Source organism: Streptomyces sp. NPDC048352 (assembly GCF_040651895.1).
In the GTDB taxonomy this organism is placed as follows: domain Bacteria; phylum Actinomycetota; class Actinomycetes; order Streptomycetales; family Streptomycetaceae; genus Streptomyces.
The window spans coordinates 1-57,671 of the sequence record NZ_JBEZKZ010000040.1 but is presented as its reverse complement, the minus strand read 5'-3'; the positions used below and the strand labels follow the sequence as shown (position 1 = coordinate 57,671).

Genomic DNA, 57,671 nt, shown 5'->3' with positions numbered 1-57,671 from the left:
TGGCCCACGGCGTACTCGTACGCGGCGCGGACGTCCGGGACCTCGATGGCGAGGTCGATGACGCCGTCGCCGTGCTCGGCGACGTGCTCTGCGATGAAGCGGCCGTGGTCGGTGGTCGCCTTGATGACGGAGGTCAGGACGAAGCGCGCGGAGCCGTTCGTCAGGACGTAGCTGGCGGTCTCGCGGCTGCCGTTCTCCGGTCCGGAGTAGGCCACGAGCTTCATGCCGAAGGCGGTCGAGTAGTAGTGCGCGGACTGCTTGGCGTTGCCGACGGCGAAGACGACCGCGTCCATGCCCTTCACCGGGAAGGGGTCTGCCTCACGCGCGGTCTGCGGGGTGGTGTCCAGGGTCTCAGTCATGAGCGCAGAGTCCCGCTCTTCCACAAGCTGCGCAATAGTTTCCCTTTCTGCTGTACAGAATGACCAGCGGAGCCCGAGGATGACTGAAAGATCTGTGCAGTATGACCAGCCGATCAAGGGAAGGCTTCCATGGGCATCGACGAACTCGACGGCCGCCTCATCGTCCTGCTGGCGCGCGAGCCGCGGATCGGGGTCCTGGAGGCCTCGCGCCGGCTCGGGGTGGCGCGCGGCACGGTGCAGGCGCGCCTGGACCGGCTCCAGTCGAGCGGGGTCATCCGGGGCTTCGGCCCCCAGGTCGACCCGACGGCCCTCGGGTATCCGGTGACGGCCTTCGCGACGCTGGAGATCAAGCAGGGGCAGGGGGCGGACGTACGGGCCCACCTGTCGGGGGTGCCGGAGGTGCTGGAGCTGCACACGACGACCGGGCACGGGGACATGCTGTGCCGGCTGGTGGCCCGGTCGAACGCCGACCTCCAGCGGGTGATCGACCGGGTGGTGGGCTTCGGGGGGATCGTGCGGGCGTCGACGGCGATCGTGATGGAGAACCCGGTGCCGCTGCGGTTCATCCCGCTGGTGGAACAGGCGGCCGCGGACGGTTGATCCGCCCCGGCCCGGAGTTCCAAAGAACTGGTTGCAAAGAAATGCTTGCAGAGAAACCTTTGCACGCCTACGCTTGAGCCATGCCCGAAAAGAACGCCGACCACGAAGCCGCCGAGACCCCGGAACCCAAGGTCCGGACGCTGGACTCCCGCTCCCTGCGGGGCCTCGCCCACCCCTTGCGCATACAACTGCTCCGCGCCCTGCGCATGAGCGGCCCGGCCACCGCCTCGCAGCTGGCGGAGCGGCTCGGCGAGTCCAGCGGGGCCACCAGCTACCACCTGCGGCAACTCGCCGCGCACGGGTTCATCGAGGAAGCGCCCGAGCGCGGCAAGGGCCGCGAGCGCTGGTGGAAGGCCGCCCACGACGGCACGCGGCTCGACGACTCGCTCACCCTCGACGACAACCCGGAGACGCGCGGGGCGGCCGAGGTGTTCCTGGCGGAGATCATGAAGATCCACGCCCAGGAGCTGACCTCCTGGCTCGGCGAGTCGGTCGACTGGTCGCCCGCCTGGCGCCGTTCCAGCGACCTCAGCGACTTCAGCCTCCGCCTGACCGCCGAACAGACCCATGAACTGGTCCACCGGCTCCACGAGTTGATCAACAGCTACCGCGACCTGCCGCCCGCGGAGAACCCTGACGACGTGGAGACGGTCCGCATCCACACCCACGCCTTCCCGCGCCGCAGCGAGGCGTGAGCCGCCTCCCGCCTCCCGCCTCCCGCCTCCCGGCTTCTCCCCGAAGGAGTTCCGCCATGCACGCCTTCAGCCATGCCCGGATCCACGCCGCCCGCACCGCCGAACTGGCCGCCGAGGCCGCTGCCTGGCGCCTCGCCCGGGAGGCAGCACCCGCCACCGCCGCCGCCCTGCCCGCCCTGCGCAACCAGGTCGGCGAGGCGCTGATTGCCGCCGGGATCCGCCTGATGCAGCCGGCCCACCTCCAGGCCCGCATCCGGCAGCCCGCCGCATGAGCAGGCGGCCCTTCACGGCCGTCCTGGCCGCCAACACCATCTCCATAGCGGGGAGTTCCCTCACCCTGATCGGCGTCCCGTGGTTCGTGCTCCAGACCACGGGAAGCGCCGGGCGGGCCGGCGTCGTCGCCTTCTGCGCCACTCTGCCCGTCGTCGTCGCGGCCCTCGTCGGCGGCCCGGTCATCGACCGGATCGGCCGCCGCCGGGTCTCCGCCGCCTCGGACCTGATCTGCGGGCTGGCGGTCGGCGCGATCCCCCTCCTCCACTACGCGGGCGTACTGGACTTCTGGATGCTGTGCGCGCTGATGGCCGCCGGCGGCCTGGTGCACACCCCGGGCCTGACCGCCCGCTACGTCCTGCTGCCCAGCCTCGCCGAGCACGCCGGCACCACCGTCGCGCGGGCGGCGAGCCTCTACGACGCCGTCTCGCGCGGAGCCCGGATGATCGGGGCCGCCGTGGCCGGCGTACTGGTCACCGTCTTCGGCGCCGAGACCGTGCTGCTGCTGGACGCGGCCACGTTCGCGGCGTCGGCGCTCCTGGTCTCCGCCTTCCTGCGCGGCGTCCCCGCCGCCGAACCGCAGCGCGGCACCGGCAAGCCGTCGTTCGCCGCGTACCGTGCCGAACTCGCCGAGGGCCGGCGGTTCCTGACCCGCTCACGGCTCCTCATGGGCATCACCCTCATGGTGATGACGACCAACGGCCTGGACCAGGGCTGGTCCTCCGTCCTCCTCCCGGTCCACGGCCGCGAGGACCTCGGCGGCGCCGCCACCCTGGGCCTGATGATCTCCCTCTTCGGCGGCTTCGCTCTGCTGGGGGCCCTGCTCTACGGGGCGTGGGGCGAGCGCTTCCCCCGCCGGGCGGTGTTCGCGGGGGCCTTCCTGCTCTCCGGGCCCACCCGCTACGCCGTCGCCGCCGTCACGGACACCCCGCTGCCCCTCGCGGTGACCATGGCCCTGGCCGGCCTGGGCGCGGGCGTGCTCAACCCCATCCTGACCACCGTCGTCTACGAGCTCGTACCGGAGGAACTGCGCAGCCGGGTCTCCAGTGTGAGCACCGCGGGCAGCGAGCTGGCCATGCCGATGGGCGGCCTCGCGGCCGGCCTGCTGGTCGACGGCTTCGGAGTGACCGCGGCCCTCCTGTTGTTCGCCGCCCTCTACTTCCTGACCACCCTCACCCCGCTGCTGTTCCCCGCCTGGCGCGGCCTGGACCGCACACCGCCGGTCAGCAGGACGGCACCGCGGCCTCGTCCCGGCCCAGTGCCCGCAGGGAGTCCACCGCGTCCGTCAGCGAAGTGACGGGGATCAGCCGCAGCCCCCGGGGCAGTTCGGACTTCGCGTCCGAGCACTCGGCCTTCGGTACGAGGAACACCTCCGCGCCGTCGCGGCGTGCGGCCTGGGTCTTCAAACCCACGCCGCCGACCGCGCCGACCGCGCCGTCGGCGCTGATGGTTCCCGTACCGGCGATGCTGCGGCCGCCGGTGAGGTCGCCGCCGCTGCCGTCGCCGTCGAGCTTGTCGACGATGCCGAGGGAGAAGAGGAGTCCGGCGCTCGGGCCGCCCACGTCGGCGAGGTTGAGCTGGACCTTGACGTCCTTGGGGTCCTTCTCGAGGTAGCCGAGGGCGGCGGCCGCGGCGGCCGACTGCGACTGGACCATTTCCTCCAGGTTGTGCTCCTCGATCTGCTGGTCGCTTCCGCCCGAGGGATAGACGGACTCCCTGGGCATGACCGCCTGGTCGCTCCTGAACCAGTGGTCGACCAGCTCGTGCAGCGTCATCGTCGAGGAGGGGCCGGTGGCGCGGATGGTGGTCATCCGGAGCTGGCCCTTGGTGTCACGGACCGGGGCGCCGGTCACCGTGATCACCGGCTTGCCCTGGTCGGAGCCCAGCACGTCGGCCGTGGGGCCGGGCACGGCAACCACGAACGGCAGCGGTGCGAGGGCCGCCACGGCGAACAGCGCGAGGACGGGCGCGGCGCATACGGCCAGGGCGGCGGGACGCGGCAGACGTGTGAGGCGAGAGAGCACCCGGCCAATCTACCGACCCGGGCCGCCCGGCCCGGACCGCCCGGCCCTCACTCCACGCGGCCGCGTCCGTCAGCGCAGGGCGTCGGCGACCTCGCGGGCGGCGTCGACCACGCGGGGGCCGACCCGCTCCGGCACGGCGTCGGCCAGCATCACGACGCCGACGCTGCCCTCCAGTCCGGTGATGCCGACCAGCGGCGCGGCGGCGCCGCTGGCGCCCGCCTCCAGTTCGCCGTGGGTCAGGGTGTAGCCGGGCTCGGTGAGCGAGCCCTGACGGGCGGCCAGGATGGCCCGCCCGGCCGCGCCGCGGTCCAGCGGGTGGCGGAAGCCGGCCCGGTAGGCGACGTGGTAGTCGGTCCAGGTGGGCTCCACGACGGCCACGGCGAGCGCCTCCGTGCCGTCGACGAGGGTCAGGTGCGCGGTGGCTCCGATGTCCTCGGCGAGCGAGCGCAGCGCGGGCAGGGCCGCCTCGCGCACCAGCGGGTGTACCTGCCGGCCCAGGCGGAGCACGCCGAGGCCGACCCGGGCCCGGCCGCCGAGGTCGCGTCGGACCAGGGCGTGCTGCTCGAGGGTGGCCAGGAGGCGGTAGACCACGGTGCGGTTGACACCGAGTCGGTTGGACAGCTCGGTGACGGTCAGACCGTGGTCGGTGTCGGCGAGCAGCTTGAGGACCCTGAGCCCTCGGTCGAGAGTCTGGGAGGTTTCCGCGGTCACGACGCCTCTCCCTCTGTTTCGGTGGGCGGCGGTGACTCTCGCGGGGTGGAGCGCTGCCGGTCCCTCGGCGACGCACGGAGAGGCCGCCGGTAGCGGCCATGGCACCGGCTGCGCTCCCGCGGCGGCGCTGCCACGGGGCGTTCGATGCGGGGACAGTAGCGAGCGAGTCCGCTGAGCGAAAGGCCTCGTCCAGAATCCGGGCGCCTACTGCCGGTTTCGGCCCTTTTCTTCTCCGGACTGTATCGATTCGTAATGTTCGACGACCGAAATCCGTTTACACGGCCATTACTCTGATCGTGTTCAAAAATGATGTTGGGGGTGGGCGGGGCTGACGCATGCCTCGAACGCAACTAGGGGAGAGAAGCAACAAGTGAACCTGAAGCGCATGGCCGTCGTCGCCGCTGCCGCCGTGGTGGGCCCGACGGTCCTCATGGCCACGCCCGCGATGGCTGACGAGGCACAGACCCCGGCCGTAACGACTCCGGACGCGGCTCCGAAGGACGACGCCGCCGCTCCGGTCGCCCCGGCCGCCGACGCGAAGCCGGCCGTCGAGACCCCGGCCGCCAAGCCCGCCGCGGAGACCCCGGCCAAGGAGACCCCGGCTCCGGCCCCGGCCAAGCCCGCCGCCGAGAAGCCGGCTCCGGCCCCGGCCCCCGTCGTGGAGGACGAGGACGACCTGGCCGCCACCGGCCCGGTCCTCGGCCTCGGCGGTGTCCCGAGCGCCTTCAAGGCGGGCGGCGACTGGACCAACCTGACCGTCTCCGTCGACAACTCGAAGGGCAAGGCGCAGGAGAGCTACGTGCTCGTCCTGGCCGTCGCCGACGAGGCCGCCGAGCTCGAGGCCTCGGACGTCCGCGTCCAGGTCTTCTACCAGGGCGCCTGGCACGACGTCGAGGTCATGGGCGAGGGCGGCTCCGCCGTTGCCCTGCTGACCGACGACATCGAGATCCCGGCGAAGAAGCTCAGCCTCCAGGTCCGCGTCAAGTTCGGTGCGGGCGCCCCGACCGGCGAGATCGCCGTTGCCGCCGCCGGCGGCAGCAACGTGGACGAGGACGTCTTCTCCGACACGGCCGTGGTCGAGTCGAAGATCGTCAAGGGCTCCTCCAACGGTGGCAACACCGGCGGCAACAGCGGCCACAACAACGGTGGCAACACCGGTGGCGGCAACGACACCAAGCCGAACGGCGGCGGCACCACCACGCCGATCGTCGACCACCACGGCGGTGGCAACACCGGCGGCACGAACACCGGCGGCGAGCTCGCCGAGACCGGCACCGACGCCGCCACCAGCTGGGCGCTCGGCGCCGGCGGTGTGGCCCTCGCCATGGGTGCGGCCCTGGTCGCCGGCACCGGCCGTCGTCGCCGCGTCACCAACTGATCCACGCTCCACCGGAACGGGGTCCGTGCGCAGCAGCGCACGGACCCCGTTCCGCGTTCTCAGCAGTGCCTCACCGCATCCGGGTGGCCCACTCCTGCACCTTCTTGATCCGCTCCTTCAGCTGCCCCGCCGTCGCCTCCGCGCTCGGCGGGCCGCCGCACACCCGGCGCAGCTCGGTGTGGATCACCCCGTGCGGCTTCCCGCTCTGGTGGACGTACGCGCCGACCATCGTGTTCAGCGACTTGCGCAGCTCCAGCAGCTCCTTGTGCGAAACCACCGGCCGGCGCTCCGCCGGGAGCTCCAGCAGGTCCGCCTCGGAGTCCGGCCTGCGCCGGCTGTGCGCGATCTGCCGCGACTGCCGCTTCTGCAGCAGCAGCTGCACCTGGTCCGGCTCCAGCAGCCCCGGGATGCCGAGGTAGTCCTGCTCCTCCTCGCTCCCGGGGTGCGCCTGCATGCCGAACTCGGCACCGTCGTACAGCACCCGGTCGAAGACGGCGTCGGACTCCAGCGCCTCGAAGGACATCTGCTCGTCCTCGCCGGTGTCCTCGTCCTCCTGCCGGTTCGCCTCCTCCATCTCCTTCTCGGACTGCGCGTACGGGTCCTCGTCCTCGCCCGCCTTCTTCGGCCGGTCGAGCACGTGGTCGCGCTCGACCTCCATCTCGCTCGCGAAGCCCAGCAGGTAGGGAATGGTCGGAAGGAACACGGAGGCCGTCTCGCCGCGCCTGCGCGATCGTACGAAGCGCCCGACCGCCTGCGCGAAGAACAGCGGGGTCGAGATCGTCGTCGCGTACACGCCCACCGCGAGGCGCGGTACGTCGACGCCCTCGGACACCATCCGGACCGCGACCATCCAGCGGTCGTCGTTCGCGCTGAACGTGTCGATGTTCTTCGAGGCGCCGGTGTCGTCGGAGAGCACGACGGTCGGCTTGGTCCCGGTGATCTCCCGGAGCAGCTTGGCGTACGCGCGCGCCGCGTCCTGGTCGGCGGCGATGACGAGGCCGCCGGCGTCCGGAATGCCCTTCCTGACCTCCGTCAGCCGCTGGTCGGCGGCGCGCAGCACGTTCGGCATCCAGTCGCCGCGCGGGTCCAGCGCCGTGCGCCAGGCCTGCGAGATGGCGTCCTTGGTCATCGGCTCGCCGAGGCGGGCCTCGATCTCGTCACCGGCCTTGGTGCGCCAGCGCATGTTGCCGCTGTAGGACAGGAAGATCACCGGCCGGACGACGCCGTCGCCGAGGGCGTTGCCGTAGCCGTAGGTGTAGTCGGCGGAGGACCGCCGGATCCCGTCGTTCCCCTCCTCGTACGTGACGAAGGGGATGGGGTTGGTGTCGGACCGGAACGGCGTACCGGTCAGCGCCAGGCGCCGGGTCGCCGGGTCGAAGGCCTCCAGGCAGGCCTCGCCCCAGGACTTCGAGTCGCCGGCGTGGTGGATCTCGTCCAGGATCACCAGGGTCTTGCGCTGCTCGCAGCGGTTGCGGTGCAGCATCGGCCGCACGCCGACGCCCGCGTAGGTGACGGCGACCCCGTGGTAGTCCTTGCTCAGCGGTCCGGCCGAGTAGTCCGGGTCGAGCCGGATGCCTATCCGGGCGGCGGCTTCGGCCCACTGCTTCTTCAGGTGCTCGGTCGGCGCGACCACGGTCACCTGCTGGACCACGTGGTGGTGCAGCAGCCAGGAGGCCAGGGTGAGGGCGAAGGTGGTCTTGCCGGCGCCGGGGGTGGCGACCGCGAGGAAGTCCCGCGGCTGGGTCTGGATGTACTTGTCGAGCGCCCCCTGCTGCCAGGCTCGCAGCTTGCTGGCGGTACCCCACGGGGCACGGCCGGGGAAGGCGGGTGAGAGGTGGTGGGAGGCGGTAGTAGTCACGGTCTCCGGTTCGTTGCTCTCGGCGGCAGTCGTGGCTGGCTGTCGGGTGCGTACGCGTCACTGTCGTCGTACGTAGGACAACCGGGCCACCTTACCGGCGCGGGCCCGCCCCTCGCGGAGGGACAGGCCCGTGACCTCGGCGGGTGCGGCGAGCGTCACACCGCGGGCAACTCCCGCAGCCCGGCGGCGATCACCGCCACGTCGGTCGCGGCCCCGGAGGCCACGGCGATGACCAGCCGGTACGCGGCGTCCTGGTCGGCTCCGGCGAGGTCGATGCCGTTCACGGCGAGGAAGGTCGCGGCCGCGAGCCAGGCGGTCCGCTTGTTCCCGTCGACCAGGGGGTGGTTCGTGGCGATGCCGTGCAGCAGCGCGGCGGCCTGCTCGTACGGGTCCTCGTAGGCCGGCGTCCCGAACATGCGGGCGCGCGGCCGGTGCACGGCCGACTCCAGCAGCCCGGGCGCCCGCAGCTCCACGGGCTGGTCGTGGGCCAGGCAGGCGTGGCGGGCGAGATCGAGGACCTCGGCGAGGGTCAGGTGGCGGACCGGCACGGCGGCGCTCACTGCCCGAGCCGCTTCAGCAGCCCGGCATGCCGCCCCGCGAGCCGCGCGGCCTCCGCCCCGACCCGCTCCCGCTCCCGCCGCAGGTGCGCCCGTACGGCTTCCAGCGCGAGCGCCTCGGGGGTGGAGCCGGTGGCGTCGGCGAGGTCGGCCAGCTCGGCGCGGTCGGCGTCGGGCATCGGGAGGACGAGGGCGTTCACGTCGGAGGTCACGCGGGGAGGCTAACCCCCGCCACCCCGCACCCACACCCCCATTTCGCCCCCGGGCCGACTGCCCGGCTCCACGGCTCGGACCCTCGCCCCCAGCCGATGCCGGGCTCCACGGCAGGGCCACTGGCCGCACCACCGCCCGGCTCCACGGCCCAGCCCACCGGCGGGACCCCCGCCCGGCCGGCTACCTGACACCCCGACACGGCACCACGGCCCGGCCCGGCGGCGGCAAGGCTCCCGTCCGGCCCACAGCACGACCCACGGGCACGCCCACGGCAAAGCCCGATGCCCGCCGCCCGGCCCCTCAATCGCCTCCTTGGGCGGTCTCACAGCTGGTTTGGGGGGTTCCCGTCAGTCCCATCGTCATTCCGTGTCGTGCCGGCCTGTCAAGGGCGCTCCTTCGTCGCGTCGCTTCAAGATGGCCTTCGGCCACCCTTGACAGACCGACCCGCCCCGGAAAGCCGAAAGACTGCCGGGAAGCCCCCAAAAGAACGGTCACCAGGGACAACCATCAGGAGCGGCTCCCTCAGCGATGAGACGAGGGGCCAGGGGCCACGACCCCCTCTCAGACCCGGTCCCACGTCCCGTGCCCGGCGCCGGGGCCCGGCCCTCCCATCCGGGACCATCAAGCGCACCAGATCGCTACGTGCTGCCCATCTCTCGGCGACTGACGGCCGTCTGGGGCCCCAATGTGATGAGCGTGGGGCGATCTGATGCGTCTGACGGTCCGGGAAGGGCTCCTGACCAACGTCTGGTGCAGGTAGCGGCCCCAGACGGCCGCCAGTCGCTGAGAAACGAGGAGCGCGTAGCGATCTGCCGCGCCTGCCGCTGCCGGATGGGGTCCTGATCAACGTTTGGTGCAGGTAGCGGCCGGCCCGTCCCCGCCGACTGGCCCCGCCCCGCTCCACGGCTCGGCCCCCGGCGGGGTCGGCGTCCCTCCCCCGTCCCCGCCGCCTCCCTGAGACGGCCGAGGCCCCTCCCCCTCCGACCGGGCCGTTCCTTCGGGGCTTCCCGGCAGTCCTTGTCTTTCCGGGGCGGGACGGCCTGTCAAGGGTCGCCGAAGGCGATCACGCAGTGACGCGAACGAAGTGAGCGCCCTTGACGGGCCGGCACGAACCGGAAGGACGATGGGACGGACGGGAAACCCCGAACCGGCTCTGATCCGGTCCCACCGGAACCCCGCCCCCCACCCTCAGGCTGCGCCCCCGGTCTCCGGACCCGGACCGGACCCCGCTCCCACCCCCGCCACCACCGGCGGGTCCAGCCGGGTGGCGACCCAGGCCCCCGCCAGGGCCACGCACGCCATCGGCAGGAACACCACCAGGAACGCCGCCGGGTGGGAGACCCCGCCCGACGCGGCCACCTCGTGCCCCGCACCCACCGCTCCCCCGCCCAGCGCGGCGAACGCCGCTCCCCCGGCCGCGAGCAGCACCACGTTCGCGAGCGCGTCGGAGATCTGCAGCGCGGCGGAGTTCGCGCCCACCTCCTCCGGCGCGGACAGCTTCAGCAGCAGCACACTGGTCGAGCCGATCACCAGGCCCATCCCGAGGGAGCCCAGGGCCCAGGCGAGGGCCAGGGTCCACACCGGCACCGCCTCGATGAGCACCGCCGGGGCCGCGACGATGGCCACGGCCACCATCACCATCCCGGCGACCATCAGCCGCTCCCGGTAGGGCGCCATCCGCCCCTTGGACTGCACCCACGAGCCGCCCGCCCACGTCACGCCGCCGAGCGCGAGCGAGAAGCCGGCCAGCGTCGGGCTCAGGCCGCGCTGGGTGACCAGCATCAGCGGCACGAAGCTCTCGGCCCCGATGAACGCCCCCGCCGCCACCCCGCGCAGCAGCACCACGGACGGCAGCCCGCGCCGGGCCCGGTAGGTCCCGCGCGGCAGCAGACCCCGCACCGCCGGCACCAGCAGGCCCGCACCCAGGGCGCCCGGCAGCAGCGACAGCCACCGCAGGTCCTGGGCGGCGTACTGGAGCAGCCCGGCGCCCAGGGAGATCCCGAGGGCCAGCCGGATGCGCCGCCGGTCGAAGGCGGCGGGCGACGCGGGATCCACCGGGCCGGAGGCGGTGCGCCGGATCGCGGGCAGGGCCAGCATCAGCGGTACGACGACCAGCGCCGGGATCCCGAGGAACACCCACCGCCAGCCCAGCTGCTCGGTGACCGTCCCGGCGGCCAGCGGCCCGACGATCGACGGCACCACCCAGCTCGCGGCGAAGGCGGCCATGATGGCGGGCCGCAGCCGCTCCTCGTAGGCCCGGCTGACCACCACGTACAGGGCGACGATCACCAGCCCGCCCCCGAACCCCTGCACGGCCCGCCCGAGGACGAACACCTCCATCAGCTGGGCGGTCCCGGAACACACCAACCCGGCGGCGAAGGCCCCGATCCCCACGGTCAGCGGCCTCAACGGCCCCTGCCGGTCGGCCCACTGGCCGGAGAGCACCATCCCGAACAGGCTGGTCGTGAAGTAGGCGGAGAACGCGAAGGCGTAGAGCCCCATGCCGTGCAGCTCCCGCGCGGCAACGGGCATGGCGGTGCCGACGGCGGTGGCCTCGAAGGCGATGAGGAAGATCACGGAGATGACCCCGACGCTGAGCGTCCGGTACGCCGGACCCAGAATGCCGCCCTGCGGTGGCGGGGCGGCAGCGGTCTCGGTCATCCCGGGTTCAAGGGCGCTCATCGCCCCAGAGTAAGGTCCACAGACCCGTATCGCCCCTGTCTTTTGGACCGATCCGCCCTCCTCCCGGGGACCTAGGTCTGTGAACGCCGCATGGCAGTCACATTGCAGCCGGACCTCCCCCCTTCCCCGCCACGACCGACCCCCGTACGTTCGTACTCGTCACCACACACCCAGCCGTGTGCCCGAGTGGTTGAGGGACTCGCCTGCAAAGCGAGTTACGCCGGTTCGATTCCGGTCACGGCTTCCACGTGCCTGACCAGGCAAAACGTAGGGCGGTACCCCGCACAGGGGTGCCGCCCTACAGTTTGCCCTCTCAGTTCCCGTCTCAGTTGCAGCTACCCGGGGCTCATCTCCCCGTCGCACAGCGGCCATACCGCCCCAAGCAATCGTCGCCGAAAGCGAGCACCCGCGCGAGAGGTGCAAAGATGAAACCCTCTAGTGGCACACCTCGGGGCCTGGTCGTAGCCTGATTGACGGGATCAGCTACGCCTGGGGGCCAGAACGCGCCGCAAAGTTCCCTTCTCAGCAGATATTCAGCCGGGCGTACCCAAAGCACCTTTCAAAAGCCGTTCATTCCACGCGCCGCCAACGAACAAACGAGGCTGCGGAGGAACGTTATGAGAAGGTGTCTACTCGCAATTCTCGTCGCGACGACCCTGGGACTTGCCCTTTTGCTCTATCCTCCAACGGCAGCAGCCGCGGGAGGCAATATCAGCTTGAGCCCGTCATCTGGGCCCGCCGGATCCACAGTTCGCGTGATCGGCACCGGATGGGAGGAGCACGGATCCAGCGGCATCGACGTCCCCATCACGGTAGCGGGTTCCCCAGTCGCTGTTGCACACCCCAACGCGGCAGGCACATTCCGGCTCACCATCAAGATTCCTGCGTCCGCTTCTGGATCAGTCGAAGTTTCCGCGATCATCGGAAACGGGGGAGCCGCATCCGCACAGTTCACTGTCACTGATGGGACTACAGGAGGGCAGGACGGGTGCCCAGTTAGCCCGTCTATCGGAATAAAGCCTGACGTAGGCCCTCCCGGCAAGAGCTTCGTCATTCAGGGAAGTCGTTGGGCACCCGGAGGAACCGTACGCATCTCTCTTCCCTACGGATCGAAGGGCATCTTCAACACCACGTCAGCCAGCCCGAGCGTGGGCACGCATGGTGGATGGCAAACCGTAGTCAAGGTGGGTAGCGCCACACCACGAGGAAATTACCAATTCACCGCTATCGAGAGCACCTCTCGCTGTGGAACGATCACAAAGACTGTTGTCTTCGCCGTTACCACGGGATGACGCGTATGCGAATGAACGGCCGTAAACCCCCACGCATTCCGGTCTGACCTGCTGAGACAAGCCTTCGGCCTTATCGGTCCTGTACGTACGGCTGCAGCTCCGTGAAACGCTCGGGCAGCCCGCCACCGCCCTCGCAGCCGAGTGCGCCGGCGATCGAGCGGGCTGCGGAGTGGACGAGAGTCAGGTAGTCGTCTGCCAGGCTCTGATCCTCGCGCAGGTCACGGTCACGGGTCCGCCCCCCGCGGAACGTGGCCGAGATCCGCAGCGGGGTCCCCCGCCGGGGCGCGACGCAGTTGAAGTTCAGCGAGTGGTCCGTACCCCAACGGAAGACGTTCACTCCGGCCTCGTTCGCGCCCTCGGACTCCGCCGGGCCCCCCTGCTTGTGTTGGGCGAGGAAGGACATGGTGGCCTCGCGGCCCTTTGCGCCTCCCACCACGCCCGCGTCGATCAGGCACAGCCCGACGGGCATGTCGTCGGTCGCGGCCCCCGGCCGGTAGACGTCCTCCAGGGTCCTCGCGATGTCCGCCGCTCCCCGTTCGTGTGCCGGCCCGGGGATCAGGAACGTCGTCGCGTTCATGATCCTCTCCAGTGCCCTCCCTGCATCGGGAGAGAAAAGGGTCCCGCCGCAGATCTGGGCGCTGGGCACGGCCCTCGGCTCCACCCGCTCCGGTTTCCGTTCAGGTTCGCTCGTTCTGGGCAGCGCGACGCACCCCGCTGCACCCAGCGCAAACGCCGTCAGTCCCACGAGCACCCGTACGGACCTCACGGAGCCTCCGTTTGTGCTGCGTGCCCCTGCTGAGCGGACCGGGACATGCCGGACGTGTACCCGTCACGCACCGTTTTCTTGAGGCCGTTGCCCAGCACACTCGTATCGCTGATTCCGTGCCGCTCCTGGAACTGCTTGAGCGGCGTCTCGGCGCTGCGTTCCCCGCTTTGGTACATCGCCTTCGTGGCGGCGTGCGTGGCATCGTCTACTTCGTCCTTCTTCTTCTCCACTGCCTTGTCCGACCACTCGGTGATCGCCGACGAGGCAGCCTGTTCCACTGCACCGCTCCCCGTGTCGATGGCGATCGGCACGGCTACCGCTGCCACTCCGGCACCGGCGATCGTCGCAGGCAGCAGCGCGACAGCGCCGCCGATCGCCGCCGAAGTGCCGAACTCGATCCACGCGCTGCGTTGCTCGACGGCCTTTTCGAACGCCTCGTTCTGCTTCTCCGCCTCCGCGCCGAGCTGCCTGGCACGGGAGTCGTCGAGCACCCCCTGGAACTCCGCCGTGACTGAGAGCGTGGCCAAGGCGCGCCCTTCGTCGACCTGACCGTCGTGGAAGCCCTGTGATTCCAGGACGGTGGCGCCGTAGACGCGTTCCGCGGTGGTCAGCGTGGCGTACGGATCCGCGTGCTGCCCGAGAGCGCTGATCAGGTCGCGCGCGCTCTCGCGGTCCAGCTCCATGTGGCCGTCCCTTGCGTGCTCGGGAGGGGCGAACACCCCGTCCTTGCCGTCCCCGCTGAGGGCCCAGTTGACGTCGTCGATGTATCCGGCCGTCATCCGGCCCAGGCTGTCCGCGAGAGCTTCGTGATGCTTGAGCAGCCCTGCGTCGCCGCCGTACTTCGCGACGACCGCCTCCATGACCTCCGCCGTGTCCTCGCTCCGTTTCAGCCCCGGTGCTGCGTCGTCCCAGGCGTGCCCGAGCGTCGCCGCTTCCAGCGCGTGACCCAGAGCGTCGGGCATGTACTGCTTCGCGGCGGCCACGCCCTTCGCGTCCAGGTCGTTGGAGTCGGTCGGGCTCGCGTACTTCTCGCGGGCGAAGTAGTCCAGGTAGTTCGTGACGTCCTTGCCGAGGTTCGGCGCGCCCGCCTTGACCGTGCCGTCCTGGTTGTAGGCGACCAGATCCGAACCGTCGCGCTTGAAGAACTCCGTCGCGGCCTCCGGGCTGTGTCCAAGCGCCTCCAGGAAGCTGTTCACGGGGTCGAAGCCCGCGCCGCTCCCGCCGGAGGGATTGAACTGGGTCTGGGTCCAGCCGTTTATCGGCTTGTTCTGGAAGAAGAAGTTCTTGTCCTTCTCCTGGACCTGGACCGCATGGTCCGCGATGGGCACCAGGAAGCGCCGGTCGTAGTTCCCGTAGCGCATGATTCCGCCGAGCAGCTGGTACCCGAAGGGCGGGTTGCCGTCGTGCGCGGAGAGCGGGATCCGCTCCGTTCCCAGGCGCCGCAGGTCCTGCGCGAACCGGTCCGGCAGGTGCTGCGGGTTGTCCGGGTCGGTGGCGGTGGCGAGGTTGAGGCCCAGGTTCTTCTGGAGGTCCTGGATGTCTTTGAGGCGCTGCTCGTCGAAGCCGCGAGCGCCGGTGTCGGTCGCCATGGAACCGAAGAACTGGAGCGCGCCCTTGGGGCCGAGGTTGCCGTAGAAGGTGGTGGAGAACTCCGGCTTCTTCGCGTTGTCGGCCAGCAGCTCGTTCAGTTCCGCCAGCTCGGTGTGGGAGAGGTCCCGGCCCTTCCTCGCGAGGGCGGTCGCGCGGCCTGCCTGTTCCGCCGTGAGGCCGGCGTACTTCGGGGCGCTGAAGTTGTGGTCCTCGGCGACGTTGGCGTTGAGCAGACGGGCGAGGGACTGGTCCACGTCGTCGCAGGCGTCGACGGCGGCGTCGATCTTCGCCTGCCAGAGGGGGCGGTTGACGCGGAGGGACTCCTGGTAGTCCGGGTCGTGCCGGGCCGCGTGGCGGTCGGCTTCCGTGGCCAGGGGTAACGGCTCGACCTTCCCCTTCGCGTCCACCCGGAAGCCCGCTGCGGGCGCCTCCTCCTCGGTGATCTTCCTCAGCCGGTCGCGGGAGGACCTGAAGGTGTCGTGTCCCTGGGCCAGCGCCCGGTGGATGCCCTTGGCCGCCTTGGCGGCCTCCTCGAACTCCTTGGCCGTCTTGTCCACGAACGGCCGCGCCACCCCTGCGGTGACCCCGCTCCACTCGGCCTTGTCGGACTTGGCCTTCATGCCGCCCCGGGCGGCCTCGGCCAGCTCCTCCAGCTTGGTGACCATGGCCTTCCAGTCGCGGATCGCGGTGGCGAGCTTGTCGACCGGGGCGTTCATGACGTTCTCGTACGTCAGCACGGGCACCTACTTGAGGTATTCGTCGATCTTGGAGGTCGTGAACTCGGCGTAGAGCCGTTGCTCTTCCTTGGCGTGGGAGGAGAGCGAGTAGTTCAGCCCGTTGGAGATCTGGGCGCAGGCGGCGACGAGGGTTTTGACCTGGCTTTCCCACCGGGTGTTGGCCCTGGCGAGGGCGCCACCGCTGGCGAAGCCCTCCCTCGACAGTGCGCCGGCGGCGTCGGCGGAGGCGGTGGCGGCGTGCCGCCCGTCGGCCTGGAGGCGGGAGTGCAGCGTGTGGGCCTCGGTGCCGACGGCGCCGATGTGGTCCTGGTTGAGCGCGAGGTCGGCCCCGCCGCCGGGGGCCGCCGGGGCGGCCTGGTCGAGGCGCATGGAGATGTTGGCCGCGGCGGTGGCGCGAGCCGCGGACCATTCCTCTTCGAAGGACATCCGGTGCGCTCCACTCCCGTGACGGTGTCGGTCTGATCAGGTCAGCGGCTGTTCTTTCGGCGTACGGCGACTGCGGCTACGGCCCCGCCGATCAGTACGCAGGCCCCCAGGCCCAGGGCGATCCAGGGCAGCGCGCTGCCGTTGCCCTTGCCGTTGTCCTTGTCTACCGCAGCGTCGGCCTGCGGCGCAGGGGACGGCGTGATCTTTCCCCCGGTCGAGGGACCGGCCGAGGCGCTGGCCGCTGCGGCGGCGAGGTCGGGCAAGGGGAACACGTCCGCCGGACCGGGGTCACCGGGGGTGGGGAGGGCGATGCGGGGGCGGACGACGCCGTAGCCGATGTAGTCGTTGCGCTCGACGCCGTCGACGGGCTTGCCGGCGGTGTTGAGGAGGACGCGGAGGATCTGGTTGTTGGTCCAGGTGGGATGAGCGGACCAGAGCAGCGCGGCGGAGGCCGATGTTAGGGCGGTGGCGTCACTGGTGCCGTGGCCTGTGCAGAGGCCCGTACCGCCGCTGCACGCGGAGACGATCTCGCTCCCGGGCGCGGAGATGTCCACCGCGGTGTTGTGCTGCGACTCCTTGGTCGCCGCGCCACTGGCGTCAACGGCCGCGACGCCTACCACTCCCGGAGTCCCGGCGGGAAAGTAGATCTCGTCATGACCTTCGTTGCCGACACCCGCAAAGATCAGCTTTCCCTTTTCGAGCGCGTACTTCACGGCACTGGCCAGCTCCTCAGAATCAGGCCAGCCGATCATTGAGATATTCAAGATCTTGGCATTCGAATCTGCCGCGTAGCGGATGGCGTCCCTCAAAGTCGTGTCCCGGGAGATGCCATTGCCGTGGAGATCGACACGAAGCGGCAGGATCTTTGCGTGCGGAGCGAGGCCGAAGGCGCTGTCCACCCCCCCAGGCCCTGTGCCATTGCCGGCGATGACCGCAGCCATGGTTGTGCCATGGCCCTCGTAGTCAGTGCGCTCATCACCCTCGATCGTGTCCGGAGCGAAGTCCACGCCGGGCAGGACCTGCCCTTCGAGTTCGGGGATGCGAGCGACGCCTGTGTCGATCACTGCGACGGTGACACCCTTCCCCGTGCTGATCTTCCACATATCGTCGGCCTTCATGGCGTCGAGGTGCCATTGCTTGGAGCGCACCGTTTCGGCGTGGGCTGGGGTGATGGCAACCCCAACCAGCAGCAGACCCACTAGGGCCGAAGTGGCTTTCCGCATGCGCATTCGTGCAACGTCCGTTCCGCTCAGTCGATCACCGGCGGCACAACACGACGGTTGCCCTGCCAGGTCTCTTCGTCCTCGGCCAAGTAGTCGGGGCGGCCGCCGCCATGGTCTGTGCGCCGCGTGCTCGGGGCTTGGGAAGCACCGCCATGTCCTACTGCTCCCACGCCCGCTCCACGGACGAGGCCGGAACCGCCCTGCGTGAACGGCTGACCACCAGACGCAGCCTGGCGACCACCGACAACACCGCCAGGCTCCATCGCCATTCGCCGACCAACAGCCGGGCCACCCGCAGTGCCATGCGGGCCGCCGAAACCCCCACCCATCATTCCGGGCCCGGGGCGACCTCCGGCATGGGGACCGTCAGCGCCGATGACGGTGCCTCGTGGGATCCCAGCGTTCGGTACACCGGTAGAAATTGGTCGGCCGCCTACGATTCCGGAGTCGCGCGGGGGTACGACAGGAACACCGCCGATCTTGCCTCCGATGGCAACGGGCGGACGCGTGCCCGGCAATGGGCCGCCACCCAGGCCCGGCGGACCGACATGCGGCGGAAAGGCCACAGGCGGGACCGGCCCGATGGGAGGGTTGCCGCCAGGTCCGCTCGGTCCGGGACCGACAGGGAGACCATTGGCCGACGGCAGCGTCTTGTCCGGATAGGCAGAAACGTGGTCAAGGTCCACGTTCACACCGCGGTCCAGATTGACCGGCGTCACCGTCGTCCCTGGTGTGAGGGCAGTGGTGTTGTCCGGCAGCAGCGGACGGGCTGTCACATGGCTGCCCTCGCTCGGGCGGCCACTGTATGTGGGCGCAGCAGCCTCGAAGGAAGAGCCGCTCGAGCCAGCATCTGTGGCACCGCCGCCAGATCGAGCAAGGTAGCTACCGTGCCGGATCGCTGCCGGCGGAGCAAAATATCCCGGCGGCGGGGGAAACGTCGGGGCCGGGGTTGTGGTCATTTGGGTTGTCGACTGTTCGTACGACTGGGCCAGCTTCGTCAGTTGTTGTACCGCGTGGGCGTGGTCCGTCGTCAGTTTTGTGTGGGCCGTCTGGCCCAGTTGCTGTGCGTCCGGGTCGTTGTGGTACTTGCGGGCCGATTCCAGGTTCTGTGCCGCCGCCGTGTCGTACTTCGGGGTGTTGGCCTTCACCTCCACCATCGTCTGGGCGGCCTCCGTCATCCACTTGCCGCCCGCCTCGCTGTACTGGCTCAGCAGCAGCGTCGCGCTGCCCGCGCGGCTCACCCACTCCTGGAAGGCGCGGGCGGCCTCGCCCTCCCAGCCCTTGACCTGGTGTTTCTTGAGGCTCTCGCCGATGTCCTTGATGGCGGCCGCCGCCTGCGTCAGCTGCGTGCCGCGCGCCTTGACCGTCTCCGGGTCGAGGGACGCGATCATCGCGAGCAGCTGTTCGTGCGAGTAGCCCTCGAAGTTCGTCGTCGCCATCAGATCGTGCCCTTCGCCGCGCCGGTCTTCTCCAACGGGTCGCGGTCCCTGACGTAGTCGTCCTTCGAGCGCTTGATCAGCGCCCGCATCCGGGCCTGCGTCTCCTCGTCCACTCCGCCGTAGCCCTTGCCCGCCGTCAGGATGGCGATGCCCAGCGCCTCGATCTGGACCGCGAGGCCCTCGGAGAGCTTCTGGAGCTCGCTGTGGACCGTCGTGTACGCCTTGAACAGCGCGTCCGCCTCCGCGAAGCCCTGGCCGAGGGTGCCGGCCGGGAGGGTGCCGTGGGCCAGTTTCCCGGCGTCGGCCTCGGAGCCGTCCAGGGTCTTCAGCAGGGCGTCGACCCGGTTCTTGTAGTCGGTCAGCGACTCGTACTCGACCTCGAGCGCCTTCGCCTGGGCCGCCACCGCCGCCGCCAGGCCGCCGGCGACGTTCACCCCCAGCAGCCCCGGACCGTTGTCCACCGCCATGATGCCTCCCCCGACTCCCCGTCCCCGTTCGCCCCACTCTAACGATCGGCGCCGACAGGCCCCAAGACGTTACGAGTTGGGCGCCGCGGCCACCGCCGCCGATGGCCGGATCGGGATCCTGTTGACGGGGCGGCCCGTCGCCGCGCGGACCGCCGAGGCCACCGCCGCCGGGGTCGTCACCACCGGGACCGCGCTCGCCGCCTTCGCCCCGAACGGGGCCACCACGTCGCGTTCCTCGACCAGCCGGACGATGCGCACCGCCGGGGCGTCCAGGGACGTCGGCAGGGCGTAGCCCGTCAGGTCGGGGTGGCGGACCAGGCCCGCGACCGAGCGGAGGTTCTCCGTCAGGGCCGCGCCCACGCCCTGGGTGACGCCCGCTTCGATACGGGCCTCCAGCTGGCGGGGGTTGAGGATGCGGCCGACGTCCTGGGCCACGGCCAGTTCCACGACCCGTACCGAGCCGAGCTCGATGTCCACGTCGACCACCGCGCGGATCGCGCAGAAGGCGAGGCCGACGAAGGCGTCGCCCTGCCCGTCCGCGTCCAGCGGTTCGGTGGGGTGGGGGCGGCACTGGGCGGTCGCCCAGAGCTCCTTGCCCTCTATCGCCTCCGCGACCGTCATGGAGAAGGCTCCGTCGTACGACGTGATCCGGCCGTCCGCGATGTGCAGGAGCTCCGTGGACATGCCGAGTTTGTGCGCCATGGGCTGGAGGAGCTGCGTACGGACCATCTTCGCGGCCCGTTCGACGGCCCCGCCGGAGACCCAGGTGTGGCGGCCGTGGGCCGAGGGGCCCGCCGGCGGCTGGTCGGTGTCGACGGGGGCCGTCGACACCTCGTCGATGCCGAGGACCTCCTGGACGATCTGGCGGGCGAGGGTGGCGAAGCCCTGGCCCGTGTCGACCGCCGCGCAGATGACGGTGGCGGCGCCGCCGATCACCTTCACGGTGGCGGTCGAGACCTCGTCCGCGCCCTCGGCGCCGAGCATGTGGACCATGCCCACGCCGTAGCCGACCCCGCGCCGCACCGCCCCCGGCTCGCCCGCGCCCTCGGGGCCGCCGGGCAGCAGCCACTCGTCCTCCGGGGTGTCCTTCGGGAGCGACGGGAGGGGGAAGTCTCGGACGGCGCGCAGGAGTTCGGCGACCGGTGCCGGGCAGGTGACGGTCTGGCCGGTGGGCAGGAGGTCGCCGGTGGCCAGCACGTTGCGCAGGCGCAGCTCCGCACCGTCGATGCCGAGGGCGGCCGCGAGTTTGTCCATCTGGCCCTCGTAGGCGGCGCAGACCTGCATGGCGCCCTCGCCCCGCACGTGGCCGGAGGGCGGGTTGTTCGTACGGACCGCCCAGCCTTCGACGAAGGCGTGCGGGACGACGTACGGGCCGCACGCGAACGCGACCGCCGCCGCGAGGGACTCGGCGGAGGCGTCGGCGTAGGCGCCGGCGTCCATGAGGATCTGCGCCTCGACCTTGACGAGGCGGCCCTCGGCGTCCGCGTGGTGGCGGTAGCGCAGCAGGGTCGGGTGGCGGTGGGCGTGGCCGAGGAAGGACTCCTCGCGGGTGGCGGCCAGCTTCACCGGGCAGCCCGTACGCAGGGCGAGCAGGCCGAGCGGCAGCTGGAACGCGGCGTCCTCGCGGTCGGCGGTGGCGCCGGGGACGCCGGTGACGACGACCCGGACCCGGTCCGGCTCCAGGCCGAAGCAGGCGGCGGCGAGGTCGCGGTCGGTGTGCGGGTCGGTGGAGGCGGTGTAGATCTCGACGCCGCCGTCGGGGCGGGGCACGGCGAGGCCGGCCTCCGCGCCGATGGGGGCGGGGTCCTGGCGGCCGATCCGGTAGAGGCCCTCGACGACCACCTCGCCCGTCGCCTCGGGGTCGCCGTAGCGCAGCGGGATGTGGCGGATCAGGTTGCCGTCCGGGTGCAGCGGGGGGGCGCCGAAGGACTGCTCGGGGTCGGTGACGGCGTCGAGGAGCTCGTACTCCACGGTGATGGCGGCGGCCGCGAGGCGTGCGGTGTCCGGGTGGTCGGCGGCGACGGCGGCGATGGGCTCGCCGTGGTGGCGTACGACGTCATGGGCGAACACCGGCCGGTCGGCGATGCGGCGGCCGTGCGTGGTGGCGCCGGGCACGTCGGCGTGGGTGATGACGGCGCGCACGCCGGGCATTTCGGCGGCGGCCGAGGTGTCGATGGAGCGGATGCGGGCGTGGGCGTGCGGGGAGCGCAGCACGGCGGCCCACAGCAGGCCTTCGGCCCACAGGTCCGCGGCGTAGGGGAAGGTGCCCTCGGCCTTGGCGCGGGTGTCCGCCGAGGGGACGGAGACGCCGATTCCGCGCACGGGGCGCGGCTGTTCGGGGTCGCCGTCGGTGCCGAGGCCGACCGTCGCCATGGTGGTGGTCGTGGTGGTGCCGGCCGTCGCCGTGGCCGCGTCCTGCCCGCTCACGCCATGCCTCCGTTGTGCTGGTCCGCGCCGTGTCCGTCCGGTCCGCCGGGTCCGGTCAGTCCGCCGTGCCCGTCGGTTCCGCCGTGTTCGCCGTATCCGCCGTGTTCGGCGAGTCCGTTCGGTACGCCGTGCCCGTCGGTTCCGCCGTGTTCGCCGTATCCGCCGTGTTCGGCGAGTCCGGTCCGTCCGCCGTGTCCGTCCGGTCCGGCCGATCCGCCGTGTCCGTTCGGTCCGTTCAGTCCCTCGAACCCGCCCGGGCCCGGGTCCGCGCCGAAGGCCTGGAAGGCGTCCGTCCCGTGGGCCGTCCCGTGGATGCCGCCCTCGCCCGGCTGTGCCTGGTGCGGGATGAGCGCCTCGGCGCCCGCCGCCTGCGCCGCGCTCGCCTCGCGCTCCGCGACGACCTCGCGGACCGCCTCGATGACGCCCTTGTAGCCCGAGCAGCGGCAGAGGTTGCCGCACAGCGCCTGGCGGGTCTCCAGGTCGCTGGGGGCGTGGTTGCCCTCCAGCAGGTCGTGGATGGTCATGGCCATGCCGGGCACGCAGAACCCGCACTGCACCCCGCCCGACCTGCACAACGCCTGCTGCACGTCCGAGAGTTCCCCGCCGCTCGCGAGGCCCTCCACGGTCCGGACCTCGCTGCCGGCCGCCGTCGCCGCCGGGACGAGGCAGGAGGCGACGAGCCGCCCGTCGACCTGCACCGCGCAGGCCCCGCACTCGCCCTGGGAGCAGCCGTCCTTGGCGCCGGCCAGGCCGAGGCGCTCGCGCAGCACGTACAGCAGGGACTCGCCGATCCAGGCGCCGGTGACGGGCCGGTCGGCGCCGTTGACGCGCAGGACGTAGGAAGCCGCCGGATGCTCGTGCTGGGCGACGGCGGGGGTGCCGTCTTCTTCGTACGCCGCCCCCTGGGCCGGGAAACTCCCGGTGTCGCCCTCGCCCGGAGGTGTCACACCGATGTCGGCACCGCCGTCACCCGGCACGGGCGCGGCCTCCGCTTCGGCCGGGGCGGCTGCCGGGGTCTGCTCGAAGCCGCGTCCGGCGCCCTCGGCACCCTCCGCGCCGGCGCCCTCCACCGGACGCGGCCGCTGGCCCTCGTCCGGCATCCCGGCCGGGCCATGGGCGGCGTCGATGTCGGGGGCGGCGGGAGGCACGGCCTCCGGCTCCGGCCCGGCCTGGAGGTAGCTCTCGGGCAGCGGGGTGCCGACCCCGGGCCCGCCCAGCACCCTCGGACCGCGTCCGGCGGCACCCGGGCCCCCGGGAGCGCCGGCGACCCCGCCCGGGAGCACGCCGGAGCTCAGCAGCACCCCGGCGCCGGCGTCCCGCGCCTCACCCGCTTCCGGCGATTCGGGCGCGACCGAAGGAGCGTCCGACGGGGCGGCCCAGGGCGCGGCGGCCCCGCCCGGCAGCGTCGCCGGGGCGGCCTGGCCCCACCCGCCGTCCAGCGCGGGGTCGCCCGCACCGCCGGGCAGCGTCCACTGCCCCGTGGCCATCGCATCCTCGGAGTGGTGCACCGCCTCGGGGAAGTGCCACTCGGCGGTCGAGCCGGAATCCCGGTCGGAGTGCGGCCCGGCGTAGGGGCCGGCCTGCGGGTCGCCGTGCGCCCCGCCCTGCGGCAGCCCGCCGCCCAGCCCGCCCTGCGGCTCCCCGTGCAGCCCGCCGCGCGGCTCGGCCTCCGCGTCCCGCGCCCCCGCCGCCGCCGCCGCGAAGGCGGCCGCCACCGACGCCGGGAGCGGGATCGACGCCGGGATCGGCGTCCGGCCGGCCGCCTGCGCGGCGGCACCGGCCCCGGGCCCGGTGCCGGCCCCCGGGCCCGCCCCCGCACCCGTACCGGCCCCCGAGCCGGCCTCCGGCCACTGCACCGGCATCGTCCACGTCCCGGTGGCGGAGGGGTCCGTACTCGCCGACCCCAGCGGCACGATCATCGGCGGCGGCACGAAGCCGTGCCCGGGCGCCGCCAGCGGCTCCCCGCTGTCGAGCGCGTCCAGCATCTCCTGCGGCAGCTGTACGAAGGCCGTGGCCTCGTTGTCGTACTCGCCGCCCTGCGGCACCGGCTCCCAGCCCCAGCCGTTCCCCGCGCCGGCGCCGTGCCCCGTGTTGCCGTCGTGCCCCGTGTTCCCCGTCGTTCCGCTCATGTTCTCGTTCTCGCTCATGAGGTCAGCGCCCTCCCCAGGGCCCTGCGCGCCAGCACGGCCACCGTCCGCCGCAGATGCAGTACACCGGAGGAGACCGGTTCCCCCTGGTCGGGCACACATGCGGCCGCGACGTACTCGCCGAAGGCCTCCAGCGCCTCGGGAGCCAGGCTGCGGTCCCCGTCCCAGTCGATCAGCGAGGCCACCCACTGCTCGGCCTCCAGCGGCCGCAGCGGCATCGGGGCCACCGCGCCGATCGCGCACCGCACGCCGCGGCGCGCGGGGTCCAGTACGAGCCCCACGGACGCCACCGCGCGCCCCGGCCCGGTACGCCCCGTGGCCTTCAGGAACACCTGCGGCGCGTGCAGCAGCGGCACCCGCACGAAGCCGATCAGCTCGCCCGGCCGCAGCATGTCGCGCCCGGCCAGCAGATGGGAGACGGGGATCTCGCGCTGCGCGACACCGGAGTCGCCGAGGCCGCCGGGGCCGACGATCACCAGCTCCGCCTCCAGCGCGGCCAGCACCGGCAGGGCGTCACCGGTCGGCGCGGCCGAGGCGATGTTGCCGCCGAGGGTGCCGGCGTTGCGGATCTGGGGCGGGCCCGCGGCCCGGGCGGCCGCCGCCAGCGCCGGGATCAGAGCGGCGAAATCCGGCCGACCCATCCGGGCGTGCGTCAGACCGGCGCCGAGCAGCGCGTGCCCGTCCTGGTACTGCCAGCCGCGGATCTCGTTGATCCGGCCGAGGCCGACCAGGGCGGCGGGGCGCAGCAGTCCGGCGTTGACGGCGGCCATCAGGTCGGTGCCGCCCGCCACGGGCACGGCCGCGGGCATGGCGGCGAGTGCCGCGACGGCCTCGTCGAGCGAGGCCGGCAGCGTCACGGACTGCGCCGCCCGGTCCGCCTGCGGCCCCCGAGCCGAATGCAGTGCGTGCGGCTCCTGAGCCGAATGCGGTGTGTGCGGTGCGTGCGTGGTCAACCCGGCTGCCCCTTCCCGATGTCCCGGTCCCGGCGCTCACGCCTGTCCGCCGTACGGTACGTGCTCACCGCCGGGACGTGGCAACTCTGGCACATCTTCGGGACCGCCCGGCGCGAGGGTCGCCCGCGCACCGGGCGCCGGCCCGCGCACCGGTGCCGCCCGGACGCAGCCGGGGTGCGGCGTGCGTGCGGGGCCGGGCGCCACCCGCACACCATGAGCCGAACGTCCGTTTTCGTCCGTATAGGCCTTATTCGGGGGAGAGTTCCGCAGGTTTCCGAAGAGTTCCGCTTCCGGACGGGTGGCGCCGGAGCGCCCCCCGCGCACCCGGGTCACACGATCGGGGGCGTGCCCTCGATCGGGCGTCCCGGCACCCCCGGCCGCCGCTGCCAGGGCAGCGGTCCGGACGGTGGCCGGTAGTCGACCCCGAGGGCGTCCAGGCGGGCGCGGTGGGCGGCCGTCCGCGCCTCGAAGCCCGCCCAGTCACGGGATTCCGGTTCCGGCAGCCGCGACCACACCGTCTCCGCGAAGGCGGCCAGCCTCGGGAACACCTGGTAGTCGACGCGGGCCTGGTTCTCCATCACCTCGGTCCACACGTTGGCCTGGGCGCCCAGGACGCGCGCGGCGGCCTCCGGCGACAGCTTCGGCGGCACCGGCTCGAAGCGGTAGACGTCCTCGAGCGTGCGCACGTACCCGATGGGCATCGGCTCGTCGGGGCCGTCCGCCTGACGGTGGTCCAGGTACACCTGCTGCTCGGGGCACATCACCACGTCGTGCCCGGCCTCGGCGGCGGCGATGCCGCCGGCGTACCCGCGCCAGGAGGACACGGCCGCGCCGTCGGCGAGGCCGCCCTCCAGGATCTCGTCCCAGCCGATGAGCCGGCGGCCGCGCTCCGCCAGCCAGCCGTCGAAGTGCCGGATGAACCAGGCCTGGAGCCCCTCCTCGCCGTCCACGCCCAGTTCGCGGATGCGCGCCTGGGCGGCCGGCGACGCCCGCCACTGCTCCTTGGGGCACTCGTCCCCGCCGACGTGCACGAACGGCGAGACCTCCGGCGGGAAGAGGCCGAGGACCTCCTCGAAGACCCCTTCGTAGAAGCGCAGTACGTCCTCGGTGGGCGCGAGGACGTTCTCGCTGATGCCCCAGTCGTCCCACACGCCGAGCGCGGCGGTGTCCACGACGTCGGTGTTGCCGAGTCCGGGATAGGCGGCGATCGCGGCCTGCGAGTGCCCGGGGAGGTCGATCTCCGGGACGATCCGTACGTGCCGCTCCGCCGCGTAGGCGACGATCTCGCGGATGTCGTCCTGGGTGTAGTAGCCGCCGTGCGGGGTCTCGTTCCACCGCGGGGAGGCCCGGTGGCCCCACCGGCTGCGCGGCCGCCAGGCGCCGGTCCCGGTGAGCCCGGGGTGGCGCTCGATCTCGACGCGCCAGCCCTGGTCGTCCGTCAGGTGCAGGTGCAGCACGTTCAGCTTGTGGGCGGTGAGCAGGTCGATGTAGCGCAGCACCCCGTCCTTGGGCATGAAGTGCCGGGCGACGTCGAGCATCATGCCGCGCCATCCGAAGCGGGGGGCGTCGGTGATGTCCGCGTACGGCAGGCTCCATGGGCGGCCGGGGCGCAGCGGTGCCCTGCGGTACGCCTCGGGGCCGAGCAGCTGACGCAGCGTCTGGGCGCCCCAGAACAGCCCGGCCGCGTCGCCGCCGGCCAGGTCCACGCCGTCGGCGCCGACGCGGAGGCGGTACGCCTCCGGCCCGAGCCCGTCCGCTCCGCCGGGCGCGACGCGCAGCCGTACGTCGCCGCGTACGCCGCCCCGCGCACCACCGGGTACGTCGTCCCGTGCTCCCGCGCCGGGCGGCGGCAGCTCCCACCCCGTGGCGGCGCCCACCTCCCGGCGCAGCCAGCGCGCGACGCCCCCGGCGCCGGGCCCGGCGTCGAGCACGGGCTCGGGGCCGAAGGTGTAGCGGCGTCCCTCCGGGTCGGGAACGGCGTTCCGGGGTTGCGGGATCAGGTCCATGCGTCAGCCCTCCGCGGCAGCCAGCCTGGGGCACCCCTCGCAACGCCCGTTCCGCGGGGTGCCGGGTCGTCGCGCCGACCCTAACCCGCCCGCCGGGGACGGCGAAGGCCCCCGGGCGCACGCGTGCGCCCGGGGGCCTTCGTCCGGCGGAGCCGGGACCTGCTAGCTGTCCTTGCCGCCCTTGTCCTTGTCGCCGCCGGCGCCCATGGACTCGTAGATCTCCTTGCACATGGGGCAGACGGGGTACTTCTTCGGGTCGCGGCCCGGGACCCACACCTTGCCGCAGAGCGCGACGACGGGGGTGCCGTCGAGCGCGCTCGCCATGATCTTGTCCTTCTGGACGTAGTGGGCGAAGCGCTCGTGGTCGCCGTCGCCGTGGGACACCTGCGGCGTCGGCTCTACGAGGGTCCCCGTACCAGTCCCGCGCTCGGGCTCAAGAGTGCTCATAAAAACCAGGGTACTGAACGGCGCCGGGGTCAGTTCAGCGACGGGTCGTCCAGATAGGTGGCGACCATGGCGAGGTCGCTGCGCTGGCGGCGCAGCACCGCCCGCCACAGCCGCTCGGGGTCGGGGTGGAAGACGTCGCCCGGCTCGGAGTCGACGACGTACCAGGCGCCGCCGCCGAGCTCGTCCTCCAGCTGGCCGGGGCCCCATCCGGAGTAGCCGGCGAAGATGCGCAGGGAGCCCAGGGCCGCGGCGAGCAGTTCGGGCGGGGCCTCCAGGTCGACGAGGCCGATGGCGCCGTGCACCCGGCGCCAGCCGAGCGGCCCCTCCTCGCCGGGGATCACCGCCACTCCCAGGGCCGAGTCCAGCGCGACGGGCCCGCCCTGGAACACCACCCCGGGGTCGCCGGCCAGCGGGGCCCACGGCAGCAGGATGTCGCGGACGTCCACGGGCGTGGGCCGGTTGAGGACCACGCCGAGGGAGCCCTGCTCGTCGTGGTCGAGCAGCAGCACCACCGCGCGGTCGAAGTTCGGGTCCGCGAGGGCGGGGGTGGCCACGAGCAGCCGCCCTGTGAGGGAGGACACCTCGGTCATGGGCACATGATCTCGCACATTCGCCCTTCGGGGGGAGCGGGCGGTCGAAACGGATCACGCGCAGCTCAGGGCGCACTGCGGCAGAGAGGAGCGCGCGGCGTCCCACATGCCGGAACGCCACACTCCGCTACCTGGCGGACACCCTGGGTGTTGTGCCGCATTCATGACAGTTTTACGGCCCCGTCACCCATACAAACAAGGGGGTGGTGGCCCTTACTCTTACGACTGGTCCCCTGCCCATCCACTCCGGAACGCGAGATCCATGACCGGCAACGATGTCCTGCTTGTCCACGGCGGAAGCCCGCTCGAGGGCGAGATCCGTGTCCGCGGTGCGAAGAACCTCGTGCCGAAGGCCATGGTGGCCGCCCTGCTCGGCAGCGAGCCGAGCCGGCTGCGCAATGTTCCCGACATCCGTGACGTGCGGGTCGTTCGCGGTCTGCTCCAGCTGCACGGCGTGACCGTGCGCCCCGGCGAGGAGCCGGGCGAGCTGCTCCTCGACCCGACCTACGTCGAGAGTGCGAACGTCGCCGACATCGACGCGCACGCGGGCTCCTCCCGGATCCCGATCCTCTTCTGCGGCCCGCTGCTGCACCGCCTCGGCCACGCCTTCATCCCGGGCCTGGGCGGCTGCGACATCGGCGGCCGGCCGATCGACTTCCACTTCGACGTGCTCCGCCAGTTCGGCGCGACCATCGAGAAGCGCGAGGGCGGCCAGTACCTGGAGGCCCCCCAGCGCCTGCGCGGGTGCAAGATCCGCCTGCCCTACCCCTCGGTCGGTTCGACCGAGCAGGTCCTGCTGACGGCCGTACTGGCCGAGGGCGTGACCGAGCTGAGCAACGCCGCCGTCGAACCGGAGATCGAGGACCTCATCTGCGTACTGCAGAAGATGGGCGCGATCATCTCCATGGACACCGACCGGACCATCCGGATCACCGGTGTCGACCGTCTGAGCGGCTACAACCACCAGGCGCTCCCGGACCGCCTCGAGGCCGCCTCGTGGGCTTCCGCGGCCCTGGCGACCGGCGGCAACATCTACGTCCGCGGGGCGCAGCAGCGCTCGATGATGACCTTCCTGAACACGTACCGGAAGGTCGGCGGCGCCTTCGAGATCGACGACGAGGGCATCCGCTTCTGGCACCCGGGCGGCCCGCTGAAGGCGATTGCGCTGGAGACGGACGTGCACCCCGGCTTCCAGACCGACTGGCAGCAGCCGCTGGTCGTCGCCCTGACGCAGGCCACGGGCCTGTCGATCGTGCACGAGACGGTGTACGAGTCCCGGCTGGGCTTCACCTCGGCGCTCAACCAGATGGGTGCGCACATCCAGCTGTACCGGGAGTGCCTGGGCGGCAGCGCCTGCCGCTTCGGCCAGCGCAACTTCCTGCACTCGGCCGTCGTCTCCGGCCCGACCAAGCTGCAGGGCGCCGACCTGGTCATCCCCGACCTGCGCGGCGGCTTCTCGTACCTGATCGCGGCGCTGGCGGCCGAGGGCACCTCGCGCGTGCACGGCATCGACCTGATCAACCGCGGCTACGAGAACTTCATGGAGAAGCTCGTGGAGCTCGGCGCCAAGGTCGAGCTGCCGAACGGCGACCTGGTCTGACGATCACCGTCCAGGGCCCCTGAGGGGCCCTGGAAAGGCCCGAGGGCGGCCACCCCGTACGGGGTGGCCGCCCTCGGCCGTTCTACGTACCACTGCCGTCCCGAGGGCCTGTGCGGCCCTCGGCACAAGGGCGGTACTACTTGCCCTTGGCGGCTTCCTTGAGCTTGGAGCCCGCGGAGACCTTCACGCTGTAGCCGGCCGGGATCTGGATGGGGTCGCCGGTCTGCGGGTTGCGCGCGGTGCGAGCGGCACGGTGGGTGCGCTCGAAGGTCAGGAAGCCGGGGATGGTGACCTTCTCGTCGCCCTTGGCGACGATCTCGCCGACGGTCTCGGCGAGCGCGGCCAGAACGGCGTCGGCGTCCTTGCGGGTCACCTCGGCGCGCTCGGACAGAGCGGCCACCAGCTCACTGCGGTTCATGTTGTACTCCCGTGTTCAACTTGCCTTAGAGGCGTGAGATCGAAGCCGATGCTGCCAGGGCCCTAGGACAGTCCCCGGACCCGGGTCTGAACGTCAGACCCTCTCGCCCGGTTACGCATCCTGCCCCCACCAGCGGCGGGAAAGCCAATCCGGCACCCGCCAGGGTCACACGAAAAGCGCCACAGTCACGCCTCGGTGACGCTCCGTCCGCAACCAGGGGCGCCGGCGGATGCGGACCGCGGGCCACGCGGGCATCCCCGCAACCCTAGAGGCGCCCCGGCGGGCCCGCATCCCGCGACGCGCCGGGATCAGGCCGTGGGCCCCGTCACAGCGGCGGCCTGGGCGGCCTTGCGGACGGCGCCCGCGACGGCTCCGGCGACCTTGTCGTTGAAGACGGACGGGATGATGTAGTTGGCGTTCAGCTCGTCCTGGCCGACGACGTCGGCGAGGGCGGTCGCGGCGGCCAGCATCATCTCGGTGTTCACGGTCCGCGACTGGGCGTCCAGCAGGCCGCGGAAGACGCCCGGGAAGACCAGCACGTTGTTGATCTGGTTCGGGAAGTCCGAGCGGCCGGTGGCCACGACGGCGGCGGTCTGGCGTGCGACGGCCGGGTCCACCTCCGGGTCCGGGTTCGCGAGCGCGAACACGATGGCGCCCTCCGCCATCGCCGCCACGTCCTCGCCGGAGAGCACGTTCGGGGCGGAGACGCCGATGAAGACGTCGGCGCCGACCACGGCCTCCTTGAGGGTGCCGGTGTAGCCCTCGGGGTTGGTGTTGTCGGCGATCCAGCGCAGCGGGGAGTCGGGGGCGGCGTCCACCAGGTCGGGGCGGCCGGCGTGCACGACGCCGTGGATGTCGGCGCTGACGGCGTTCTTGACGCCCGCCGCGAGGAGCAGCTTGAGGATGGCCGTACCGGCCGCTCCGGCGCCCGACATGACGACCTTGACGTCGCCAACTGCCTTGCCCACCACGCGAAGTGCGTTGGTCAGGGCGGCGAGGACGACGATGGCGGTGCCGTGCTGGTCGTCGTGGAAGACGGGGATGTCGAGGGCCTCGCGCAGCCGGGCCTCGATCTCGAAGCAGCGCGGCGCGGAGATGTCCTCGAGGTTGATGCCGGCGAAGCCCGGGGCGATGGCCTTGACGATGGCGACGATCTCGTCGGCGTCCTGGGTGTCGAGGCAGATCGGCCAGGCGTCGATGCCGGCGAAGCGCTTGAAGAGGGCCGCCTTGCCCTCCATGACGGGCAGCGCGGCCATCGGGCCGATGTTGCCGAGGCCCAGGACGGCGGAGCCGTCGGTCACGACTGCGACGGAGTTGCGCTTGATGGTGAGGCGGCGGGCGTCCTCGGGGTTCTCGGCGATGGCCATGCACACGCGGGCGACACCCGGGGTGTAGATCATCGAGAGGTCGTCACGGTTGCGGATGGGGTGCTTGGACGACATCTCGATCTTGCCGCCGAGGTGCATCAGGAAGGTCCTGTCGGAGACCTTGCCGAGGCTGACGCCCTCGATGCCGCGGAGCTTCTCGACGATCTCGTCGGCGTGCGCGGTGGAGGTGGCGGCGATCGTGACGTCGATCCGGAGCTTCTCGTGCCCCGAGGCGGTGACGTCGAGGCCGGTGACCGATCCTCCGGAAGACTCCACGGCGGTGGTGAGCTGGGAGACCGCGGTTCCGCTCGCGGGCACTTCCAGGCGGACCGTCATCGAATACGAGACGCTGGGCGCCGTTGCCATGGCCGTGTTTCCTCTTCTGTCCCTGGTTCTTCTGTACACAGGGTCCGGCGCGGCACCGCCCGACGGGGCGGGTGCGGCAGGACCTGTTGTCCGATCGTCCCACCTACCAGCCGGTACAAGGTAACCAGCTACAAATTTCGGAAAGACTCTTCCACCATACGAGAGATTATGGGCGCCCGGAATGGTGGGTTGATACAAAACAGGTCCGGGCCCTCCACGCGTGGAGGGCCCGGACCTGGTGTGACGACCGAAAGGAAGCTAAGACACCGACCCGCCATGCTCGCCTCGCGGCAAGTGGTCGCTCTAGGCGACGAAGGTTGGGCCCGGGGGCTTGGATCGAGCCGGTGTCGTAACCAGGCTAACAAAGGATCGCCGGAAGCGATCCCCCTCGCGCGAGTTCGGCGCCCCGGACCAGGCCGGATCACGCTCCTGGCCGCGGGCCGTACGGGGCGCCTCAGGGGCGGAGCAGCTCCGGCACCCCGTCCGCGCCCGGCTTGTCGCCCGCCGCCGAGACCACCGTCAGCTGCTGCGTCGCGCGCGTCAGCGCCACGTACAGCACCCTCAGGCCCGCCGGGGACTCCTCCGCGATCTCCGCCGGGGAGACGACCACGGTGGCGTCGTACTCCAGCCCCTTGGCCTCCAGGCTGCCCAGCGCCACCGCCCGGTCGCCCAGCTCCGCCAGCCACTGCGCGGCCTGCGCGCGCCGGTCCATCGCCACGACCACGCCGACGGTCCCGTCGACCTGCGCGAGCAGCCGCCGGGTCTCCTCCCGCACCGTCTCGCCCAGGTCCTGGCCGGCCGCCGTGAACCGGGGCTCCAGGCCCGTGGAGCGCACCGCCGTCGGCGGCTCCATGCCCGGCATCGCCAGCTCCAGCACCCGGGAGGCCACCTCGGCGACCTCGGCCGGGTTGCGGTAGTTCACGGTCAGCGTGAACCGCCTGCGCGGCCGCCTCCCCAGCGCCTCGTCACGGGCGGCGGCCGCCTCCTCCGGGTCCGTCCACGAGGACTGCGCGGGGTCGCCGACCACCGTCCAGGTGCCCGTCCGGCCCCGCCGGCCCACCATCCGCCACTGCATCGGCGTCAGGTCCTGGGCCTCGTCCACGATCACGTGCGCGTACTCGGTCCGCTCGGCCGCGAGCCGCTCTGCCCGCTCCCAGGTGGTCTCCTCGCGGGTGGGCATCAGCTCCTCCAGCCCGCTGAGCTGGTCCAACGGGTCCATCTCCCGCTTGCGCCGGGGACGCGCGGGCGCGCCCAGCAGCTGCTGGAGCTCGTCCAGCAGGGCGACGTCGTGCACCGACAGCGGCCCCTTGCCGTCCGGCCCGACCCGGCGCAGCGACCGCGCCAGCTGGCGCGCCTCGCGCGGGTTCAGGTCCCGGCGCGACCAGCGGCCCAGGCGCCGCTCGTCGGCCATGGCGGCCAGCACCCGGCGCGGGGTCAGCTCCGGCCACCAGGCGTCCAGGAAGCCGAGGAAGTCGTCCTCGGTGGAGATGTCCTCGTCGAAGGCGCCGCGCAGCTCGGCGGCCAGCTCCGGATCGCTGTGCCGGCCCGCCGCGCCCGTCTTCGCGTACAGGGCGTCGAGGAGCAGCTTGCGGGCGCGCGGGCGCAGCAGGTTCACGGGGGCGGTGCCGCCGAGCACGTTCTGCCGGATCCGGTTCAGCTCGGGGGCCTCCAGCTCGACGCGCCGGCCGAAGGCCACCACGCGCAGCCGCTCCGGCGCGTCGCCCAGCTCCAGGGCGCCCCGGACGGCCTTGCGGAGCACCTTCAGCATCCGGGAGGAACCCTTGATCCGGGCCACGGCCGGCTCGTCGTACGTCGTCGCCTCGGCCCCGTCGACGAGCGAGCCGAGCGCCCGGATGGCGACCTGGCCCTCCTCGCCGAGCGAGGGCAGCACGCCCTCGGTGTAGGCGACGAGGAGCGGGGTCGGCGAGACGATCAGGATGCCGCCGGAGTAGCGGCGGCGGTCCTGGTAGAGGAGGTACGCGGCACGGTGGAGCGCGACGGCCGTCTTCCCGGTGCCCGGCCCGCCGGCCACCTCCGCGACGGAGGCGGCGGGGGCGCGGATGACCAGGTCCTGTTCGGCCTGGATGGAGGAGACGATGTCCCGCATGGAGTGCGTACGGGCCCTGCCGAGGGAGGCCATGAGCGCGCCGTCGCCGATGGCGGGCAGCTCCCGGCCGTCGAGGAAGGCGGTGACCTCGGGGCGCATGAGGTCGTCCTCGACGCCGAGCACCTTGCGGCCCTTGGAGCGGATCACGCGGCGGCGGATGACGCGGCCGGGATCCTTGGGGGTCGAGCGGTAGAACGGCGCGGCCGCGGGGGCGCGCCAGTCGATGACGAGGGGCGAGTAGTCGGAGTCGAGTACGCCGATGCGCCCGATGTGCAGGGTCTCGGCGATGTCGGCGGTGAGGTCGTCGCGGATCGCGTCGTCGGCGGGCGCGACGGAGGTGTACGCGCCGTCCGGGCCGCGCTCCCCGTCCTTGCCGAGGACGAGGTCGATGCGGCCGAAGAGGAAGTCCTCGAACTCGTTGTTGAGCCGGTTGAGGTGGATCCCGGCACGGAACACCTGCGCGTCGCGCTCGGCGAGCGCGCCGGGCGTGCCGACCTGGCCGCGCTGGGCGGCGTCGTTCATGAGGAACTCGGCCTCGTGGATCTTCTCCTCAAGGCGTCGGTACACCTGATCGAGATGCGTCTGCTCGACCGCGATCTCCCGATCGCGGACGGAATCCGCCGTGCTGTCGACAGCGGCATTCTGCGCGGCCACCAAGGCCCCCTTCTGACGTGCATGGGCGACCGTCAACCGTACGCGAATCCGCCCCCTGTCCGCACGCCGGTCCGTGGAGGCGGGCGGGGGCGGGGTGGGACGGGGGTGGGACGGGGGTGGGGGCGGTGTGCCCTTGGGCCGTATCAGGGCTGGTTTGGGGGTTTCCCGTCAGTCCCATCGTCGTTCCGTGTCGGGCCGGCCTGTCAAGGGCGCTCCTTCGTCGCGTCACTGCGTGATCGCCTTCGGCGACCCTTGACAGCCCGTCCCGCCCCGGAAAGCCGAAAGACTGCCGGGAAGCCCCCAAAAGAACGGTTACCAGGGAGGACAGGCAGGAGCGGGTCCCTCAGGACGAGGCGAGGGGTCAGGGGCCAGGGGCCATGGCCTGCCGGGCATCCGGCGGCCCTGATCCCGAGCCCCGGGCCGGGGGGCCCGGCTACCCGCACGAAAGGGTGACCAGAGCCCCCTGCGGAGCACCCGAGCGCGTCAGATCGCTACGTGCTCCCGATTGCTTGGCGTCCGGCGGCCGTCTGGGGCTGATACCCGCACCAGACGTTGATCAGGACCCCATCCGGCAGCGTTGGGCGCACCAGTTCGCTACGTGCTGCCCATGGCTTGGCGTCCGGCGGCCGTCTGGGGCTGATATGCACACTCGGAGTCTCGTCTCACACGCTGCGGGCCAGGACCTGGCCCGGCCAGGCGTCGGACAGGAAGCTGTCGGTGGGCGTGAAGCCGTTGCGCTCGTAGAAGGCGACCAGTTCGCCCCCGCCGCCCGCCCAGCAGTCGACGCGCAGGAGGTGCAGGCCGGCCCGGCGGGTCTCCTCGGCGGCGTGCGCCAGCAGGGCTGCTCCGATGCCCCGGCCGACGCTCTGCCGGTCGGAGACGAGCAGGCGGACGTACCGCTCGGGTTCGCCGGCCGGGGGGATCGGCATCTGCGGGCTGGGTCCGGAGTCCAGCACCATGGCCCCGACGGGCTTTCCGTCCGACTCGGCGATGTAGGGCGTGTTCTCGGTCAGGTACCGCTCGACCCGCTCGACTCCGCCCGGCTTCTGCGAGTACGGCGTGGTGCCCCACTGCTCGGTGTTGCCCCGGGCGTTCATCCAGGCCACCGCACCGTCGAGCATGTCGAGCACGGCCGGCGCATCCGCCAGGCCGCCGGGTCGGATCCGTATGCCGTGTGTCGTGTCGTTCACGGCCGAATCCTAGGCATCACACATCGTCCGCTACCGGTTGGTGAGGTCAGGCCCAGAAGGCGTCGGTGACGGTGATCTGAGGATCGGCGTGGCGGCGAATGAAGGTGAAGACGAGCCATCCACGTCCACCCGCGAGGTCGGCGATATGTGGTCCGCCCGGACTGGTGGAGGCCAGGGGCCGAACGGTGATCCAGTGCGGCAGGCCGCTGTCGGTGTCGATGCCACGGTAATAGGGGTCCGGGGCGGTGATCAGTTCCGCTCGGGCAGCCATGACGAGCTGCTTCCCGTCGGCGGGCATGCCGTCGAACTCCTCACGCGCTTCAGACGTCCAGTCCATCTGCCAGGGCGGGGCCGGGGGCTCGTCCGTCACTGGCCGGGCTCCACGGCGGCCGCGGCCCGCCGCAGACGGCTGTACTCGGCCAGGAATCGGGCCGACTCCTCAGAATCTTCGGATTTCGCGGCCCGGGCCTCGAGGTCGTGCAGTTGGGCCTCCAGGGCCGCATCCCTGGCGATGGCGTACTGGGTCCACCACAGCCGCATGAACGCTGGCACCGGAGTGAGGTTGAAGGCGTCCCCGATCACGCGCCGCCAGTGGGACTCGAAGTCCGGCAGGAGGTGCGGGGCATGTTCCTGAATGGCAAGGCGCAGGGCTTGGGGGGTGCGTTCGGGCATCGGCGGGACTCGCCGGGGCTTGCCGTCACCCGGACCGTCAAAGTGCACGGGCTGTGCCGTCATGAGGCAGGGGCTCCTGATCTGGTTGGCCGGCTCAGGCCGCGTCCTGGGTGGCGGCGGCCGATGCGGCTTCCGCGACGGGGCACCAGGTAGGCGAGGGTCTTACCCAACTATCATAGTTGCGATCGTTGTGTCCTGGGGCTCCCGGATGGGGTACAGGTCTCAGGCCCCGGCTGCCGCTCGTCGCCGGAACAAGAGGAGCGCGTAGCGATCTGTCGCGCCCACGTGCTTCCCACGCTCCTGGTCGTCACCCAGTGCGCGCTGGGCTGGCCCCCGGCACTGGGCACGGGACATGGCCTCGGATCCGGGAAGGGGCCATGCGCCCGGTCCCTCGTCTCATCCCTGAGGGAGCCGCTCCCCTCTCCCTGCCCCGTGACCGTTCTTTTGGGGGGTTCCCGGCAGTCTTTCGGCTTTCCGGGGCGGGGCGGTCGGTCAAGGGTTGAGCGCAGCGAAATCGCGAAGCGACGCGACCGAAGGGAGCGCCCTTGAGGGACCGGCCCGAACCGGAATGACGATGGGACTGACGGGAAACCCCCGAACCCTCCTGAGACCGCCCCGCCGGAACCCCGCTCCCCCGCCCCCTACCCCTCCGCCGCCCCCACCACCCGTACCCGCCTGCGGTGGCGGGCCACGCGTTCGCGGTTGCCGCACTGTTCGCTCGAGCACCACCGGCGGCGGTGGCCGCGGGAGGTGTCCAGGTAGAGGCGGGCGCAGCCGTCGCCCTCGCAGGGGCGCAGCAGGGCCAGGTCCCCGGGGTCGGTGAGGAGTTCCACCGCGTCCCGGGCCACCGTGGCCAGCATCCCCGCGCACTCCACCCCGCCGCACAGTTCCCGTACGAGGTGGCCTTCCCGGTCCGGTACGGCGCACACGCCCGGGGGCGGTCCGGCGGCGGCGGCGTTGACCCGGGCCAGGGCGCCCTCCTCCGGTCCGGTGCCGGCCAGTTCGCCCCGTACGAGGGTGCCCACGTCGCGGCGCAGCGCGCGGAAGGCCTCCACCCAGTCGGGCCCGAGCCGCGCGAGCGGGGTCCGGTCGGGGATCAGGCCGGCGCCGACCAGCCACAGCCGCAGCTCGTCGCCGTCGCGGATGCCCTCCCGGGATCCGGAACCGGCCCCGCCGCACGCATGCGTGGCCAGCAGGTCCAGACAGACCCGCCCGGAGTCGAACCACATGCCCGTCACCGCCTCGGTCACCTCGGTCGCCGTGGGTCGCCTCCCCAGAGTGCCGTCGGCGGCTTCGAAGCGGAAGCCCCTGTGCGGGGGGCTGTACGCGGGCGTTACGCAGGTGGCGGGTCGTCGTGCAGCAGCCGCTGGAAGAGGCGGTGGTCGCGCCAGGCGCCGTTGACGTGGAGGAAGCCGGGGGCGAGTCCGTACTCGGTGAAGCCCGCCTTGGCCAGGACCCGCATGGAGGCGGTGTTGTCGACCAGCGTCTGGGCTTCGATCCGGTGCAGCCCGAGCTCGTCGCGCGCCGTGCGGCAGAGCTCCTCCAGCGCGGCGGTGGCCAGCCCCTTGCCGTGCCAGGCGGGGTCGACCCAGTAGCCGACGCCGCCGCTGCACAGGGGTCCCCGCGCGATGCCGCCGAGGTTCATCGCGCCGACGACGGCACCGCTCGCCGTCTCCACGAGCACGTACGGGACCAGCCGGCCCCCGTCGCGCTCGTCGAGCATGCCCTCGATGCGGGCCCGCTGCCCGGCCTCGGTGTAGTACGCCTCGGGCCGCAGGGGCTCGTACGGGGCCATGGAGGCCCGGCTGCGCAGCAGTACGTCGGCCAGCCCGGCGGCGTCCCCGACCGCCAGGCCCCTCATCTCCACCCCGTTGACGATCATCCGCGCACGCTAGCGGACGCCGCCCCCCGCACTCCAGCCCTCGCCCGCCCCCGCGTCCACCGACAGCCGGTACCCGCGCTTGACCACCGTCTGGATCAGCCGCGGCACGCCCAGGGCCGCCCGCAGCCGGGCCATCGCCGTTTCCACGGCGTGCTCGTCGCTCCCCGCCCCCGGCAGCGCCCGCAGCAGGTCCGCCCGGGACACCACCCAGCCGGGCCGCCGGGCGAGCGCCTCCAGCAGCGCCATCCCGGCGGGCGGCACCGGGCGCAGCCGGTCGTCCACGAGCACCGCGTGCCCCCGGACCTCCAGCCGGTGCCCGGCGACGGGCAGGACCCGCGCCCGGCCCGGGAGTTCCCGGCACAGCAGCTGCACCAGCGGCCCGAGCCGGAACCGCTCCGGCTGTACGGTCTCCACCCCCTCGGCCTGGAGCGGCAGCGCGGTGACGGGCCCGACGCACGCGGCGAGCACGGGCCCTCGCAGCGCCTCCAGCACGGCCTCGCGCAGCCCCCGTTCCGCGGCCCGGGACAGCAGGGAGGCGGCGGCGGGCGCCGAGGTGAAGCTGACGGCGTCCACCGTCCCCACGGCCACCGCGTCGAGCAGCCGGTCCAGCGGTGCGGGGTCCTCGGGCGGCATCCACCGGTACACCGGCACCGGTACCACGTCGGCCCCGCCGTCGCGCAGCGCCTCCACGAACCCGGGCAGCGGCTCCCCGTGCAGCTGGAGCGCGATCCGCCGGCCGCGCACTCCGCCGGACAGCAGCCGGTCCAGCACCTCGGCGAGCGATTCGGACTGCGGGGACCAGGCCTCCACCAGTCCGGCGGCCCGGACGGCGCCCTTGACCTTGGGTCCGCGCGCCAGCAGCTCGGTGGCGCGCAGCCGTTCCAGCAGCGCCTCCCCGACGCCCCAGCCGTCGGCGGCCTCGATCCAGCCGCGGAAGCCGATGGCGGTGGTGGCGACGACCGCGTCCGGCGGGTCGGCGACGAGTTCCTTGGTGGCGGCCATCAGCTCCGTGTCGTCGGCGAGCGGCACGATCCGCAGGGCGGGGGCGTGGATGACGGCCGCTCCGCGCCGGCGCAGCAGGGCGATCAGTTCGTCCGCCCGCCGGGCGGCGGTGACTCCGACGGTGAATCCGGCCAGGGGTCCGTGCGTAGCGTCGTCCATCGTGGTGTCCTGCCTTGCCCTGAGGGTGTACTGCGCCGGGGATGCACCGGGCCTGCCACGGGCCCGGCGGTGCTCCGAGCCTGCCAAGGCGTCGTGTCAGGCTCGGTTCCACCGTATTTCGCGCCAGTTAACCGGCCCCGCACCGGCCGGTTGACCGGCCGGCACCGCCCGGTTGACCGGCCGGCCGGTGCGCCTGGCGCCGGCCGGTCGGCCGTTTCTGCGGGCACGGCTCACACCGAGGTGAGCTGCGCCCTCTCCTCGTCCCCGGCGGTGGCGGGAGCCTGCGCGGCGGCGGGCCGGCGAAGGTATACCGCCCAGGTCACCGCGCAGCACACGGCGTAGAAGCCGAGAAAGGTGACGAAGGCGGCCGTGCCTGCGCCGGAGGTGGTGAAGGCCTCGCGGAACACCAGGTTGATGGCGAGCCCGCCGAGCGCGCCGACGGCTCCGATCAGGCCCATGGAGGCGCCGGACAGCCGCCGTCCGTGCGCGGCGGCCTCCTCGCCGCCGAGGCCCCGGGCGAGGGCCTTGGCCTGGAAGATGCCGGGGATCATCTTGTAGGTGGAGCCGTTGCCGAGGCCGCTGAGCGCGAACAGCGCCACGAAGCCGACGAGGAACACCGGCAGGGACTCCCGTACGGAGGCCAGGACGACCACTCCGGTCGCGGCGGCCATCGCCACGAAGGTGGCGAGCGTGATGCGGGCCCCGCCGAACCGGTCGGCGAGGGCGCCGCCCACGGGCCTGACGAGCGATCCGAGGAGCGGGCCCATGAACGTGAGGGACGCCGCCTGGAGCGGGGTGCGGCCGAACTGGGTCTGGAGCACCAGTCCGAAGGCGAAGCTGTAGCCGATGAAGGAGCCGAAGGTGCCGACGTAGAGGAAGGCCATGATCCAGGTGTGGGCGTCGCGGGCGGCCTCGCGGACGGCGCCGCCGTCGCCCCGGACGGGAGCCAGGTTGTCCATGCGTACGAGGGCCAGCGCGGCGGCGACGACGATCAGCGGGAGGTAGGTCCCGAGCAGCAGCCGGGGGTGTCCGGCGCCGGCGGTGGAGATGACCAGCAGGGCGACGAGCTGGACCACCGGGACGCCGATGTTGCCGCCGCCCGCGTTGATCCCGAGCGCCCAGCCCTTCTTGCGCAGCGGGAAGAAGGCGTTGATGTTCGTCATGGAGGAGGCGAAGTTGCCGCCGCCGACGCCGGTGAGGGCGGCCACGGCCACGAAGGTGGCGTAGGAGGTGCCGGGCTCCATGACGACGAGCGCGGCGACGGTCGGCGCGAGCAGCAGCAGGGCGCTGACGACGGTCCAGTTGCGGCCGCCGAAGCGGGCGACGGCGAAGGTGTAGGGGATGCGGACGAGGGCTCCGACGAAGGTGGCGGTGCCGATGAGGAAGAACTTGCCGGCCGGGTCGATCCCGTACTCGGGGCCCATGAAGAGCACCATCACGGACCACAGCGACCAGATCGAGAAGCCGATGTGCTCGCAGAGGACGGAGTAGAGGAGGTTGCGGCGGGCGGTCCGCTCCCCCGTCTCCCGCCAGAACGTCTCGTCCTCGGGCTCCCACCGCTCGATCCAGCGGCCTCCCCTGCGCGGTGCGTTCGTACCGGTCATCACACGCCTCCACAGCTGTCGCGTCCGTGGAACGGAGGCTAGGAACGGCGCGTTTCGGCCCCGGTCCCCGCCGGATGACCGGCGCGAAACCTTGCACTCACCCGCCGCCCGCACCCGGTGTGAGCGCTGCCGGGAGCCAGCTGCCCGCGGGCACGTCCAGCCAGCCGCCGGCGTTCTGCAGTTCGCCGGCCGCCCGGTCGAGGGCGTCCAGGCCGGGGTGGCTCAGGTCCTTGCGCCACACCATCGACAGCGGGGACAGCGGTACGGGGTCCACGAGCGGCCGCTTGACGCAGCCGGGCATCTCCAGGAAGCCGACGGTCGCGAGGACCGGGTTGCGGGTCTTGGCCATGACCCGGTGGAACTCCTCCTTGCCCACCGCCACCGGGGCGGGCGGCGCGAGCGCGATGCCCCGCCCGGCGAACAGCTCGCGGGCCAGCCCGGTCCACTCCAGGGTCCGCGGGTTCCCGGCGCCGGCGTACACGTGCTCCCCGGCCAGCGCGGCCAGCGGTACGGTCTCCCGCGCGGCCAGCGCATGGTCCTCGGGCAGCAGCACGGCGAGGGGCTCGTAGCGCACCGGGCGGTGGGCGAGCCGGGCGCGCAGCGCGGGGGCGAGGCCGGCCGCGTACCCGAAGGAGACGTCGAGGCGCCCGGCGGCGATCTCGGCGGCGGCATGGGTGAGCCCGCTCTCGAAGCGGGCCATCAGCTCGCAGCCGGGGGCGAGTTCGCGGGCCCGTTCCAGCACCTGCCGGCCCGTGCTGGGGCCGTCGGTGTTCGTGTCGACGAGCAGCGCGCGGGGCGGTCCGGCGAAGGCGGCGGCGAGTTCCTCGTGGGCGCGCAGGACGTCGCGGGCGTGGGGCAGCAGCCGCTCCCCGTCGGCGGTCAGCTCGACGGCGCGGGTGGTGCGCAGGAACAGCGGTGTGCCGAGGGCCTGTTCGAGGCGGCGCACGTCCCGGCTGAGGGCCTGCTGGGCGACGTAGAGGCGGGCGGCGGCGCGGGAGAAGTGCAGCTCCTCGGCCACCGCGAGGAAGCCGCGCAGCAGCCGGGGGTCGACGTCACGGGCGGTCATCCCCGGAGATTAACAACAGGAGGGCGTCAATGGCCCCGGAACAGGTGTTGGACCGTCGCGGGCCCCGGCCCGCAAGCTCGTCGCATGTTCCGAGCGACCCGCCCGACGACCCCGCTGATGTCCGTGACCGGCAGCACCCTGGTCCTGGCCTCCGCCTCCGCCGCCCCCGCCCGCACCCGCGTCCGGACCCGCGCCCCGGGCCCGTACGCCCGCCTCTTCGCCCTCCCCGGGACGCGCGGCTTCACCGCCGGGAACCTGCTGGCCCGGCTCCCCATGGGCATGTTCGGGGTCAGCGCGGTCATGATGATCGCCGGACAGCGCGGCTCGTACGCCCTCGCCGGCGCGGTCACCGCCACCGGGCTGGCCGCCACCGCCCTCGTCGCGCCCTGGACGGCCCGGCTGGTCGACCGGTACGGCCAGGCCCGGATCGCCCTGCCCGCCACCGTGATCGCCGTCCTCGGCTCGCTCTCCCTGATCCTGTGCGTCCGTACGCAGGCCCCCGCCTGGACCCTCTTCGCCTCGTACGCGGCCACCGCGACGACCCCCAACATCGGCGGCATGTCCCGGGCCCGCTGGACCCGCCTGCTGCCGCCGGCCGAGCACCACACCGCGATGTCCTTCGAACAGGCCGCCGACGAACTGTGCTACATGCTCGGCCCGGTCCTCGCCGCCTTGCTGTGCACCGCCGCCTTCCCGGAGGCGGGCACCCTGACCGGGGCGGTCCTGCTGCTCGCGGGCATGCTGGTGTTCACCGCGCACCGGGCCACCGAGCCCCCCGCCACCGGGGCGCCGGCCGCCGCCCACGGGCCGTCGCCGCTGCGCGCGCTGCTCCCGCTGCTCGGCCTGTTCCTCGCCACCGGGGCGGTGTTCGGCTCGATGGAGGTCGCCTCCATCGCCCACCTCGCCGCCCTGGGCCTCGGCGGCGCCTCCGGCCCGGTCCTGGCCCTGCAGGCGGCGGGCTCCTGCGCCGCCGGCCTGCTCTACGGCACCCGCCGCCCGCGGAGCCTCGGGACCTGCCTGGTCGCGCTGGCCGCGGCGATGGCCCTGCCCTGGGCGGCGGCCGCCACCGGCTCGCTCCCGCTGCTGGCCCTGGCCCTGCTGCTGGCCGGCATGGCCACCGCGCCGGTGATGGTGACCGCCATGGCGCTGGTCCAGCGGGCCACCCCGCGCGGGCGCCTCAACGAGGGCATGAGCCTCGCCGTCACCGCGATCCTCGCGGGCATCGCGGCGGGCTCGGCCACGGCGGGGCTGGCCGTCGACCGCCTGGGCTCCACGGCGGCCTACGCCCTTCCGGCCGCCGCCGCCCTGCTCGCCCTGGCCCTCTCCGGCGCAACGACCCGATTTATCCGTATTGTTCCGGCGGGCGAGTGACGCGTCCGCGTGGTACGCACCCCTCCCGGGGCGTGATCGCGCATAACTGGGGGTGCTTTCCCCAGCGCCCTTCCCTTCGCGGAGGAACTCCCCTTGCCTGCTTCACGCTCCGTTTCCTCGGCCCTCGTCGTCGCGGCCGCCACCGCGTCCTTTCTGGTGCCGGCCGTACCGGCCCTGGCCGACGACGCGTCACACATCCGGTTCTCCCAGCCGTACGTCCCCTCCATCGCCCCGGGCCAGACGGGCCGCGTCGTCATCGCGGCCCTGAACGGCCAGGCCCCGGCGCACAGCAGCACCTTCCGGATCACCGCCCCGGAACGGACCACCTTCCCGGAGGCCCGCTTCTACTGGAACGGCCAGCGGGCGGGCGGCTCGTGCACCCGCTCGACCGACGCGCGCCTGCTGACCTGCAACGCCGCCACCCGTGCGGGCTTCGCCTTCCCGGCGAACACGCAGACGCGGCTGGCGGTGACCCTGCGGGTGGACCCGAAGGCCCCGGAGGGCACGACGCTGGACGGCGGCGAGTGGGGCAACGGCACCGACGCGCCCGCCCTCTTCGCCGTCGCCACCGCGGTGCGGGGCCCGAAGGGCGACGACGGCCGCCCCGGGCACGACGGACGGCCCGGCTACGACGGCCATGACGGCCACGACGGACGGCCCGGCCACCACGGCAAGCCGGGCCGCCCGGGGCCGAAGGGCGAGAAGGGTGACAAGGGCGACAAGGGCGACACCGGCGAGCGCGGTCCGAAGGGTGACCGCGGCGACACCGGCGAGCGCGGACCCCAGGGCCCCCGCGGTGACACCGGTCCGGCCGGCGGCCCGCCGGGACCGCAGGGCCCGCAGGGCCCCCAGGGCGACCGCGGCCCGAAGGGCGACCGCGGCGACACCGGCGAACGCGGACCCCAGGGCAACCCCGGTGACACCGGCGGCCCGGGCCCCCAGGGCCCCCAGGGTCCCCAGGGCGACCGCGGCCCCGCCGGCCCCCAGGGCCAGCCCGGCCCGCAGGGACCGCAGGGCCCGCAGGGCGACACCGGCCCGGCGGGCGGCCCGCCCGGACCCCAGGGACCGCAGGGACCCCAGGGTCCGCAGGGCCCGGCCGGTCCCCAGGGCCCCAAGGGCGACACCGGCAAGCCCGGCACCTGCAAGAAGTGCGGCGGCCACCACGGCAAGCCGGGCCACCACGGCAAGGACGACCACCACGGCAAGCCGGACCACCACGGCAAGGACGACCACCACGGCAAGCCGGGCCACCACGGCAAGGACGACCACCACGGCAAGGGCGACCAGGGCGGCCACGGCCCGAAGGCCCGCGTCGTCGGCTCCGTCAAGGGCCTCGGCATCCGCTCCGGCCCGGGCACTGGCCACCAGAAGACCGGCACGCTGCCGGCCGGCGCGGTGGTCCAGCTCCAGTGCAAGGTCAACGGCGAAACCGTCGGCGACAACGCGGTCTGGTACAAGCTCGCCGACGGCCGCGGCTGGATCCCCGCCCGCTACGCGCTGAACCTCAACAAGATCCCGTACTGCTGACGGTCCCACCGCCCGCAGACATGACGAAGGCCCCGCAGCCTGGAGGCTGCGGGGCCTTCGCCCACATGGGATGAGTGGAGATGGCGGGAATCGAACCCGCGTCCAACGGTGCAGAAGCAGGGCTTCTCCGAGCGCAGTCCGCTGCGCTTTTCTCGGCCCCGGAGATCACACGGACGAGTCTCCGACGGGCTCAGTCACTGTTTGGTTTCCCTCCAACCCCCGTGACCGGGGCTAGAGGTTTAGATCCCTAGTTGACGCCAGGATCCGGACCGGGACCACTTCCGGGCTGACGCTCCTCACAGAGGCTTCAGCTCACTGTTATTAGGCAGCGAGGGTGAAGCGGGAGTTATCGCTCTTGGAGTTGGCGATTATTTTTTGCGACATGTGGTTAGCGAGATCATTGCCGCTTCCTCGGCTCGCTTCCCCTGCATCGACAGCCGCTGTCGAAACCGATCATCCCCATGTAAACCGCTATTGAGTTGGGTCCTGCTCAGGCAGCGCCGCCCCCGAGGGGGTGGTGCTGACGCCATGGTACGCGAAGTCGACCACCGCGTGCCAGGAGATTAGACCGTACCCCGCTGCTTGCGGCGGACCGCCGAGATCGCCCGCTGCGTCTCGCGCGTGTCCTGCTTCTCCCGCAGGGTCTGCCGCTTGTCGTACTCCTTCTTGCCCCGCGCCAGCGCGATCTCCACCTTCGCGCGGCCGTCCTTGAAGTACAGGGACAGCGGCACCACCGTGTGCCCCGACTCGTCCGCCTTCCGCGCCAGCTTGTCGATCTCCTCCCGGTGCAGGAGGAGCTTGCGCTTGCGGCGGGCGCTGTGGTTGGTCCAGGTGCCCTGGCTGTACTCCGGCACGTGCACGTTGTACATCCAGACCTCGCGGCCCTCCACCGACACGAAGCCGTCCACCAGCGAGGCCCGCCCCTGGCGCAGGGACTTGACCTCGGTGCCGGTCAGCACGATCCCGCACTCGTAGGTGTCGATGATCGCGTAGTCGTGCCGCGCCTTCTTGTTCTGGGCGATCAGCTTGCGCCCTTTTTCCTTAGCCATAGTGCGGTCATTTTCGCACTACGGACCCACCCCGAGGCCACCCAATACCCTGCGCGCCCGCTCCTCCGCCCCGTCACCGGCCGCCAGGTCCGGGGTGATCCCGCCGCCGTCGAGGCTGCGGCCCGCCGGAGTGCGGTACGTGCCCACCGTCAGCTCCGCCACCGCGCCGCCCGGCAGCTCGGTCGGCATCTGCACCGAGGCCTTGCCGAAGGTGCGGGTGCCCACCGTCACCGCGCGGCCGCGGTCCTGGAGGGCGCCCGTCACCAGCTCGGCCGCGCTCATCGTGCCGCCGTCCACCAGGGCCACCAGGGGCCGGGCGGTGTCCCCGCCCGGGGCGGCGTACAGGGCGTGCTCGGAGCCCCGTACGTCGTACGTCGCCACGAGGCCGCCGTCCAGGAACGCGGAGGCCGCGGTCACCGCCTCGGCCACCAGCCCGCCCGGGTTGCCGCGCAGGTCCAGCATCACCCCGCCGCCGGGCGGGGCCTCGCGGACGGCCGCCCTGACCCGCTCCCCCGAACCCCGGGTGAAGGAGGCCACCTTGATCACGGTGATGCCGCCCGCGAGGCGGCGTACGGTGACCGGCTCGGTACGCAGCTGCGCGCGCCGGACGGTCACGGTGAGGCCGGCTCCGTCCCGGCTGAGGCCGAGCACCACCGGAGTGCCGGCCTCCCCGCGCAGCAGCGCCACCGCGTCGGGCACGGCCAGGCCCGTCACGCTCCGCCCGTCCACGCTCAGCAGCCGGTCCCCGGCGCGCAGGCCGGCCCGGTCGGCGGGGCTGTCGGGCTGGACGCGGTCCACCTCGATGCGGCCGTCGCGGCGGCGGCCCACCCACAGCCCGACGCCGGTCCAGCGGCCGTCGAGGGCCTCGGCGAACTCGGCGTATTCGCCCCGGTCGTAGACGGTGCCCCAGCGGTCGCCGCTGCGGCTGACCACTTCCTCGGCGGCCTTCTTGCCCGACTTGCCCTCGGCGACGGCCTCGGCGGCGGCGCGGGCGACGGCCTCCCGGTCGGCGGTGCCGGACCCGGTGCCCGGCCCGGTGCCGGACTCCGTGCCGGGAGCGGGGTCCGGGCCGGCGGTGGCCGCGAGGGCGGCGGCCGCGGGCGTGTCGTCCCCCTCGCCGGGGCCCGAGCACCCCGTGGCCCCGGCGGCGGCGACGGACACGAGGAAGACCAGCGTCAGGGCGGCCCCGCGACGCCGGTCGCGGGGCCGGAGACAGGGGACGGGCAGACCCGGCATGCCGCCGAGTCTAGGACAAGCCCCGCTGCGGCAGGCCGCGTTGGCGGCATACCTCAGGAGGCGCTCGTCATACCTTCAGGTACTTGCGCAGTGCGACGAAGGCGGCCAGCGAGGGCATCAGCAGGCCGATGACCAGCACCAGCGGCAGCTTGGTGAGAACGGCGTCCCAGCCGATGAAGTTGATCAGCTGGAGCTTTTCGCGGAGCGCGATGCCGTGGTCGATCACGAAGTACTGCCCCGTGCCGAGCATCACGCAGGCGAAGACGGCGCCGATGAGGCCGGCCACGGCCGCCTCCATGATGAACGGAACCTGGATGTAGAAGCCGGAGGCGCCCACCAGCCGCATGATGCCGGTCTCCCGCCGACGGCTGAACGCCGAGACGCGCACCGTGTTGACGATCAGCAGCAGCGCCACGATCAGCATGACGAGCATGATGCCGAGGGCCGCCCAGTTGAGGGTGCCGAGGAGGGCGAAGAGGTTGTCCAGCTCGGTGCTCTGGTCGGCGACCGACTGGACGCCGTCGCGCCCGGCGAAGGCGGAGGTGATGACCTCGTACTTCTCCGGGTTCTTCAGCTTGACCCGGAAGGAGTCGGGCATCTGGTCGGGGGTGACGACGGAGGCCAGGGCGGTGTGGCCGAAGCGCTCCTTGTAGTGCTTGTAGGCCTCGTCCGAGGACTCGTACATGACGTTCTGGACGAGGTCCATCTTCTTGAGCTCGGTCTCGATGCCCTGTTTCTGCTCGGGGGTGACCGCCCCCTTGGAGCAGGGGCGGCCGCTGCCGGCCGCGGCGGCGGTGTTCGGCGCCCCGGCGGCCGCGCCCGGGGCGGCGCCGCCGGCGGCGTCGAGGGCGTCGTTCTTGGTGCAGAGGTAGACGGTGACGTTGACCTTGTCGTACCAGTAGCCCTTCATGGCGCTCACCTGGTCGCGCATGAGGAGGGAACCGCCGAACAGGGCCAGGGAGAGGGCCACGGAGATGATGACCGCGAAGGTCATGGTGAGATTGCGGCGGAGGCCGACGCCGATCTCCGACATGACGAACTGGGCGCGCATGACGTCTCAGGGGCCTTTCAGTGCTGGTAGCCGTAGACGCCGCGCGACTGGTCGCGCACGAGCCGGCCCTGTTCTAGTTCGATGACGCGCTTGCGCATCTGGTCCACGATCTGCTGGTCGTGCGTCGCCATGATGACGGTGGTGCCGGTCCGGTTGATCCGGTCCAGGAGCTTCATGATGCCGACGGAGGTCTGCGGGTCGAGGTTGCCCGTCGGCTCGTCGGCGATCAGCAGGGCGGGGCGGTTGACGAAGGCGCGGGCGATGGCCACGCGCTGCTGCTCGCCGCCGGACAGCTCGCCCGGCATCCGGCCCTCCTTGCCGCCCAGTCCCACCAGGTCCAGGACCTGCGGGACGGCCTTGCGGATCTCGCCGCGCGGCTTGCCGATGACCTCCTGGGCGAAGGCGACGTTCTCGGCGACCGTCTTGTTGGGCAGGAGGCGGAAGTCCTGGAAGACGGTCCCCAGCTGGCGCCGCATGTGCGGGACCTTCCAGTTGGAGAGCTTCGCGAGGTCTTTGCCCAGGACGTGCACCTGGCCGTGGGTCGCCCGTTCCTCACGCAGGACCAGCCGCAGGAAGGTGGACTTGCCGGAGCCGGAGGAGCCGACCAGGAAGACGAACTCGCCCTTGGCGATGTCGAGGGAGACATCTCTGAGTGCGGGCCGGTTCTGCTTCGGGTAGGACTTGGAGACGTTGTCGAATCGGATCACGGGTGCACCACGGTCGCCGGGAGTAGGTGTGCGTGACCATACGCGACCGGACGGTGGGTGGGGACCCGGCAACCGGAGTTGCCCGTTTTATCCAGCGTGCGGGGGGAGCCGGACCGTGATTGCACGGACGGGCCGCGCCGAATGCCGCAGGAGCTGGCACAGTGGTAGGGGGAACGGACTCCGTCCCCGGGCCGTTGGGCATGACGAGGGGACGAGAGGAGGAGCGCATGACATATGACCGGCTCGTGTGCGCGAACTGCGCCGCACCCGTCAGCCAGGGCCGCTGTCCGGTGTGCCGGGCGAACCGGGAGCGCCTCCAGCAGGAGGGCCCCTTCGCCGGGCTGAACCCGGCAGCGCTCATCGCGCTTCTGGTGGTGCTGGTGGCCGCGCTGGCGCTGGTGGCACGGACCGCGTAGGCCGCGTCGCGTCCCGATCAAGGCGATCACGGCAATCACGGCGATCACGGATCAGCGGATCACACGTCATGCGGAAGGGCCCGGACACCAGCTGGTGTCCGGGCCCTTCCGTGCTGTCGGGGCAGGCAGTGCTACGCGCTCTGCTCCTGCTGCTTGCGCCAGCGGATCCCGGCCTCCAGGAAGCCGTCGATCTCGCCGTCGAGGACCGCCTGCGGGTTGCCCACCTCGAACTCCGTCCGCAGGTCCTTGACCATCTGGTACGGGTGCAGGACGTAGGACCGCATCTGGTTGCCCCAGGAGCTGCCGCCGTCCTTGAGGGCGTCCATCCTGGCCTGCTCCTCCTGGCGGCGCCGCTCCAGCAGCTTGGCCTGGAGGACGTTCATCGCGCTGGCCTTGTTCTGGATCTGCGAGCGCTCGTTCTGGCAGGAGACCACGATGCCGGTCGGCAGGTGCGTGATGCGCACCGCCGAGTCGGTCGTGTTGACGCCCTGGCCGCCGGGGCCGGAAGCGCGGTACACGTCGATGCGCAGCTCGCCCTCGTCGATCTCGACGTGGTCGCTGGACTCGACGACCGGCAGCACCTCGACGCCCGCGAAGGAGGTCTGGCGCCGGCCCTGGTTGTCGAAGGGGGAGATGCGCACGAGGCGGTGCGTGCCCTGCTCGACGGAGAGGGTGCCGTAGGCGTACGGGGCCTTGACGACGAAGGTGGTCGACTTGATGCCGGCCTCTTCCGCGTACGAGGTCTCGTAGATCTCCGTCGGGTAGCCGTGGCGCTCCGCCCAGCGCAGGTACATGCGCTGGAGGCGCTCGGCGAAGTCGGAGGCGTCGACGCCGCCGGCCTCGGCGCGGATGTTGACCAGGGCCTCGCGCTCGGCGTACTCGCCGGAGAGCAGGGTCCGGACCTCCATCTCGTCCAGCGCCTTGCGGACGGCGATCAGCTCGACCTCGGCCTCGGCCAGGGTTTCCGCGTCGTCCATCTCCTGCGCGAGGTCGAAGAGGACCGCGAGGTCGTCGATACGGCCGCGCAGGGTCTCGGTCTTGCGGACCTCCGCCTGGAGGTGCGAAAGCTTGCTCGTGATCTTCTGGGCGGCTTCCGGGTCGTCCCAGAGGGACGGCGCGGCGGCCTGCTCCTCGAGCACGGCGATTTCTGCCCTCAGCTTGTCGAGGTCCAGGACGGCCTCGATCGACCCCATGGTCGAGGAGAGGGACTTCAGCTCTTCGGAAACATCGACGACTGCCACGGGTCAAGCCTAGCCGGTCCTCGGGCGGCGCTGTCCGGTCAGGCCGGATCGGGCCGTACAGAGGAGCGAGGGGACGGGCGTACGCTCCTCGTATGACCGTTCCCCTCGTGAAGCGACGCCATGTGGACCACATGCGTGTGACCACGACGAGCTGTCTGCCGCCGGACCCCGCACAAGCCTGATCCACCCCGATCCGACTTCGGTCCTGTACGCGGCCACCGCCCCGGCGCCATCCCTGCCGCGGCGCGCCACACCCGCCTGCCCCGCCATCTCCGGGGCACAGGACCCTGTGACATCCGAAACGGAGCCGTCATGCCGTCCGCGCACCCCTCTTCTTCCGCCTCCTCCACCGCCGCCCCGTCCGCGCCCGCCCTCGCCGTGATCGACCTGTCGCGGGCGGACGACCCCGCCGACCGGGCCGACTTCCTGAAGCAGCTGCACGCGGCGGCCCGGGACACCGGCTTCCTGTACCTGACCGGGCACGGCATAACCGAGGCGGAGACCACCCGGATCCTGGAGCTGACCAGGGCCTTCTTCGCGCTCCCCGAGGCCGACCGGCTGGCGGTGAGCAATCTGAACTCCCCGCACTTCCGGGGCTACACCCGCATCGGGCACGAGCTGACCGGCGGGGCCTCCGACTGGCGCGACCAGCTGGACGTCGGCGCGGAGCGGCCGGCGCCGGTGCTGGGGCCGCAGGACCCGGCGTACCTGTGGCTGGAGGGGCCCAACCAGTGGCCGGCGGCGCTGCCGGAGCTGCGGGAGGCGGTCCTGGGCTGGCAGGAGCGCCTGGCGGGGGTGGCGCACCGGCTGCTCCAGGAGCTGCTGGCCTCGATCGGCGCCCCCTCGGACTTCTTCGACGCGGCCTTCGCGGACCGCCCCCACCTGCACACGAAGCTGATCCGCTACCCCGGGTCCGCCCCGTCGGGCGCCGACCAGGGCGTCGGCGCGCACAAGGACTACGGCTTCCTGACGCTGCTCCTGCAGGACTCGGTGGGCGGGCTCCAGGTCGTCCGGGACGGCGGCTACGTCGACATCGAGCCGCGGCCGGGGGCATTCGTCGTCAACCTGGGCGAGCTGCTGGAGATCGCCACCGAGGGGTACCTGCGGGCCACCGACCACCGGGTGGTGAGCCCGCCGGGGTCGGTGGAGCGGTTCTCGGTGCCGTTCTTCTACAACCCGCGGCTGGACGCGGTGGTGGAGACCGTCCCCGGGGACTACCTGCGGTCGGCGCCGGGGGTGGCGCACGACGCGTCGAACCCGCTGCACGCCGAGTACGGGCGCAACGAGCTGAAGGGGTGGGTACGGGCGCACCCGGCCGTGGCCCGGCGCTGGCACCCGGAGCTGGTCTCGGCGTAGCCGCCCCCGCGGGCGGGTCCGGATCCGGCCGTAGCCGCGCCGGGGCTACGGCCGGGACGGGGCGGAGTGCCCGGTGCCCGGCGGGCGGGGGGCGGGGTCGTCCTCGGAGGCGGCCAGCCAGCTGCCCACGCCGACCGCGGTGGCCAGCGCCAGCGCCGACGCGGAGAGCAGCAGGCGCCGCTTGCGGGCGGCCTCGGCGCGGTGCCGGGCGGAGCCGGGGCGGTGCCCGCCGGCCGGGCGCGGGACGCGGGCGGTGCCCAGCGCCCCGCCGGCCAGCTCCTCGGGGCCCGGCACCCGCATCGAGGTGTGGGTGTCCCGGTTGGAGTCGGTGGCGGAGCCGGGCACCAGGGGGACGACGCCCCGCCTGCGCACCGGGTCGGCGGCCGCGTCGGGCTCCTGGGCGGGCTCGGGCTCCGGGTCGGCGTCGTCCGGCTCGTCCACGTCCAGCGGCGGCATCCCGGCGAGCAGCGGCAGCAGGTCCCGCAGCCGGACCGACAGCTCCGAGGCGCGCAGCCGCGAGGCGGGGGCCTTGGCCAGGCACTGGACCATGAGCTGCCACAGCTCGTCGGGGATGCCCGGCAGCGGGACCACGGTCTCCGTGACGTGCCGGCGCAGCACCGCGCCCGGGTGGCCGCCGCCGAAGGGGGTGAAGCCGGCCAGCAGCTCGTACAGCACCGTGGCCAGGGCGTATATGTCGACGGCCGCCCTCGGCGGCAGGCCCTCGACTATCTCCGGGGCCAGGTAGTCGGGCGTCCCGATGATCCGGGTGGTGGGGGCGGCGCTGCGGCCCCCCGTGGCCCGGCGCGGCGAGTCGATGAGCTTGGCCACGCCGAAGTCGGTCAGCAGCGCGGGGTGCGCACCGCCGGGGCCGAGGGGTCCCTGCATGTCGAGCAGGACGTTCTCCGGCTTGACGTCCCGGTGGACGACGCCCGCCGCGTGGGCGGCGGCCAGCGCGTCCGCGACGTCCGCGACGATGGCCACGGCCGCCTCGGGGGCGAGCCGCCGCTCGCGGTCGAGGCGCGTGCGCAGGTCCGTTCCGCGTACGAGGTCCATGACGAGGGCGAGGTCGTTGCCGTCGACGACCAGGTCGCGTACGGAGACCACGTGCGGGTGCTCCAGTCCCAGGAGCGCGCTGCGCTCCTGGACGAAGCGGCCGACCAGTTCCTGGTCGGAGGCGAGGTCCTCGCGCAGCAGTTTGACGGCGACGGGCCCGTCCGGGCCTTCGCCGAGCCACACCGTGCCCGCGCTGCCGCGCCCCAGGATCTGGTGCGCGGTGTACCGGCTGCCGATCTTCCGTGCCACGACTGCTCCCTCAGCGGCTGGCGTAACGGACCAAAGCTACGCGGCCGAATGGGGGTTGAGGCCGCCGGATCGCGGCGACCTTCACTTCTGCGGGCGAAATCACGTCCCGGATGTCGACAAATCCACGAAGTCGGCGCTACGGGGCGGCCCGGCGGGTCCTCAAGAGGTCCCGCTGCCGCCCGTCGCGTCGCCGATGGACCCGATGAAGTCGACGACGTCGGTGCCCCAGCTCCACACCTGGTCCCACCAGCCCCTGCCGGTGCCCACCCACTCCTGGAGCGCGAGCTCCCAGAAGAGCCAGCCGCCGACGAAGAGCATCAGGACGAGGACCAGGCAGCCCTTGAGGCAGCCGAGGCCCGGGATGCGGATCGGGTTGGCGCTGCGGCGGCGCGGCTCGCGCGGCGGGCGGGGCTCGCGCGGGGGCTGCCGGCGCGGCTGCGGCTGCTGCTGGGGCGGCGGCTGCGGCTGGCGGTACTGCGGCTGCTGGGGCGGCTGCGGCTGCTGGTACGGCTGGGGCTGGTAGTGCTGCGGCGGCTGCTGCGCGTACTGCTGCGGCGGAGGCTGCGGCTGGTACTGCTGCTGCGGGTACGGCTGCTGCTGGTACTGCTGCTGCGGCGGGCCCTGGCGGTGCTGGCGGGGCGGCTGCTGCGGATGCGGCGGCACGGGCGGCGCCTGGCGCTGCGGGCGCCGGCGCAGCGGGTCCTCGGCCGGGTCGAGGTAGTGCATCTGCGTCTGCTCGTTGCGGTCGCGCGCGGCCCGCATCTGCGACTGCCACGGGTGCGCGGCGTCGGGCTGCTGCACCGGGGGCATGACGGAGGTCGGGTCCGGCGCACCCGGTGCGCCGGTGGCCGGCAGCACGGTGGTGGCGTCGGCCCCGCCGACCGGCGGGAGCACGCTCGTCATGGCGTTCGGGTCGTACGCGTCCGCCGGCGCGGCGCCGGCGCGGCCGGGCAGCACCTGCGTCGGGTCGGCGTTGCCGGTGGCGCCGGGGGCGGCCGGGACCGGGGCCGGCGAGGGGTCGGGCGCGAGCAGGGCGGCGACGCCCAGGGCGGCCTCGACCTCGTCGGGCGAGGAGTGCACGCGGATGCCGGCGGCCACCACGCGCAGGCCGCGCGCGAGGCTCTCGGCGCTGGGCCGCTCGTCCGGCTCCTTGCGCAGGCAGTGCTCGATGACGATCCACAGCGCCTCGGGCACGGCCGGGGGCCGCTGCGGCTCCTCGCTGAGGTGGCGGTGGAGCACTTCGAGCGCGGTGCCGCCGGCGAAGGGCGGCCGGCCGGTGACCAGCTCGTAGAGGAGGATGCCGGCGCCGTAGATGTCGACGGCGGAGGTCTGCGGACGGCCCTCGGCGGACTCGGGTGCCACGTAGGCGGGGGTGCCGACGAACTCGTGGGTGCGGGTCAGGCCCGGGGAGTCGGCCAGGCGCGCGATGCCGAAGTCGGTGAGCATCGGCTTCATCTGGCCGTGGCTCTCGTCGAGCAGCACGTTGGCGGGCTTCAGGTCGCGGTGGACCACGCCGTCGGCGTGGCTGGCGGCGAGCGCGTCCGCGATCTGGGCGGTCAGCAGGCTCGCGGCGACGGCGCTGAAGGGGCCGTTCTGGCGGATGTACTTGTGCAGGTCCGGGCCGTCGACGAGGTCCATGACCAGGGCCAGCAGGTCGCCCTCGACGACGAGGTCGCGGGTGCGCACGATGTTGGGGTGCGTCAGGCGCAGCAGGACCGACCGCTCGCGCAGGAAGCGCATGACGATGTCCGCGTCCTGGGCCAGCTCCTCCTTGAGGACCTTGATGGCCACGGTCTCGCCGGGCTGGCCGGCGACGGCGGCCTCCGCGCCGGCGGTCTCCCGCTGGCGGGCACGCCAGACGGTGCCCGTGGCGCCGCGGCCGAGCGGCTCCTCGAGCAGGTACTTGCTGCCGACTGGCCGCACGTCTCGCGCTCCCTGCTGTCGTTTCCGGCTGATTCCGCCGAGTGGGTTTCCGGCCCAACTCTAGGGGGTGTCCCGGTGGAAGACGCGGGTCGGCGAAGGTTGGTTGCCGCACATATGTGCGAAGGGTGAGTTTTGCGGGGTATGCCGGGGGCGCATTTCCCCCGGATTTCCCGCGCCGGGGTGGCCCCGGCCGCACGGCGGGTGAAGTGCGCCACCGAAATCCAAGATCATTTGTAGTCGGGCGCCGGGCGTGTTGCGGGCGACAGGTGCGAGGATGCACCCGTACGGAACGGCCGGGACGGGAGCCCTGCCTTCCGGCAGACCTGAACGGACGAGGCGTCCGTGCCGGGCGGGGGTCGATCGGGTGGGGCAGGTCCCGCCGTTTCCCTGCCGGGCGCACGCACGCACCGCGCACTGCGCTCCGCGCAGAAGGGACCGCTGACGGCGATGCAGATCCGGCTGACCGTCCTCGGGTCGCGCAGCGGCCACCAGACCGCCACCGCGCCCTCCGGCTGTGACGTGCTCGTCACCGCGCCCGCCGGCACCGCGCTGGCCGCGGTGGCCTCCGGACTCGCGGCGGCCGCGGGCGGGCCCGACACCGGAGGCACGGTGGTGCTGTACGCCGGTTCGCGCCGGCTCGACCCCCAGCGCGCCGTCCTCGGCGAGCCGCCGCTGGTGGACGGGGCGGTACTGGCCCTGCACACGCCGGGACCGGACGCCGCCGCCGTCCCGGCCGGGGACGGCCCCGGCACCCCGCAGCTGCACGTGGTGGCCGGTCCCGACGCCGGCGGGGTGCACCTGCTGCACCCCGGGGCTGTGCGCATCGGGCGCTCGGCGGACGCCGACGTACCGCTGGACGACCCCGACGTGTCGCGGCTGCACTGCGCGGTGACGGTGCTGCCGGACGGCCGGGTGACGGTGGCCGACCTCGGCTCGACGAACGGCACGGCGCTGGACGGCGCCGAGGTGGGGGCCGCGGCGGTCCCGCTGGCCCCCGGCGCGCTGCTGCGGATCGGCGAGTCCACGCTGCGACTGGCCCCCGGGGGCGGCGAGCCGCCGCTGGCGGTGGCCCCCGACCTGGAGGGCCACCTCTGCCTGCCGGGCGCCTCCGGCGAGGAAGCGGCCGGCCAGGGCGCCTCCGGCGTCGGCCCGGGCGCCCACGCGGGGGCCTCCGGCGGTACGGGCGGACACGCCGGGGGCTCCCGCGGCACGGGCAGCCACGCCGGTGCACCCGGCGGCACGGGCGCCCAGGCCGGTGCGCCCGGCGCTACGGGCGGCCACGCCGGGGGCTCCCGCGGCACGGGCGGCCACGCCGGTGCACCCGGCGGTACGGGCGGCCACGCCGGGGGCTCCGGCGCTACGGGCGGTCACGCCGGTGCGCCCGGCGGCGTCGGCGCTACCGGCGGTACAGAGTCGGTCGGCGGGGGTGCGGGCCGGGTGGGTGGTCGCCCGGCCGGCTCCGGCGGTGACGCGGGAGCCGGCGCAGACGGCCCCGGCTCCGCCCGGAGACCCGATCCCGCCCTGGGCCTGCGCCCCGGCACCCCCCGCCCCGGCATCCCCGGCAGCAGCAGCGGCAGCGGCACCGCCACCGCCCACCCCGACGGCGTCCCCGGCGCGGCAAGACGCCGGCGCGGCGGCCTCGGGGCCTGGGCCCGCAAGTGGGTGCGCGGTGAGGAGGACGCCCCGGAGCAGCTGGCGGAGCCGGAGGCGGTGGCGGCCGCCGCGCCGGACGAGGACGACCCGGCGGCGCTGCTCCTGGCGGCGCTCGGGCCGACGGAGCGGCTGTGGTCGCGCGGGGCCGGACACCCCCGGTTCCTGGAGGCGGGGCTCGGCGCGGGCAGCCGGGTCACGCTGCCCGAGTGCGGCTCGCTCGGCGTCGCCGGACCCCGCGCGCGGCTCACGGGAGTGGCCCGGTCGGTGGTCGCCCAGCTCGTGGCGCTGCACGCGCCGGCCCGGCTGGAGGTCGTCCTGCTGGCGGCCGACCGCGCCCGCCCGGTGGCGGAGCGCCGCCGGGACTGGGGCTGGCTCGGCTGGCTGCCCCACGTACGCCCGGCGCACGGCCAGGACTGCCGGCTGCTGCTGGCGTACGACCGCGACCAGGCGGCGGCCCGCACCGGGGAGCTGACCCGGCGCCTGGACGACAGCCCCCTGGGCCCCGGCTGGGGCACCGCGGACCCGGCGGCGCTGCGGCAGGCGGCCGCCGCGTACGAGGGGCCGCGCACGCTCGTGGTCCTGGACGGCGACCCGGGCACGGCGGCGCTGCGCGACCTGACCGGACGGCTGGCCTCGCACGGGGCCGCGGCCGGGATCCACCTGCTGGTGCTCGCGGAGGCCCCGGCGGCCACCCCCGCCTCCCCGGTGGCGGCGACGTACGAGACGGCCTGCGCGGCCACCCCGGCGTTCCGCTCCTGCGGCCGCGTCGCGCTGCTCAGCGGTGACGTGGCGACGGCCGTACGGAGCTTCGCGGTGAGCGGCGGCCGGCCGGTCGCGGCGGGCCGTACGGCCGTCGCCGACGGCGTCTCGGCGGCCTGGGCGGAGCGGTTCGCCC

General features: G+C 72.9%; 49 protein-coding genes, 1 tRNA gene and 1 other RNA gene (1 of these 51 running past the window's edge). 13 read left to right on the top strand and 38 right to left on the bottom strand.

Annotated features, from left to right (window positions below; translation table 11 throughout):
- A protein-coding gene (gene hppD, locus AB0D45_RS21175; protein ID WP_361610734.1) for a 4-hydroxyphenylpyruvate dioxygenase crosses the window boundary here: on the bottom strand, positions 1–359 show its 5' portion. 787 nt of this gene lie to the left of the window's left edge; the window shows 359 of its 1,146 coding nt (coding positions 1–359); the start codon lies at positions 357–359; its stop codon lies beyond the left edge, outside the window.
- Positions 360–488: 129 nt separating this feature from the next.
- On the opposite strand from hppD, the gene AB0D45_RS21170 reads away from it, so the two are divergent.
- From AB0D45_RS21170 to AB0D45_RS21155, 4 genes are all read left to right on the top strand, one after another.
- Positions 489–959: an Lrp/AsnC family transcriptional regulator gene (locus AB0D45_RS21170; protein WP_362461248.1), complete on the top strand. Its 471-nt coding sequence runs from the start codon at positions 489–491 to the stop codon at positions 957–959.
- 80 nt (positions 960–1,039) lie between these two features.
- Positions 1,040–1,654: a helix-turn-helix domain-containing protein gene (locus tag AB0D45_RS21165; protein WP_362461245.1), complete on the top strand. Its 615-nt coding sequence runs from the start codon at positions 1,040–1,042 to the stop codon at positions 1,652–1,654.
- Positions 1,655–1,710: 56 nt separating this feature from the next.
- A complete protein-coding gene (locus tag AB0D45_RS21160) occupies positions 1,711–1,926 on the top strand; it encodes a hypothetical protein (protein WP_362461242.1) in 216 nt (71 codons plus the stop codon).
- Positions 1,923–3,221, top strand: coding sequence for an MFS transporter (locus AB0D45_RS21155; RefSeq protein ID WP_362461239.1), 1,299 nt, complete (start codon positions 1,923–1,925; stop codon positions 3,219–3,221). The genes AB0D45_RS21160 and AB0D45_RS21155 overlap by 4 nt, the downstream gene beginning before the upstream one ends.
- Here the strand turns inward: AB0D45_RS21155 and AB0D45_RS21150 are convergent.
- Together AB0D45_RS21150 and AB0D45_RS21145 are read right to left on the bottom strand one after the other, a co-directional pair.
- Positions 3,148–3,948 carry a S16 family serine protease gene (locus AB0D45_RS21150; RefSeq protein WP_362461236.1) on the bottom strand — a complete coding sequence of 267 codons (801 nt, stop codon included), beginning with the start codon at positions 3,946–3,948 and terminating at the stop codon, positions 3,148–3,150. The two genes, AB0D45_RS21155 and AB0D45_RS21150, sit on opposite strands and share 74 nt — an antisense overlap.
- Before the next feature lie 69 nt (positions 3,949–4,017).
- Positions 4,018–4,659, bottom strand: coding sequence for a helix-turn-helix domain-containing protein (locus AB0D45_RS21145; protein ID WP_190182650.1), 642 nt, complete (start codon positions 4,657–4,659; stop codon positions 4,018–4,020).
- 370 nt (positions 4,660–5,029) lie between these two features.
- Here AB0D45_RS21145 and AB0D45_RS21140 point away from each other — a divergent pair, with 370 nt between their 5' ends.
- Positions 5,030–6,037 (top strand): hypothetical protein, encoded by a 1,008-nt coding sequence (locus AB0D45_RS21140; protein WP_362461233.1) that lies wholly within the window; start codon positions 5,030–5,032, stop codon positions 6,035–6,037.
- 70 nt (positions 6,038–6,107) lie between these two features.
- On the opposite strand, the gene AB0D45_RS21135 is transcribed toward AB0D45_RS21140, so the two are convergent.
- The 4 genes from AB0D45_RS21135 to AB0D45_RS21120 form a co-directional block, all read right to left on the bottom strand.
- Positions 6,108–7,895 (bottom strand): DEAD/DEAH box helicase, encoded by a 1,788-nt coding sequence (locus AB0D45_RS21135; protein WP_361599803.1) that lies wholly within the window; start codon positions 7,893–7,895, stop codon positions 6,108–6,110.
- A gap of 155 nt (positions 7,896–8,050) precedes the next feature.
- Positions 8,051–8,455: a type II toxin-antitoxin system death-on-curing family toxin gene (locus tag AB0D45_RS21130; protein ID WP_362461229.1), complete on the bottom strand. Its 405-nt coding sequence runs from the start codon at positions 8,453–8,455 to the stop codon at positions 8,051–8,053.
- Complete coding sequence (locus AB0D45_RS21125) at positions 8,452–8,664, bottom strand: hypothetical protein (RefSeq protein ID WP_362461227.1); 213 nt, start codon at positions 8,662–8,664, stop codon at positions 8,452–8,454. Before AB0D45_RS21125 ends, AB0D45_RS21130 begins: the two co-directional genes overlap by 4 nt.
- A gap of 1,189 nt (positions 8,665–9,853) precedes the next feature.
- On the bottom strand, positions 9,854–11,347 hold the full coding sequence (locus AB0D45_RS21120) for an MFS transporter (RefSeq protein ID WP_362461224.1): 1,494 nt from the start codon (positions 11,345–11,347) through the stop codon (positions 9,854–9,856).
- 172 nt (positions 11,348–11,519) lie between these two features.
- On the opposite strand from AB0D45_RS21120, the gene AB0D45_RS21115 reads away from it, so the two are divergent.
- Positions 11,520–11,594 (top strand) — tRNA-Cys (locus tag AB0D45_RS21115).
- 370 nt (positions 11,595–11,964) lie between these two features.
- A complete protein-coding gene (locus AB0D45_RS21110) occupies positions 11,965–12,639 on the top strand; it encodes an IPT/TIG domain-containing protein (RefSeq protein ID WP_362461221.1) in 675 nt (224 codons plus the stop codon).
- 70 nt (positions 12,640–12,709) lie between these two features.
- Here the strand turns inward: AB0D45_RS21110 and AB0D45_RS21105 are convergent, their stop codons facing one another.
- The 12 genes from AB0D45_RS21105 to AB0D45_RS21050 form a co-directional block, all read right to left on the bottom strand.
- A complete protein-coding gene (locus AB0D45_RS21105; protein ID WP_362461218.1) occupies positions 12,710–13,216 on the bottom strand; it encodes a hypothetical protein in 507 nt (168 codons plus the stop codon).
- Positions 13,217–13,401: 185 nt separating this feature from the next.
- Positions 13,402–15,738: a hypothetical protein gene (locus AB0D45_RS21100; RefSeq protein WP_362461215.1), complete on the bottom strand. Its 2,337-nt coding sequence runs from the start codon at positions 15,736–15,738 to the stop codon at positions 13,402–13,404.
- The gene (locus AB0D45_RS21095) at positions 15,739–16,158 is read right to left on the bottom strand and encodes a hypothetical protein (protein ID WP_362461212.1); all 420 of its coding nucleotides are present in this window, start codon (positions 16,156–16,158) and stop codon (positions 15,739–15,741) included.
- Positions 16,159–16,199: 41 nt separating this feature from the next.
- Positions 16,200–17,357: a type VII secretion-associated serine protease mycosin gene (gene mycP, locus AB0D45_RS21090; RefSeq protein WP_362461210.1), complete on the bottom strand. Its 1,158-nt coding sequence runs from the start codon at positions 17,355–17,357 to the stop codon at positions 16,200–16,202.
- 50 nt (positions 17,358–17,407) lie between these two features.
- Positions 17,408–18,820: a hypothetical protein gene (locus tag AB0D45_RS21085; RefSeq protein ID WP_362461207.1), complete on the bottom strand. Its 1,413-nt coding sequence runs from the start codon at positions 18,818–18,820 to the stop codon at positions 17,408–17,410.
- Positions 18,820–19,287 carry a DUF2563 family protein gene (locus AB0D45_RS21080; RefSeq protein WP_361599831.1) on the bottom strand — a complete coding sequence of 156 codons (468 nt, stop codon included), beginning with the start codon at positions 19,285–19,287 and terminating at the stop codon, positions 18,820–18,822. The genes AB0D45_RS21085 and AB0D45_RS21080 overlap by 1 nt, the downstream gene beginning before the upstream one ends.
- 69 nt (positions 19,288–19,356) lie before the next feature.
- Positions 19,357–21,660 (bottom strand): xanthine dehydrogenase family protein molybdopterin-binding subunit, encoded by a 2,304-nt coding sequence (locus AB0D45_RS21075; protein WP_362461258.1) that lies wholly within the window; start codon positions 21,658–21,660, stop codon positions 19,357–19,359.
- A 50-nt stretch (positions 21,661–21,710) separates the two neighbouring features.
- Complete coding sequence (locus AB0D45_RS21070; protein WP_362461204.1) at positions 21,711–23,861, bottom strand: (2Fe-2S)-binding protein; 2,151 nt, start codon at positions 23,859–23,861, stop codon at positions 21,711–21,713.
- Positions 23,858–24,763, bottom strand: a complete 906-nt coding sequence (locus AB0D45_RS21065; RefSeq protein ID WP_362461256.1) for an FAD binding domain-containing protein — start codon at positions 24,761–24,763, stop codon at positions 23,858–23,860. Before AB0D45_RS21065 ends, AB0D45_RS21070 begins: the two co-directional genes overlap by 4 nt.
- Before the next feature lie 380 nt (positions 24,764–25,143).
- On the bottom strand, positions 25,144–26,820 hold the full coding sequence (locus AB0D45_RS21060; protein ID WP_362461201.1) for a beta-N-acetylhexosaminidase: 1,677 nt from the start codon (positions 26,818–26,820) through the stop codon (positions 25,144–25,146).
- A 162-nt stretch (positions 26,821–26,982) separates the two neighbouring features.
- Positions 26,983–27,267 (bottom strand): DUF3039 domain-containing protein, encoded by a 285-nt coding sequence (locus tag AB0D45_RS21055; RefSeq protein WP_361611439.1) that lies wholly within the window; start codon positions 27,265–27,267, stop codon positions 26,983–26,985.
- 29 nt (positions 27,268–27,296) lie between these two features.
- On the bottom strand, positions 27,297–27,857 hold the full coding sequence (locus AB0D45_RS21050) for a YqgE/AlgH family protein (RefSeq protein WP_361611437.1): 561 nt from the start codon (positions 27,855–27,857) through the stop codon (positions 27,297–27,299).
- A 262-nt stretch (positions 27,858–28,119) separates the two neighbouring features.
- On the opposite strand from AB0D45_RS21050, the gene murA reads away from it, so the two are divergent.
- Positions 28,120–29,457 (top strand): UDP-N-acetylglucosamine 1-carboxyvinyltransferase, encoded by a 1,338-nt coding sequence (gene murA, locus AB0D45_RS21045; RefSeq protein WP_362461197.1) that lies wholly within the window; start codon positions 28,120–28,122, stop codon positions 29,455–29,457.
- Positions 29,458–29,593: 136 nt separating this feature from the next.
- Here murA and AB0D45_RS21040 read toward each other — a convergent pair whose 3' ends face one another.
- From AB0D45_RS21040 to AB0D45_RS20990, 11 genes are all read right to left on the bottom strand, one after another.
- Complete coding sequence (locus AB0D45_RS21040) at positions 29,594–29,875, bottom strand: HU family DNA-binding protein (RefSeq protein ID WP_007264399.1); 282 nt, start codon at positions 29,873–29,875, stop codon at positions 29,594–29,596.
- Between the two features lie 308 nt (positions 29,876–30,183).
- Positions 30,184–31,608: an NAD-dependent malic enzyme gene (locus AB0D45_RS21035; protein ID WP_361610744.1), complete on the bottom strand. Its 1,425-nt coding sequence runs from the start codon at positions 31,606–31,608 to the stop codon at positions 30,184–30,186.
- 454 nt (positions 31,609–32,062) lie between these two features.
- Positions 32,063–34,369 (bottom strand): UvrD-helicase domain-containing protein, encoded by a 2,307-nt coding sequence (locus AB0D45_RS21030; RefSeq protein WP_361610742.1) that lies wholly within the window; start codon positions 34,367–34,369, stop codon positions 32,063–32,065.
- A gap of 662 nt (positions 34,370–35,031) precedes the next feature.
- Positions 35,032–35,559, bottom strand: coding sequence for a GNAT family N-acetyltransferase (locus tag AB0D45_RS21025; RefSeq protein WP_362461193.1), 528 nt, complete (start codon positions 35,557–35,559; stop codon positions 35,032–35,034).
- Positions 35,560–35,605: 46 nt separating this feature from the next.
- Positions 35,606–35,929 (bottom strand): hypothetical protein, encoded by a 324-nt coding sequence (locus tag AB0D45_RS21020; RefSeq protein ID WP_362461190.1) that lies wholly within the window; start codon positions 35,927–35,929, stop codon positions 35,606–35,608.
- A complete protein-coding gene (locus AB0D45_RS21015; RefSeq protein ID WP_362461187.1) occupies positions 35,926–36,294 on the bottom strand; it encodes a hypothetical protein in 369 nt (122 codons plus the stop codon). The genes AB0D45_RS21020 and AB0D45_RS21015 overlap by 4 nt, the downstream gene beginning before the upstream one ends.
- Before the next feature lie 578 nt (positions 36,295–36,872).
- On the bottom strand, positions 36,873–37,469 hold the full coding sequence (locus AB0D45_RS21010; protein WP_362461184.1) for an ABATE domain-containing protein: 597 nt from the start codon (positions 37,467–37,469) through the stop codon (positions 36,873–36,875).
- Positions 37,470–37,564: 95 nt separating this feature from the next.
- Positions 37,565–38,113 (bottom strand): GNAT family protein, encoded by a 549-nt coding sequence (locus tag AB0D45_RS21005; protein WP_361607788.1) that lies wholly within the window; start codon positions 38,111–38,113, stop codon positions 37,565–37,567.
- A gap of 9 nt (positions 38,114–38,122) precedes the next feature.
- Positions 38,123–39,274 (bottom strand): uroporphyrinogen-III synthase, encoded by a 1,152-nt coding sequence (locus AB0D45_RS21000; protein ID WP_361607791.1) that lies wholly within the window; start codon positions 39,272–39,274, stop codon positions 38,123–38,125.
- Positions 39,275–39,504: 230 nt separating this feature from the next.
- A complete protein-coding gene (locus AB0D45_RS20995) occupies positions 39,505–40,878 on the bottom strand; it encodes a nitrate/nitrite transporter (protein WP_361607794.1) in 1,374 nt (457 codons plus the stop codon).
- 97 nt (positions 40,879–40,975) lie between these two features.
- Positions 40,976–41,944: a LysR family transcriptional regulator gene (locus AB0D45_RS20990; RefSeq protein ID WP_362461180.1), complete on the bottom strand. Its 969-nt coding sequence runs from the start codon at positions 41,942–41,944 to the stop codon at positions 40,976–40,978.
- 84 nt (positions 41,945–42,028) lie between these two features.
- Here AB0D45_RS20990 and AB0D45_RS20985 point away from each other — a divergent pair, with 84 nt between their 5' ends.
- Together AB0D45_RS20985 and AB0D45_RS20980 are read left to right on the top strand one after the other, a co-directional pair.
- A complete protein-coding gene (locus AB0D45_RS20985; protein WP_362461177.1) occupies positions 42,029–43,315 on the top strand; it encodes an MFS transporter in 1,287 nt (428 codons plus the stop codon).
- Positions 43,316–43,408: 93 nt separating this feature from the next.
- Entirely contained in the window at positions 43,409–44,842 is a 1,434-nt protein-coding gene (locus AB0D45_RS20980; protein ID WP_362461174.1) for an SH3 domain-containing protein, read from the top strand.
- 72 nt (positions 44,843–44,914) lie between these two features.
- Here the strand turns inward: AB0D45_RS20980 and ssrA are convergent.
- From ssrA to ftsE, 5 genes are all read right to left on the bottom strand, one after another.
- Positions 44,915–45,303, bottom strand: a transfer-messenger RNA (tmRNA) gene (gene ssrA, locus AB0D45_RS20975).
- Between the two features lie 102 nt (positions 45,304–45,405).
- A complete protein-coding gene (gene smpB, locus AB0D45_RS20970) occupies positions 45,406–45,891 on the bottom strand; it encodes an SsrA-binding protein SmpB (protein ID WP_361607806.1) in 486 nt (161 codons plus the stop codon).
- An 18-nt stretch (positions 45,892–45,909) separates the two neighbouring features.
- Complete coding sequence (locus AB0D45_RS20965; protein ID WP_362461171.1) at positions 45,910–47,127, bottom strand: S41 family peptidase; 1,218 nt, start codon at positions 47,125–47,127, stop codon at positions 45,910–45,912.
- 67 nt (positions 47,128–47,194) lie between these two features.
- Positions 47,195–48,178: a permease-like cell division protein FtsX gene (ftsX, locus tag AB0D45_RS20960; protein WP_361607812.1), complete on the bottom strand. Its 984-nt coding sequence runs from the start codon at positions 48,176–48,178 to the stop codon at positions 47,195–47,197.
- Positions 48,179–48,195: 17 nt separating this feature from the next.
- Complete coding sequence (gene ftsE, locus AB0D45_RS20955; RefSeq protein ID WP_361607815.1) at positions 48,196–48,885, bottom strand: cell division ATP-binding protein FtsE; 690 nt, start codon at positions 48,883–48,885, stop codon at positions 48,196–48,198.
- 227 nt (positions 48,886–49,112) lie between these two features.
- On the opposite strand from ftsE, the gene AB0D45_RS20950 reads away from it, so the two are divergent.
- A complete protein-coding gene (locus AB0D45_RS20950; protein WP_361607818.1) occupies positions 49,113–49,301 on the top strand; it encodes a hypothetical protein in 189 nt (62 codons plus the stop codon).
- Positions 49,302–49,432: 131 nt separating this feature from the next.
- Here AB0D45_RS20950 and prfB read toward each other — a convergent pair whose 3' ends face one another.
- Positions 49,433–50,542, bottom strand: coding sequence for a peptide chain release factor 2 (prfB, locus tag AB0D45_RS20945; protein ID WP_361611429.1), 1,110 nt, complete (start codon positions 50,540–50,542; stop codon positions 49,433–49,435).
- 312 nt (positions 50,543–50,854) lie between these two features.
- On the opposite strand from prfB, the gene AB0D45_RS20940 reads away from it, so the two are divergent.
- Positions 50,855–51,898, top strand: a complete 1,044-nt coding sequence (locus tag AB0D45_RS20940; RefSeq protein WP_362461166.1) for a 2-oxoglutarate and iron-dependent oxygenase domain-containing protein — start codon at positions 50,855–50,857, stop codon at positions 51,896–51,898.
- Positions 51,899–51,943: 45 nt separating this feature from the next.
- Here the strand turns inward: AB0D45_RS20940 and AB0D45_RS20935 are convergent, their stop codons facing one another.
- On the bottom strand, positions 51,944–53,200 hold the full coding sequence (locus AB0D45_RS20935) for a serine/threonine-protein kinase (protein WP_362461163.1): 1,257 nt from the start codon (positions 53,198–53,200) through the stop codon (positions 51,944–51,946).
- A 159-nt stretch (positions 53,201–53,359) separates the two neighbouring features.
- Positions 53,360–55,123: a serine/threonine-protein kinase gene (locus AB0D45_RS20930; RefSeq protein WP_362461160.1), complete on the bottom strand. Its 1,764-nt coding sequence runs from the start codon at positions 55,121–55,123 to the stop codon at positions 53,360–53,362.
- 447 nt (positions 55,124–55,570) lie between these two features.
- On the opposite strand from AB0D45_RS20930, the gene AB0D45_RS20925 reads away from it, so the two are divergent.
- Positions 55,571–57,671: FHA domain-containing protein (locus AB0D45_RS20925; protein WP_362461157.1), on the top strand; the 2,101-nt coding region annotated here is incomplete at its 3' end.

Coding starts and splice junctions, on each gene's coding strand:
- AB0D45_RS21170 (WP_362461248.1), top strand. CDS start 489: ATGGGCATCGACGAACTCGACGGCCGCCTCATCGTCCTGCTGGCGCGC.
- AB0D45_RS21165 (WP_362461245.1), top strand. CDS start 1,040: ATGCCCGAAAAGAACGCCGACCACGAAGCCGCCGAGACCCCGGAACCC.
- AB0D45_RS21160 (WP_362461242.1), top strand. CDS start 1,711: ATGCACGCCTTCAGCCATGCCCGGATCCACGCCGCCCGCACCGCCGAA.
- AB0D45_RS21155 (WP_362461239.1), top strand. CDS start 1,923: ATGAGCAGGCGGCCCTTCACGGCCGTCCTGGCCGCCAACACCATCTCC.
- AB0D45_RS21120 (WP_362461224.1), bottom strand. CDS start 11,347: ATGAGCGCCCTTGAACCCGGGATGACCGAGACCGCTGCCGCCCCGCCA.
- AB0D45_RS21110 (WP_362461221.1), top strand. CDS start 11,965: ATGAGAAGGTGTCTACTCGCAATTCTCGTCGCGACGACCCTGGGACTT.
- AB0D45_RS21105 (WP_362461218.1), bottom strand. CDS start 13,216: ATGAACGCGACGACGTTCCTGATCCCCGGGCCGGCACACGAACGGGGA.
- AB0D45_RS21095 (WP_362461212.1), bottom strand. CDS start 16,158: ATGTCCTTCGAAGAGGAATGGTCCGCGGCTCGCGCCACCGCCGCGGCC.
- AB0D45_RS21085 (WP_362461207.1), bottom strand. CDS start 18,820: ATGGCGACGACGAACTTCGAGGGCTACTCGCACGAACAGCTGCTCGCG.
- AB0D45_RS21080 (WP_361599831.1), bottom strand. CDS start 19,287: ATGGCGGTGGACAACGGTCCGGGGCTGCTGGGGGTGAACGTCGCCGGC.
- AB0D45_RS21075 (WP_362461258.1), bottom strand. CDS start 21,660: ATGGCGACGGTCGGCCTCGGCACCGACGGCGACCCCGAACAGCCGCGC.
- AB0D45_RS21070 (WP_362461204.1), bottom strand. CDS start 23,861: ATGAGCGAGAACGAGAACATGAGCGGAACGACGGGGAACACGGGGCAC.
- AB0D45_RS21060 (WP_362461201.1), bottom strand. CDS start 26,820: ATGGACCTGATCCCGCAACCCCGGAACGCCGTTCCCGACCCGGAGGGA.
- AB0D45_RS21055 (WP_361611439.1), bottom strand. CDS start 27,267: ATGAGCACTCTTGAGCCCGAGCGCGGGACTGGTACGGGGACCCTCGTA.
- AB0D45_RS21050 (WP_361611437.1), bottom strand. CDS start 27,857: ATGACCGAGGTGTCCTCCCTCACAGGGCGGCTGCTCGTGGCCACCCCC.
- murA (WP_362461197.1), top strand. CDS start 28,120: ATGACCGGCAACGATGTCCTGCTTGTCCACGGCGGAAGCCCGCTCGAG.
- AB0D45_RS21040 (WP_007264399.1), bottom strand. CDS start 29,875: ATGAACCGCAGTGAGCTGGTGGCCGCTCTGTCCGAGCGCGCCGAGGTG.
- AB0D45_RS21035 (WP_361610744.1), bottom strand. CDS start 31,608: ATGGCAACGGCGCCCAGCGTCTCGTATTCGATGACGGTCCGCCTGGAA.
- AB0D45_RS21015 (WP_362461187.1), bottom strand. CDS start 36,294: ATGACGGCACAGCCCGTGCACTTTGACGGTCCGGGTGACGGCAAGCCC.
- AB0D45_RS21005 (WP_361607788.1), bottom strand. CDS start 38,113: ATGATCGTCAACGGGGTGGAGATGAGGGGCCTGGCGGTCGGGGACGCC.
- AB0D45_RS21000 (WP_361607791.1), bottom strand. CDS start 39,274: ATGGACGACGCTACGCACGGACCCCTGGCCGGATTCACCGTCGGAGTC.
- AB0D45_RS20995 (WP_361607794.1), bottom strand. CDS start 40,878: ATGACCGGTACGAACGCACCGCGCAGGGGAGGCCGCTGGATCGAGCGG.
- AB0D45_RS20990 (WP_362461180.1), bottom strand. CDS start 41,944: ATGACCGCCCGTGACGTCGACCCCCGGCTGCTGCGCGGCTTCCTCGCG.
- AB0D45_RS20985 (WP_362461177.1), top strand. CDS start 42,029: ATGTTCCGAGCGACCCGCCCGACGACCCCGCTGATGTCCGTGACCGGC.
- smpB (WP_361607806.1), bottom strand. CDS start 45,891: ATGGCTAAGGAAAAAGGGCGCAAGCTGATCGCCCAGAACAAGAAGGCG.
- AB0D45_RS20965 (WP_362461171.1), bottom strand. CDS start 47,127: ATGCCGGGTCTGCCCGTCCCCTGTCTCCGGCCCCGCGACCGGCGTCGC.
- ftsX (WP_361607812.1), bottom strand. CDS start 48,178: ATGCGCGCCCAGTTCGTCATGTCGGAGATCGGCGTCGGCCTCCGCCGC.
- AB0D45_RS20950 (WP_361607818.1), top strand. CDS start 49,113: ATGACATATGACCGGCTCGTGTGCGCGAACTGCGCCGCACCCGTCAGC.
- AB0D45_RS20940 (WP_362461166.1), top strand. CDS start 50,855: ATGCCGTCCGCGCACCCCTCTTCTTCCGCCTCCTCCACCGCCGCCCCG.